At 42.5% G+C, this 55589-nt stretch carries 69 protein-coding genes (1 of these 69 cut by a window edge); 22 read left to right on the top strand and 47 right to left on the bottom strand.

The features are described from left to right. The 12 genes from ACM5QX_RS09470 to ACM5QX_RS09415 form a co-directional block, all read left to right on the top strand. A protein-coding gene (locus ACM5QX_RS09470; RefSeq protein WP_414753294.1) for a glycosyltransferase family 4 protein crosses the window boundary here: on the top strand, positions 1-594 show its end. The gene continues 678 nt to the left of window position 1, outside the view; the window shows 594 of its 1272 coding nt (coding positions 679-1272); its start codon lies beyond the left edge, outside the window; the stop codon is at positions 592-594. Positions 595-1148: 554 nt separating this feature from the next. Then, the gene (gene rsfS, locus ACM5QX_RS09465) at positions 1149-1607 is read left to right on the top strand and encodes a ribosome silencing factor (protein WP_414753293.1); all 459 of its coding nucleotides are present in this window, start codon (positions 1149-1151) and stop codon (positions 1605-1607) included. After that, positions 1604-2104, top strand: a complete 501-nt coding sequence (locus ACM5QX_RS09460; RefSeq protein ID WP_011317593.1) for a CGLD27 family protein — start codon at positions 1604-1606, stop codon at positions 2102-2104. The genes rsfS and ACM5QX_RS09460 overlap by 4 nt, the downstream gene beginning before the upstream one ends. A gap of 79 nt (positions 2105-2183) precedes the next feature. Further along, a complete protein-coding gene (locus ACM5QX_RS09455) occupies positions 2184-3137 on the top strand; it encodes an asparaginase (RefSeq protein ID WP_414753291.1) in 954 nt (317 codons plus the stop codon). A gap of 439 nt (positions 3138-3576) precedes the next feature. Further along, complete coding sequence (locus ACM5QX_RS09450; protein WP_414753290.1) at positions 3577-4056, top strand: group I intron-associated PD-(D/E)XK endonuclease; 480 nt, start codon at positions 3577-3579, stop codon at positions 4054-4056. Positions 4057-4097: 41 nt separating this feature from the next. Continuing rightward, positions 4098-5543, top strand: a complete 1446-nt coding sequence (locus ACM5QX_RS09445) for a YcjF family protein (RefSeq protein ID WP_414753289.1) — start codon at positions 4098-4100, stop codon at positions 5541-5543. Between the two features lie 363 nt (positions 5544-5906). Further along, entirely contained in the window at positions 5907-7067 is a 1161-nt protein-coding gene (locus ACM5QX_RS09440; protein WP_414753288.1) for a DNA cytosine methyltransferase, read from the top strand. A gap of 190 nt (positions 7068-7257) precedes the next feature. Further along, complete coding sequence (deoC, locus tag ACM5QX_RS09435) at positions 7258-7938, top strand: deoxyribose-phosphate aldolase (RefSeq protein ID WP_414753287.1); 681 nt, start codon at positions 7258-7260, stop codon at positions 7936-7938. Between the two features lie 192 nt (positions 7939-8130). Further along, positions 8131-9021 (top strand): DNA repair protein RecO, encoded by an 891-nt coding sequence (gene recO / locus ACM5QX_RS09430; protein WP_414753285.1) that lies wholly within the window; start codon positions 8131-8133, stop codon positions 9019-9021. Further along, entirely contained in the window at positions 9008-10648 is a 1641-nt protein-coding gene (locus tag ACM5QX_RS09425; RefSeq protein ID WP_414753298.1) for an MFS transporter, read from the top strand. Before recO ends, ACM5QX_RS09425 begins: the two co-directional genes overlap by 14 nt. Positions 10649-11079: 431 nt before the next feature. Then, on the top strand, positions 11080-12228 hold the full coding sequence (locus tag ACM5QX_RS09420) for a glycosyltransferase family 4 protein (protein WP_414753284.1): 1149 nt from the start codon (positions 11080-11082) through the stop codon (positions 12226-12228). 31 nt (positions 12229-12259) lie between these two features. Next, positions 12260-12886, top strand: a complete 627-nt coding sequence (locus ACM5QX_RS09415) for a Uma2 family endonuclease (RefSeq protein ID WP_414753283.1) — start codon at positions 12260-12262, stop codon at positions 12884-12886. A 38-nt stretch (positions 12887-12924) separates the two neighbouring features. On the opposite strand, the gene ACM5QX_RS09410 is transcribed toward ACM5QX_RS09415, so the two are convergent. The 36 genes from ACM5QX_RS09410 to rplC all read right to left on the bottom strand — a co-directional run bounded on the left by ACM5QX_RS09410 (position 12925) and on the right by rplC (position 36219). Beyond that, on the bottom strand, positions 12925-13689 hold the full coding sequence (locus ACM5QX_RS09410) for a peptidase (protein WP_414753282.1): 765 nt from the start codon (positions 13687-13689) through the stop codon (positions 12925-12927). A gap of 20 nt (positions 13690-13709) precedes the next feature. Next, the gene (gene secG, locus ACM5QX_RS09405; RefSeq protein WP_011317583.1) at positions 13710-13943 is read right to left on the bottom strand and encodes a preprotein translocase subunit SecG; all 234 of its coding nucleotides are present in this window, start codon (positions 13941-13943) and stop codon (positions 13710-13712) included. 92 nt (positions 13944-14035) lie between these two features. Continuing rightward, positions 14036-15637 carry a 2,3-bisphosphoglycerate-independent phosphoglycerate mutase gene (gene gpmI / locus ACM5QX_RS09400; RefSeq protein ID WP_414753281.1) on the bottom strand — a complete coding sequence of 534 codons (1602 nt, stop codon included), beginning with the start codon at positions 15635-15637 and terminating at the stop codon, positions 14036-14038. A 246-nt stretch (positions 15638-15883) separates the two neighbouring features. Beyond that, on the bottom strand, positions 15884-17578 hold the full coding sequence (locus tag ACM5QX_RS09395; protein WP_011317581.1) for an ABC-F family ATP-binding cassette domain-containing protein: 1695 nt from the start codon (positions 17576-17578) through the stop codon (positions 15884-15886). A 298-nt stretch (positions 17579-17876) separates the two neighbouring features. Further along, positions 17877-18062, bottom strand: a complete 186-nt coding sequence (locus tag ACM5QX_RS09390) for a DUF2887 domain-containing protein (protein ID WP_414753297.1) — start codon at positions 18060-18062, stop codon at positions 17877-17879. A 451-nt stretch (positions 18063-18513) separates the two neighbouring features. Continuing rightward, positions 18514-19614 (bottom strand): peptide chain release factor 1, encoded by a 1101-nt coding sequence (gene prfA, locus ACM5QX_RS09385; RefSeq protein ID WP_414753280.1) that lies wholly within the window; start codon positions 19612-19614, stop codon positions 18514-18516. Positions 19615-19715: 101 nt separating this feature from the next. Further along, the gene (gene rpmE, locus ACM5QX_RS09380; RefSeq protein ID WP_190567458.1) at positions 19716-19955 is read right to left on the bottom strand and encodes a 50S ribosomal protein L31; all 240 of its coding nucleotides are present in this window, start codon (positions 19953-19955) and stop codon (positions 19716-19718) included. Positions 19956-20055: 100 nt separating this feature from the next. Beyond that, a complete protein-coding gene (gene rpsI / locus ACM5QX_RS09375) occupies positions 20056-20472 on the bottom strand; it encodes a 30S ribosomal protein S9 (RefSeq protein ID WP_010998326.1) in 417 nt (138 codons plus the stop codon). Further along, entirely contained in the window at positions 20472-20927 is a 456-nt protein-coding gene (gene rplM, locus ACM5QX_RS09370; protein WP_011317578.1) for a 50S ribosomal protein L13, read from the bottom strand. The genes rpsI and rplM overlap by 1 nt, the downstream gene beginning before the upstream one ends. Before the next feature lie 73 nt (positions 20928-21000). Then, a complete protein-coding gene (gene truA, locus ACM5QX_RS09365; protein WP_011317577.1) occupies positions 21001-21849 on the bottom strand; it encodes a tRNA pseudouridine(38-40) synthase TruA in 849 nt (282 codons plus the stop codon). Positions 21850-21932: 83 nt separating this feature from the next. Then, positions 21933-22283 carry a 50S ribosomal protein L17 gene (gene rplQ, locus ACM5QX_RS09360; RefSeq protein WP_010998329.1) on the bottom strand — a complete coding sequence of 117 codons (351 nt, stop codon included), beginning with the start codon at positions 22281-22283 and terminating at the stop codon, positions 21933-21935. Between the two features lie 35 nt (positions 22284-22318). After that, positions 22319-23266, bottom strand: coding sequence for a DNA-directed RNA polymerase subunit alpha (locus ACM5QX_RS09355; protein WP_011317576.1), 948 nt, complete (start codon positions 23264-23266; stop codon positions 22319-22321). A gap of 290 nt (positions 23267-23556) precedes the next feature. Further along, positions 23557-23952: a 30S ribosomal protein S11 gene (rpsK, locus tag ACM5QX_RS09350; protein WP_010998331.1), complete on the bottom strand. Its 396-nt coding sequence runs from the start codon at positions 23950-23952 to the stop codon at positions 23557-23559. A 54-nt stretch (positions 23953-24006) separates the two neighbouring features. Next, positions 24007-24387: a 30S ribosomal protein S13 gene (gene rpsM / locus ACM5QX_RS09345; RefSeq protein WP_011317575.1), complete on the bottom strand. Its 381-nt coding sequence runs from the start codon at positions 24385-24387 to the stop codon at positions 24007-24009. A 113-nt stretch (positions 24388-24500) separates the two neighbouring features. Next, positions 24501-24614: a 50S ribosomal protein L36 gene (gene rpmJ, locus ACM5QX_RS09340; protein WP_010998333.1), complete on the bottom strand. Its 114-nt coding sequence runs from the start codon at positions 24612-24614 to the stop codon at positions 24501-24503. A 116-nt stretch (positions 24615-24730) separates the two neighbouring features. Then, positions 24731-24955: a translation initiation factor IF-1 gene (infA, locus tag ACM5QX_RS09335; protein WP_006276978.1), complete on the bottom strand. Its 225-nt coding sequence runs from the start codon at positions 24953-24955 to the stop codon at positions 24731-24733. Positions 24956-25146: 191 nt separating this feature from the next. Further along, on the bottom strand, positions 25147-25701 hold the full coding sequence (locus ACM5QX_RS09330) for an adenylate kinase (protein ID WP_011317574.1): 555 nt from the start codon (positions 25699-25701) through the stop codon (positions 25147-25149). 17 nt (positions 25702-25718) lie between these two features. After that, positions 25719-27032, bottom strand: coding sequence for a preprotein translocase subunit SecY (gene secY / locus ACM5QX_RS09325; RefSeq protein ID WP_011317573.1), 1314 nt, complete (start codon positions 27030-27032; stop codon positions 25719-25721). A gap of 70 nt (positions 27033-27102) precedes the next feature. Continuing rightward, a complete protein-coding gene (rplO, locus tag ACM5QX_RS09320; protein WP_011317572.1) occupies positions 27103-27549 on the bottom strand; it encodes a 50S ribosomal protein L15 in 447 nt (148 codons plus the stop codon). 68 nt (positions 27550-27617) lie between these two features. Continuing rightward, the gene (gene rpsE / locus ACM5QX_RS09315; RefSeq protein ID WP_010998337.1) at positions 27618-28142 is read right to left on the bottom strand and encodes a 30S ribosomal protein S5; all 525 of its coding nucleotides are present in this window, start codon (positions 28140-28142) and stop codon (positions 27618-27620) included. Between the two features lie 78 nt (positions 28143-28220). Then, positions 28221-28583 (bottom strand): 50S ribosomal protein L18, encoded by a 363-nt coding sequence (gene rplR, locus ACM5QX_RS09310; protein WP_011317571.1) that lies wholly within the window; start codon positions 28581-28583, stop codon positions 28221-28223. A gap of 2 nt (positions 28584-28585) precedes the next feature. Continuing rightward, entirely contained in the window at positions 28586-29134 is a 549-nt protein-coding gene (gene rplF / locus ACM5QX_RS09305; protein ID WP_011317570.1) for a 50S ribosomal protein L6, read from the bottom strand. 96 nt (positions 29135-29230) lie between these two features. After that, a complete protein-coding gene (gene rpsH, locus ACM5QX_RS09300; RefSeq protein WP_011317569.1) occupies positions 29231-29632 on the bottom strand; it encodes a 30S ribosomal protein S8 in 402 nt (133 codons plus the stop codon). Positions 29633-29652: 20 nt separating this feature from the next. After that, complete coding sequence (gene rplE / locus ACM5QX_RS09295; protein WP_011317568.1) at positions 29653-30201, bottom strand: 50S ribosomal protein L5; 549 nt, start codon at positions 30199-30201, stop codon at positions 29653-29655. Between the two features lie 106 nt (positions 30202-30307). Further along, positions 30308-30661, bottom strand: a complete 354-nt coding sequence (rplX, locus tag ACM5QX_RS09290; protein ID WP_011317567.1) for a 50S ribosomal protein L24 — start codon at positions 30659-30661, stop codon at positions 30308-30310. Next, positions 30661-31029 (bottom strand): 50S ribosomal protein L14, encoded by a 369-nt coding sequence (gene rplN / locus ACM5QX_RS09285; protein ID WP_010998343.1) that lies wholly within the window; start codon positions 31027-31029, stop codon positions 30661-30663. The genes rplX and rplN overlap by 1 nt, the downstream gene beginning before the upstream one ends. 38 nt (positions 31030-31067) lie before the next feature. Continuing rightward, the gene (rpsQ, locus tag ACM5QX_RS09280) at positions 31068-31313 is read right to left on the bottom strand and encodes a 30S ribosomal protein S17 (protein WP_190408718.1); all 246 of its coding nucleotides are present in this window, start codon (positions 31311-31313) and stop codon (positions 31068-31070) included. Between the two features lie 12 nt (positions 31314-31325). Further along, positions 31326-31550 carry a 50S ribosomal protein L29 gene (rpmC, locus tag ACM5QX_RS09275; RefSeq protein ID WP_010998345.1) on the bottom strand — a complete coding sequence of 75 codons (225 nt, stop codon included), beginning with the start codon at positions 31548-31550 and terminating at the stop codon, positions 31326-31328. A gap of 3 nt (positions 31551-31553) precedes the next feature. Further along, entirely contained in the window at positions 31554-31982 is a 429-nt protein-coding gene (gene rplP / locus ACM5QX_RS09270) for a 50S ribosomal protein L16 (RefSeq protein ID WP_010998346.1), read from the bottom strand. 98 nt (positions 31983-32080) lie between these two features. Continuing rightward, positions 32081-32863 (bottom strand): 30S ribosomal protein S3, encoded by a 783-nt coding sequence (gene rpsC / locus ACM5QX_RS09265; RefSeq protein ID WP_011317566.1) that lies wholly within the window; start codon positions 32861-32863, stop codon positions 32081-32083. Positions 32864-32915: 52 nt separating this feature from the next. After that, positions 32916-33275 (bottom strand): 50S ribosomal protein L22, encoded by a 360-nt coding sequence (rplV, locus tag ACM5QX_RS09260; protein WP_414753278.1) that lies wholly within the window; start codon positions 33273-33275, stop codon positions 32916-32918. Between the two features lie 84 nt (positions 33276-33359). Then, a complete protein-coding gene (rpsS, locus tag ACM5QX_RS09255) occupies positions 33360-33638 on the bottom strand; it encodes a 30S ribosomal protein S19 (protein ID WP_010998349.1) in 279 nt (92 codons plus the stop codon). Positions 33639-33709: 71 nt separating this feature from the next. Continuing rightward, on the bottom strand, positions 33710-34573 hold the full coding sequence (rplB, locus tag ACM5QX_RS09250; RefSeq protein ID WP_010998350.1) for a 50S ribosomal protein L2: 864 nt from the start codon (positions 34571-34573) through the stop codon (positions 33710-33712). Between the two features lie 6 nt (positions 34574-34579). Next, a complete protein-coding gene (locus ACM5QX_RS09245) occupies positions 34580-34894 on the bottom strand; it encodes a 50S ribosomal protein L23 (protein ID WP_011317564.1) in 315 nt (104 codons plus the stop codon). Continuing rightward, positions 34887-35519, bottom strand: a complete 633-nt coding sequence (rplD, locus tag ACM5QX_RS09240) for a 50S ribosomal protein L4 (protein ID WP_011317563.1) — start codon at positions 35517-35519, stop codon at positions 34887-34889. The genes ACM5QX_RS09245 and rplD overlap by 8 nt, the downstream gene beginning before the upstream one ends. A 64-nt stretch (positions 35520-35583) precedes the next feature. Beyond that, complete coding sequence (gene rplC / locus ACM5QX_RS09235) at positions 35584-36219, bottom strand: 50S ribosomal protein L3 (protein ID WP_011317562.1); 636 nt, start codon at positions 36217-36219, stop codon at positions 35584-35586. A gap of 887 nt (positions 36220-37106) precedes the next feature. Between rplC and ACM5QX_RS09230 the strand changes: the two genes are divergently transcribed. After that, complete coding sequence (locus ACM5QX_RS09230; protein WP_011317561.1) at positions 37107-37595, top strand: NAD(P)H-quinone oxidoreductase subunit N; 489 nt, start codon at positions 37107-37109, stop codon at positions 37593-37595. Between the two features lie 64 nt (positions 37596-37659). Here ACM5QX_RS09230 and ACM5QX_RS09225 read toward each other — a convergent pair whose 3' ends face one another. From ACM5QX_RS09225 to ACM5QX_RS09205, 5 genes are all read right to left on the bottom strand, one after another. Next, complete coding sequence (locus ACM5QX_RS09225) at positions 37660-38127, bottom strand: N-acetyltransferase family protein (protein ID WP_414753277.1); 468 nt, start codon at positions 38125-38127, stop codon at positions 37660-37662. Between the two features lie 144 nt (positions 38128-38271). Continuing rightward, complete coding sequence (locus ACM5QX_RS09220) at positions 38272-38730, bottom strand: hypothetical protein (RefSeq protein ID WP_414753276.1); 459 nt, start codon at positions 38728-38730, stop codon at positions 38272-38274. A gap of 94 nt (positions 38731-38824) precedes the next feature. Next, on the bottom strand, positions 38825-39652 hold the full coding sequence (locus ACM5QX_RS09215) for an ABC transporter permease (RefSeq protein ID WP_414753275.1): 828 nt from the start codon (positions 39650-39652) through the stop codon (positions 38825-38827). 316 nt (positions 39653-39968) lie between these two features. After that, positions 39969-40427 (bottom strand): pentapeptide repeat-containing protein, encoded by a 459-nt coding sequence (locus ACM5QX_RS09210; RefSeq protein WP_190567474.1) that lies wholly within the window; start codon positions 40425-40427, stop codon positions 39969-39971. Between the two features lie 311 nt (positions 40428-40738). Continuing rightward, positions 40739-41602 carry an alpha/beta fold hydrolase gene (locus ACM5QX_RS09205; protein WP_414753274.1) on the bottom strand — a complete coding sequence of 288 codons (864 nt, stop codon included), beginning with the start codon at positions 41600-41602 and terminating at the stop codon, positions 40739-40741. 272 nt (positions 41603-41874) lie between these two features. Between ACM5QX_RS09205 and ACM5QX_RS09200 the strand changes: the two genes are divergently transcribed. The 4 genes from ACM5QX_RS09200 to ACM5QX_RS09185 are packed head-to-tail and all read left to right on the top strand — an operon-like array spanning position 41875 to position 44717. Further along, positions 41875-42711 (top strand): endonuclease/exonuclease/phosphatase family protein, encoded by an 837-nt coding sequence (locus tag ACM5QX_RS09200; protein WP_414753273.1) that lies wholly within the window; start codon positions 41875-41877, stop codon positions 42709-42711. Between the two features lie 9 nt (positions 42712-42720). Next, complete coding sequence (gene cls / locus ACM5QX_RS09195) at positions 42721-44163, top strand: cardiolipin synthase (RefSeq protein WP_414753272.1); 1443 nt, start codon at positions 42721-42723, stop codon at positions 44161-44163. Next, positions 44160-44354 (top strand): hypothetical protein, encoded by a 195-nt coding sequence (locus ACM5QX_RS09190; RefSeq protein WP_414753271.1) that lies wholly within the window; start codon positions 44160-44162, stop codon positions 44352-44354. Before cls ends, ACM5QX_RS09190 begins: the two co-directional genes overlap by 4 nt. A gap of 36 nt (positions 44355-44390) precedes the next feature. After that, positions 44391-44717 carry a hypothetical protein gene (locus ACM5QX_RS09185; RefSeq protein WP_414753270.1) on the top strand — a complete coding sequence of 109 codons (327 nt, stop codon included), beginning with the start codon at positions 44391-44393 and terminating at the stop codon, positions 44715-44717. Here the strand turns inward: ACM5QX_RS09185 and ACM5QX_RS09180 are convergent. Beyond that, entirely contained in the window at positions 44714-46444 is a 1731-nt protein-coding gene (locus ACM5QX_RS09180) for a putative bifunctional diguanylate cyclase/phosphodiesterase (RefSeq protein ID WP_414753269.1), read from the bottom strand. The genes ACM5QX_RS09185 and ACM5QX_RS09180 overlap by 4 nt on opposite strands. 484 nt (positions 46445-46928) lie before the next feature. Between ACM5QX_RS09180 and ACM5QX_RS09175 the strand changes: the two genes are divergently transcribed. Next, positions 46929-47426: a DUF2335 domain-containing protein gene (locus ACM5QX_RS09175; RefSeq protein ID WP_414753268.1), complete on the top strand. Its 498-nt coding sequence runs from the start codon at positions 46929-46931 to the stop codon at positions 47424-47426. A gap of 58 nt (positions 47427-47484) precedes the next feature. Here the strand turns inward: ACM5QX_RS09175 and ACM5QX_RS09170 are convergent, their stop codons facing one another. Then, complete coding sequence (locus ACM5QX_RS09170; protein WP_414753267.1) at positions 47485-48303, bottom strand: zinc-dependent peptidase; 819 nt, start codon at positions 48301-48303, stop codon at positions 47485-47487. Between the two features lie 314 nt (positions 48304-48617). On the opposite strand from ACM5QX_RS09170, the gene ilvA reads away from it, so the two are divergent. The 3 genes from ilvA (at position 48618) to ACM5QX_RS09155 (ending at position 50795) form a co-directional block, all read left to right on the top strand. After that, entirely contained in the window at positions 48618-50129 is a 1512-nt protein-coding gene (ilvA, locus tag ACM5QX_RS09165) for a threonine ammonia-lyase, biosynthetic (RefSeq protein WP_011317547.1), read from the top strand. Positions 50130-50206: 77 nt separating this feature from the next. Further along, a complete protein-coding gene (locus ACM5QX_RS09160) occupies positions 50207-50416 on the top strand; it encodes a hypothetical protein (RefSeq protein WP_414753266.1) in 210 nt (69 codons plus the stop codon). Then, positions 50406-50795, top strand: a complete 390-nt coding sequence (locus ACM5QX_RS09155; protein WP_414753265.1) for a type II toxin-antitoxin system VapC family toxin — start codon at positions 50406-50408, stop codon at positions 50793-50795. Before ACM5QX_RS09160 ends, ACM5QX_RS09155 begins: the two co-directional genes overlap by 11 nt. 86 nt (positions 50796-50881) lie before the next feature. Here ACM5QX_RS09155 and ACM5QX_RS09150 read toward each other — a convergent pair whose 3' ends face one another. From ACM5QX_RS09150 to ACM5QX_RS09140, 3 genes are all read right to left on the bottom strand, one after another. Next, on the bottom strand, positions 50882-51274 hold the full coding sequence (locus ACM5QX_RS09150; protein ID WP_414753264.1) for a DUF5615 family PIN-like protein: 393 nt from the start codon (positions 51272-51274) through the stop codon (positions 50882-50884). Then, a complete protein-coding gene (locus ACM5QX_RS09145) occupies positions 51274-51591 on the bottom strand; it encodes a DUF433 domain-containing protein (protein ID WP_011317545.1) in 318 nt (105 codons plus the stop codon). The genes ACM5QX_RS09150 and ACM5QX_RS09145 overlap by 1 nt, the downstream gene beginning before the upstream one ends. A gap of 105 nt (positions 51592-51696) precedes the next feature. Then, on the bottom strand, positions 51697-53160 hold the full coding sequence (locus ACM5QX_RS09140; protein ID WP_414753263.1) for an AAA family ATPase: 1464 nt from the start codon (positions 53158-53160) through the stop codon (positions 51697-51699). 386 nt (positions 53161-53546) lie between these two features. On the opposite strand from ACM5QX_RS09140, the gene argJ reads away from it, so the two are divergent. Then, positions 53547-54710, top strand: coding sequence for a bifunctional glutamate N-acetyltransferase/amino-acid acetyltransferase ArgJ (gene argJ, locus ACM5QX_RS09135; protein WP_414753262.1), 1164 nt, complete (start codon positions 53547-53549; stop codon positions 54708-54710). 136 nt (positions 54711-54846) lie between these two features. On the opposite strand, the gene ACM5QX_RS09130 is transcribed toward argJ, so the two are convergent. Then, entirely contained in the window at positions 54847-55317 is a 471-nt protein-coding gene (locus ACM5QX_RS09130; protein ID WP_414753261.1) for a dTDP-4-dehydrorhamnose 3,5-epimerase, read from the bottom strand. Between the last annotated feature and the right edge of the window lie 272 nt (positions 55318-55589).

The raw sequence follows: 55589 nt of genomic DNA, 5'->3' as shown, positions 1-55589 counted from the left end.
GTTGTCCTTTACTCTGGCAATATCGCTCTCACCCAAGGTCTCGAAACTGTCATTCAAGCTGCGGCGAAGTTGCGTGATGTCGCAGAGATTGCCTTTGTAATTGCAGGTGAGGCCAAAGGTTTAGAAAGACTGCAAAAGTATTGTACAAACTGCGGTGCTGATAACGTCTTGTTATTACCTTTTCAACCACGAGAACATTTACCAGAAATGTTGGCGGCGGCCGATGTTGGTTTGGTAGTGCAGAAAAAAAATGTGATTTCTTTTAATATGCCATCAAAGATTCAAGTCTTATTGGCTAGTGGTAGGGCATTGATAGCGTCTGTACCTGATAAAGGTACCGCAGCCAAGGCAATTAAACAAAGTGGTGGTGGTATTGTGGTTACCCCAGAAGATCCTCAGGCTTTAGCAACGGCAATTTTAGACTTATATAAACATCCCGAAAAAGCGAAAACTTTGGGCTACAACAGCCGGAAGTATGCTGTGGAACAATATGCTTTTGAGCAGGCATTAAATCAATACGAAAGTTTATTTTACTCAGTAACAACAGAAGGTCGAACGCTCCCGTCTAAAGTAGTTTCCAAGCAGGAAGTCTGAATCCCAAGTGGCAGACGCTCCAGTTATAAAAGTTAGTTGTAAGTTCTAGGGGTTGAGGATATTTATATCTCCTTAGCCCTATTTTTGTGTCTGAATTTGCCCCCCTACTATAGAACTTAAATCTTGCCGTCTTTAATGAGAAAGATATTCAATATATCGGACAAATAAGGCTTGAGGAAGAAGAGATGAAATTGCTTATGCTCTATACTTGTATTAGGCGAACAGCTTAGAGTCAAGAGACGATGATATCTCTAAACTTTCATGTAGATCATGTACACAAGTCAAGATACAAGAACAAAGTTACACAGCTAGTACGTAAAATTGAGTAATTTTGTATCAAATGCAGCAGAAGTCGGAGTTATCACTACAGAAAAATAAGCTGCAACAGTATTTTGCTGACACGTTAATACGTCAGCCAATTTCTCGGTCTTTCTCATAGATACCTGTTTTTTTGTTAGTATTCAAAAAAACCAATAGATAGATTTACTGCTCAATTGTTGTTTGTAAGTAATTCTCAAAAACCGTAACAAAAGGGATAAAGCACCTGAGGTTTAATGTCTGATTATTTCCAAGGAAATTTACCATTACAATCCGTGTCGGTAGCCAAGAGCGCTATTAGGAGTCCACAGGCTGAAACTGAGTCGAGTGGAGAGTTAGCTCTAACCATTGCCGAAGCAGCATCAAACCGCAAAGCTGGCGATATTCTAGTACTGAGAGTAGCAGATGTCTCTTACTTAGCAGATTACTTTGTGATGTTGACTGGCTATTCTAAGGTGCAAGTGAGAGCGATCGCCGATGCAATCCAACATGAAGTAGAAACTAAGTGGCAACGACGGCCATTGCGGACAGAAGGCAAAGTTGAAGGCAGCTGGGTATTGCAAGACTACGGTGACATTATCGTGCATATCATGATGCCAAAGGAACGGGAGTTTTATAATTTAGAAGCATTCTGGGTTCATGCAGAACGCATTCCCCTACCACAATCTGATGAGGATGAGGGTAACCCAACATGATGAAGTCGTCGCTGGCAAATTGTCCGGTTCCCGTAGACCAACAACCACTGAATGAGTACGAAGAGTTAAAAACCTCCTGGCTGTTTCGTGATTGCGCCTTAAATTGGCGGGAGTATGCCACAAAATTAATTTGGATTTGGAGTTTATCCTGGCTGGTGGCTGGGCCAGTAGCAGCAGCTAGCTTTCCCCCAAATAAACAACTGATCCATTTTCTGTTGTGTGGGGCAGCTGGTGCCAGCGTCGGAGTAGTCCTAAGTTTGGTACGGCTATACTTGGGCTGGCTGTATGTGCGCGATCGCCTCTACAGCATGACTGTTTTCTACGAAGAATCAGGCTGGTACGATGGTCAAACTTGGATGAAGCCCCAAGAAGTCCTGACTCGCGATCGCTTGATTGTCACCTATGAAATCAAACCCATTCTCCAACGGTTACAATTTACTTTCACTGGCTTGGCGGGACTCTTTCTTATTGGTACTATAGTTTGGCATTTGTTTTAAATAGTCATGAGTCAGTAGTCAGTAATCAACTGACGACTCACAACTGGCAACTTACAAAAAAAGAGATAAATATTAACCCATGACAATGGGAAAGCGCACTCAAGCCCCAGCACTGGAAGTCCGGTTGCTGCGTGAAGGTATTATCGAATCGAAGCATATAGTCCAAGCTGTTGTTTGCGATGAACGGGGACGAGTGCTTAGTGTTGCCGGTAACTCGGAAACAGCTACATTCGTTCGTTCAGCACTCAAACCATTTCAGGCACTTGCAGTCACTACTACAGGAACACTGGAACGCTACGATTTGAGCGATCGCGACTTAGCAATTATTACCAGTTCCCACAAGGGTACAATCGAGCAAGTAAGGCAGGCATTTAACATCCTTTGGCGTGCTGATCTTGATCCTTCCGTACTCCAGTGTCCGATTCCTCAAGGAAAACGCAGCCCTCTTGAATATAATTGCTCTGGTAAGCACGCAGGAATGTTGGCTATTTGTCAACAACGCCATTGGCCCTTAAACAATTACATGGATCGCAAACACCCAGTACAGCAGTTAGTTCTGGCTAAAGTTGCAGAGTTATTGCGAATGCCAGCCGCAGAATTTATTAGCGCTCACGATGATTGTGGCGTACCGACTTACTTACTGCAATTGGGTCAAATTTCTTCTTTATATGCGCTTCTAGCTGCCAGCAACAACCTAGATATGGAACGCATTGTCCGAGCCATGACTCATCACCCGTCAATGGTAGCAGGAGATAGGGAGTTTGATACGGAACTGATGCGCTTAACTCCTGGGGAACTAGTCAGTAAGTCTGGTGCAGAAGGCGTACAGTGCATTGGCAGACTTGGTGAAGGGATGGGATTGACAATTAAGGTCATGGACGGCGCTAAACGGGCAAAATATGCCGTTGCTATTCACCTCCTCCAGCAAATGGGTTGGATTACTCCCAGCGTTGCTGAAAGCTTGGCAGAAAAGTTTATGAACCCAGGCAAATACACGCGTTTAGAAGTCGTCGGAGAATTATCGCTTTTATAGTTGCCAAACTTTTGAGTTTGGGTTATACTTGAAAAGTCAAGAAAAACGACGCGGGATAGAGCAGCCTGGTAGCTCGTCGGGCTCAACTAAAAACTCTAACTAAGCGCTTATTAGTTAAAGTTGCGGTGGGCGGTACATGAGGAAACTTGTGTATGATTACCTGTCAAATTCGGGGAAGCCAATAGCGCGGTAATCCCGAGCCAAGCTCTGGAAACGGAGAAGGTGTAGAGACTGGTAGGCAGGTACCCTAACGGTAAAGCCGAGGGTAAAGGGACAGTCCAGACCACAAACCAGGTTAAACTGGGCAGTGAAAGCTGTAGATGGTAAGCATAACCCGAAGGTCAGTGGTTCAAATCCACTTCCCGCCACCAAATATAGAATGAGACCCTGTAATCTTAAAAGATTATAGGGTTTTGTTTTATTTCTACTTATCAAGTAAATGGACACAAAACTGAAAGGAGACATAGCTGAACAAGCAGTCATACTTCATGCTTTAAAGCGTGGCTGGGGAGTTTTAAGGCCTGTTGGCGATCGCCTACCTTACGATTTAGTATTAGATATACAGGGAACTTTAATCAAAATCCAAGTCAAATATGCTTGGCTAGATGAGTCATCAGGTAATTATGTTGTAGATAATCGCCGCACCAAAACAAACCGAAGGCTCATGCAGAGAGAAGCATATAAACCATCAGACTTTGATTTTGCCCTAGTATACATAGAAAAGCTTGACCTGTTTTATGTCTTTCCGGTAGATGTATTTATCGGTTATGGTAGCGAAATACACCTTGTAGAAACCGAAAAACGACAGCGCAAACCGCGTTCAGCAAAATATCGTGAAGCTTGGGAATTAATTCTACAAGTGGAAGGTAAAGAAAATTGTGTGTTTTCGTCTGAACAGTTCGGTGAAACAGGGTTTTGATCTATTCTTGAGTTGGGATCTTCCAAAAAGCGCGGAGAATCATGGTTGTGAAGTTGCAACGACCAATTTTAGTAGGAGGATTAGGATTATCCTTTTCCTTGTGGATGCTACAAAGTTGGCATCATTCGATAGTGCAGTTGGGTGAACTGAGTTTATTGAGTGTCTTAGCTGTGGGTGGTGGCTTGTGGTTGTTCAAGCACAAACTACCAAAAGATAGTTCAGAGCAGCTAAATGGTATGCTCTTTGACAGAGCTACGGCAGAAAGTGCGATCGCTAAAACTGAAGCCGTAATCAATCAATTAGCGCAAGAAGCCGAGAACCATCAAGCTTTAGGCACATTACGGAATCAACTCGCCCAATTGTCGGTAGAGTTAGACAGACAAGAAATTCGGCTGGCTGTAACTGGTGGACAAGGGGTTGGTAAAAGCACGTTAATTCAAGTGCTGGAGTCTAATTACACACCAGAAAAGCAGCAAATAATTCGTTTCCAAGAAACAGCGCCACTGCTAAAGGAATTAGGTAGTCATGCAGATACTAATATTCTGGCAGAAGCGGCAAAATCGGATGCTGTCATGTTTTTGACTAATGGTGATTTGACAGATTCAGAATTCCAAGCATTACAACAGATAAAGGCGCTGAATCAACCAAAAATCCTGGTTTTCAACAAACAAGACCAGTATTTACCAGATGAACGTGCTAGTGTTTTGTTGTCACTACAACAGCGAGTCCAAGACCATGTAGTTGCTGTTTCCGCTTCTCCTCTACCTATCAAAGTGCGGAAACATGAAGCTGATGGTGTTGTGCAAGAGTGGATGGAACAACCAGCGCCTGATATTCAACAGTTAACTCTGGAATTAAGCGAACTTTTGGCACAACAAAGTCAACAATGGGTGTGGACAACCACTGCAAGACAGGCATTCTTACTGAAATCTGAGGCGAAAAACTACTTGAATGGGGTAAGATGCGATCGCGCTACCCCAGTTATTGAACAATATCAGTGGATAGCTGCGGCTGCGGCCTTTGCTAACCCAGTCCCAGCATTAGATATTTTAGCAACTGCGGCGATTAATGCTCAAATGGTCATGGATTTGGGTAATATCTATCAGCAGAAGTTTTCCCTAGAACAGGCGCAAACTGTAGCCGGAACAATGGGAAGTTTGATGCTGAAATTGGGTTTAGTGGAACTTTCTACTAAAGCCATTGGTATTGTTCTCAAAAGTAACGCCGTTACCTTTGTGGCTGGTGGTTTAGTTCAAGGTGTAAGTGCAGCTTATCTCACCAGAGTGGCGGCTTTAAGTCTAGCTGCATATTTTGAACAACAGGAAATCGCTTCAGTTTCTGGAAATAATTTGAATGTGGACAAGTTACGCCAAACTTTACAAAGTGTCTTCCAACAAAGTCAGCAGATAGCTTTTCTGCAAGGTTTTGTCAAGCAAGGCGTGAAGCGTTTGTTACCAGAAGTACAGCCAGTTGAAGTTGTGAGTTAATTTCGCACATTCCCCGCTAGGGGTTCTCGCAGAGTAGGTGCAGAGGCGCTAAGAGAAATCTTGCGTCTTTGTGCTGTTAACTAAGAGACTATTTATAAAGTAAATCTTAAGTAGGGTGTGTTACGGCTATGAAAGGATTTGGGACGGAAAGACAAGAAAATTTAGCCGTAACGCACCGCCTCACGGATGGTGCGTTAGGCGCGAGGATATTTATTTTGTGACCAATTATCTGGGAAATCAGCGCCTAACACACCCTACATTAATTTTATTTTTCTTTATAAATAACCTCTAATATCAAGTTCTGATAATTGCTTGTAATAAGCTACTCAATCGCCTAATGCTATTAAATTATTCAATTCATGAATGAGTGTTAAACCGAAAATATTTTCATTTTTTGCTGGTTCAGGATTGCTTGATTTAGGTTTTGAAACAAGCGGGTTTAATATTGTTTATGTGGATGAAATATTCTCGCCTTTCATGGCAGCATATCGCTATTCTAGGGAGATATTGAATTTACCTTTACCAGAATATGGATATCATCAGGGAGAAGCAGCAGATGTATCTAAACTTGTGGAGGGTATTCAGGCAAAACATTTATTAGAGTTGGTTCAAGACTGTCGTAAATCTAATAATATTGTGGGTTTTATTGGCGGGCCTCCCTGTCCTGATTTTTCTATTGGGGGCAAAAATAGAGGTTATTTAGGTGATAATGGTAAGCTTTCTTCAGCTTATATAGAATTGATTTGTCAAAACTTGCCTGATTTCTTTTTATTTGAAAATGTCAAAGGTTTGTGGCGCACTAAAAAACATCGTCAGTTTTTTGAATCCTTGAAAAGAAAGTTAATTGCTTCAGGTTATCTATTAACAGAACGGGTAATAAATGCTATTGAATATGGTGTACCACAAAATAGAGAAAGAATAATTTTATTGGGTTTCAGTAAAAGGTTTTTTCATGATTTTTGTGGCATCAATAATAGTAATAACCCAAAACTGCTTGAATTTCTTTTTCCTTGGGAAAGTAAAGTTTTATATCCTAAAGACAAAGTGTTCGCTTATCCGTGGATTCACGTTGAACCATTTAGAGAAAATTCTCTAGTTCCTTGCCCTCATGATATTCCTCAAGAACTGACGGTTGAATACTGGTTTAGAAAGAATAATGTTGTAAACCATCCTAATTCTGAAAATTATTTTCAACCAAGGGCAGGTATTGGCAAATTTGTCAGTGTTGCAGAAGGTGATGATTCTAGGAAATCTTTTAAACGTCTACATAGATGGCGTTATTCTCCCACAGCTTGCTATGGCAATAATGAAGTGCATTTACACCCTTACAAAATACGGCGAATTTCTGTAGCAGAAGCTTTGGCTATACAGTCTTTACCTGCAAAGTTTGCTCTACCAGAAAATATGTCACTGACTAATATGTTTAAAACTATTGGTAATGGTGTGCCATATTTAGCATCCAAAGCGTTGGCTGAGTCTATTCTTGAGTTCCTAAATACTGGTATCAAAAAACAATTAGAATGATGATGAAACGCCAATCATTGTCAAGTTAAATAAAATACTTGCGTACCTTTATTAACACTCAATGATTTGGTAAACAAAATTCAAGAACACCTACTTTTCCAGCTAGACTCGCAACAGATGTGCTTTAATTTATGTAAAGGGTATTAATTTTTTATAAAGCTTTATCATCAATCACTAACAAAAGGCAACAATGGCAGCAGACTATCCGAACATTGATATTGCGCCATTTATCGATCACGCCCTGTTAACGCCAACGGCTACTCCAGAGCAGGTTGACCAATGGTGTGAACAAGCAGACAGATATAATTTTGCGTCGGTTTGTTTGTATCCTACTTATGTAAAACAAGCAGCAGAATTTCTCCACGGCAAGAAACCTAAGGTTTGTACGGTAATTGGTTTTCCTACTGGGGCTACGACTCGCTCAGTCAAGTTGTATGAGGCACTGGAAGCGGTGGAGAATGGAGCCACAGAGCTAGATGTAGTCATCAATTTGGGCTGGTTGAAATCTGGTAATACGGAAGCAGTACACCGGGAAATTGCCGAAATTTGCGAAGAGACTGGACAAGTAGTTAAAGTAATTTTGGAAACAAACTTACTGACGGATGCAGAAAAAAAAATCGCGGCTGATATAGCAATGGATGCAGGAGCCACATTCTTAAAAACCAATACAGGTTGGAATGGCGGTGCTACAGTGGCAGATGTGCGGCTTTTAAAAGAAATCACACGGGAAAGGGTGGGTATAAAGGCATCTGGTGGGATTCGCACCCTCAATCAAGCCTTAGACTTAATATTAGCGGGTGCGACTAGATTAGGTACGTCTCGTGGTATCGATTTAATCCACCAGCGAGATAACCCGGAAAAAGTTGAATAGTCATTTGTTTGTGTCCTAAGTCATTTGTCTTTTGTCTTCACTAACGACCAATGACTAAGCGCAAAGTCGAGCCACTGCGTTCCTGTCGCTCTGCGTCGGAAAGCAAGTGGCGTTGAGCGGAGGTTTCCTCCGAACAGAACTTTGTAAGAGATGACCAACGACTAATGACCAACGACTAATGACCAATGACTGATGAATAAAACTTATAAAGCAACTGGCATTAATCTGAAAGCCCAAGCAATGGGAGAATCAGATAGAATAGTGACAATTTTGACACAAGAATTCGGTTTGATTCGTGCGATCGCTCCAGGGTCAAGAAAACATAACTCTAGCCTTGGCGGTAGGAGTGGGATGTTTGTAGTTAATGAACTACTGATTGCGAAAGGGCGATCGCTTGATAAAATTACTCAAGCTCAAACCATCAAAACTTATCCAGGTCTGGCAAAAGATTTGGGTAAGCTAGCTGCTAGTCAATATCTAGCAGAAATAGTTCTTTGTCAGGCTTTAAGTGAACAACCACAAGAGGAACTATACGAATTACTAAATGAACATCTCCATCGCTTGGAAGAATTGCCCAAAGGAGAGTCGTTTGGTGTCCTCGCTTATTTAGCTCATGCAGTTTTTCACCTTTTAGCGTTGGCTGGACTTACCCCACAAGTACAAATTTGTTGTCTAACTCAACGCTTGCTAACACCTAATTTTGTAGATCCCAACTGGCGGGTAGGTTTTAGCATTGCGGCTGGGGGGATAGTTTGTTTGGAAGCTTGGGAAGGCTTGCGAAAAGAAGCTCAAAAAGAATCAAGAGAAAAGTCACTTCCTCATCCTGTAACTCCTGCTTACCAAACAGTCGTACATCGGCAAGAAATACCAGTAATTTCTGCTCGGTTAAATTCTGTAGAACTTGGGATGCTCCAACAGCTCTCACAACCAGAGATAATGCAAATTAACACTACCAGTGATGCCAGCTGGTTATCTGTGGAGCAGATTTTGCGTCAGTATGCTCAGTATCATTTAGGTCGCCCTATTCGCTCCGCCACTTTGATTGACTCTTATTTTGCTGCCAACCATGATGCAACCGTCTGATTTGGATAGAAAAATTCTGCCATTGTCGCCAAGCCACGCCAAAAGACAGAATAGGGCATCAGATCCTACAGCACCGGCTCATTTAAGTGCTGTTCCCTATCCTGTACCCAATCACAAAGATAGCCAGGAATCATCTCCCCAAGATGTTCCTACCAATGAGAAAAATGGTATTTCGCAAAATCCCCAAACCGATTTACCCCATGAACTAGAAAAACAATCCTCAGAGCCATTAGAGCCATTAAAGATATTGGAGTTCAATGGTCATGGGCAAAGTGTACCAGTAGTTACTACTCCAGAAGCAACAACAGATGACTCCGGTTCTGGCGGGGAAGCCAACTCTGGAGATATTAAACATCAAGGGTTTTTAGCTGTATTCAAAAACCCTAATTTCTTAGCGCTGTGGGGTGGACAAGTCTTTTGTCAACTGGCAGATAAGGTGTATTTGGTATTAATGATCGCCTTGATTAATACTCAGTTCCAGGCAAGTAATCAGAGTATTAGTGGTTGGGTGTCAGCATTGATGATGGCTTTCACCATACCAGCCGTGTTGTTTGGTTCTGTGGCTGGCGTATTTGTCGATAGGTGGTCAAAAAAAGCTGTATTAGTAGCGACAAATGCCTGGCGTGGTATTTTGGTTTTAGCTATTCCTTTGTTGCTGTGGCTAACTCATGATTGGCAACCCATAGGAGTTTTACCAGTAGGTTTTCTCATCATTTTGGGTGTGACATTTTTGGTGTCCACACTAACACAGTTTTTTGCCCCAGCAGAACAAGCCGCAATTCCCCTGGTGGTGAAAGAACAGGATTTACTTTCGGCTAATTCACTATACACAACCACAATGATGGCTTCGGTGATAGTGGGTTTTGCTGTGGGAGAACCACTACTGGCAGTTGCCGATGGTATTTGGTCGCAACTAGGGGGTAATAATGGCTTTGGCAAAGAACTTTTGGTTGGTGGTAGTTATGCGATCGCCAGTGTAATTTTGCTACTGTTGGTGACTCACGAAAAAACCCACGCACCAGAAACAGAATTTCCCCACGTATTTTCAGACTTACGCGATGGTTTACGTTACCTCAAAGAAAATTACCGTGTCCGTAACGCTCTATTGCAATTGATGATTTTATTTTCTGTCTTTGCCGCCTTGACTGTTTTAGCAGTACGCATGGCAGAAATTATTCCTAATATCAAAGCTTCCCAATTCGGTTTTTTACTAGCGGCTGGTGGCGTTGGTATTGCAGCTGGCGCGACAATTTTGGGTCAGTTTGGTCAACGCTTCTCCTATACTCAACTGAGCCTGTGTGGTTGTTTAGGTATGGCAGCATCCTTAGTTGGTCTTTCTATCTTCACGACACAACTAGGATTGGTGTTACTTTTAGTAACATCCTTGGGTATTTTTGGCTCTTTAATCGGTATACCCATGCAGACAGCCATCCAAACAGAAACCTTGCCCGAAATGCGTGGTAAAGTATTCGGTCTGCAAAATAATGTGATTAATATTGCTCTGTCCCTACCTTTGGCGTTAGCAGGTGTGGCAGAAACCTTTGTAGGATTACAAGCTGTCTTTTTGGGATTAGCGGCGATCGTATTTTCCGGAGGTATCTTAACTTGGTATAACTCTCGTGATTAATTCCCTAATTTTGGGGTTAATTATAGATTTTGCTTTCATGCTAAACTGAGTGCAGAAAATTTATTAAAACCTTGCTGGGAATCAATTGGAGATGAGCCAGGATAATTGGTTGTGAGTGTAATGTACATCTACAACCAAAAGACAAATTAAGCTTATAGATTATCTGGTTTAGCCAACCTAAAACTTAGCTTTTGAACTGGTTAAAAGTGAAGATATATACTTAGTAGTCATCATCAACTGCTTAAACCGATGAATATATGGAAAAGGCATTTAGAGACTAGAGTTTAAAGATTCATCTTTTTACTCAGTACGCGGCTCAAAAACCGCTACCGCTAACCGCACTTTTTCAAGATAGCCAGCAAGTACAACAAGATAAACAACAAAAAACCACAAGAAATAATCAATCACGCTCTTCTGATAGCCGGTAAAGAATGCGTATAGCTTGGATTGGAAAAAAATCACCCTTTTGTGGCAATGTCACTTACAGTAGAGAAGTTACAAATGCCTTGCTAGACAGGGGACATGAAGTCAGTTTTCTCCACTTTGCTCAAGAAGAAACTGAACCTGACAACTGGCCGAAATTCCAAGAAGTGCCTCTACCCTTCATTTATAAGTCTCAGGTCTACACAATTCCAACGTTCAAAGCAACCAAGGTTTTAACCGATTCGTTGCGGGAAATCAAGCCGGATATTGTCCATGCGTCTCTGACTTTATCTCCCCTGGACTTTTTTCTACCAGAAATTTGTGACCAACTGAATTTGCCCCTAATTGCCACATTTCACACTCCATTTGCAGGCAAAGGCGCAAAACTGATATCAGGAACACAACTTCTAGCTTATCAACTATACGCGCCTTTTTTGGGTAACTACGATCGCGTCATTGTCTTTTCCCAAATTCAGCGAGAACTACTGGCCAGTATGGGTGTGCGGGAGAAAAATATCGCAGTTATCCCCAATGGTGTGGATACCTGCAAATACTCTCCTGGGTCTTCTGCGGTGAAAACAGAATTTCAAGCAGAACGATTGTTTGTCTACCAAGGAAGAATCGCCCCAGAGAAAAATGTAGAATCCCTATTAAGAGCTTGGAAGCAAGCTAATATGGGGGCTGATAGTAAGTTACTAATGGTTGGGGATGGGCCTCTGAGAGCTACTTTAGAACCCTTTTATGGTTCTGAGTATGGCATTATCTGGTTAGGATTTGTCGCTGACGAAGACCGACGCATACAAATTCTTCAAGGTGCAGATGTATTTATTTTACCTTCTCTAGTCGAGGGTTTATCCTTATCGCTGTTAGAGGGTATGGCTTGTGGACTCGCTTGTTTAGCAACCGATGTGGGTGCAGATGGCGAAGTTTTGGAAAAAGGGGCTGGTGTAGTGATGAATACCAAAACTGTGCGATCGCAATTACGCACCCTTTTACCACTATTCCAAGACCATCCAGAGTTAACAACCGTACTGGGGCAAAAAGCCAGAAAGCGCGTAGAAGAACGCTACACACTAGAGAAGAATATTACTCATTTAGAAGAACTTTATCGTGAAGTTTTAGCACAGCAACCAGTAAAACTCAGTTGGGGAGCTTAAGAAATTCCATACCTGAACCAACTTAGAAGCAATGACATCGTCTCTACAAAAATTATTTACATTTGATGAATTTTTAGATTTTTTGGTAACGCAACCAGAAAACATTCGTTATGAATTACACGATGGAAATATTATTCAAATGCCGCCACCATTGGGACAACATGAGCAAATAGTAGCATTTTTAACAATGCTTCTAGGCTATGAGTGTCTTCGTCTCAAACTTAATTACGGTATACCTAAAAACGCTACAGTCAAGCCAGAGAATAGAACATCAGGGTATTATCCAGATGTTTTATTAATAAATTTCTCTAACTTGAGCAATGAACCACTATGGGAAAAACAATCAATCCTTAGTCAGCCAGATTCCATCCCATTAGTAATTGAAGTTGTTAGTACTAATTGGAGAGATGATTATCATAAGAAGTTGGCTGATTATGAAGAAATGGGTATCCAAGAATATTGGATTGTGGATTATGCAGCTTTGGGTAGTAAGGAGTTAATAGGCGATCCTAAACAACCAACAATCACAATTTACTCTTTAAGTGATGAGGGAGAATATCGGGGCAAAAAGTTTAGAGGAAATGACCGTATAGAATCCCCAACATTCTCAAATTTAAATATAACTGTTGAGCAAATTTTTCACTGTGTGATTGAGTAATGGAAGCAGCGAAAAAATCTAAATAAATACAAAATATATTATTTTTGAGAAACTTCTAAAGCCCAACCCAAACCAGTTGGTTGTTGATAAACTCGCTTCAAAGTATTGACATCTCTGGGAGAAATTGGCGGTGGATTGCGGACTTGGGAGAAATATAAAGCATCGCTTGGTAGTGAACTATGACCCCAAATTCCCAAAGCATGACCCAGTTCGTGGCGGGCTGCTGCTAGGAGATAGTTACCTGTTTGGGTAGGACTCAATAGGATAGTAAAGCGGTGTGATAAGACATTATTCTTTGTGTATAATTCGTAGCTGGTTAGAGCAGAACGCGCGCGGGGGATTTTATCTTTACCTATTTGTAAAGGTGGGGTTTTGCGCTCAATGGTAATATCAGCAACTTCAGCCTGTTCGACAACTACCAAAGGCAAATAATTAGCCCATTCCTGCACAGTTGTGAAAACATTATCAACCCATGTTTGCGCCTGTTGTGCGTTAATTAGTTGTGGTCTTTTGATATGAATTCGCACAGGAAATTTTGACCACACTAAATAACCGACATCAGTGGTTGTAACTTGAGAAAAGTAATCACCGCTATTGGTGCTGTCTTGCCATTGTGCAAGGGTAGACGGTAGAGGATGGGGTTTTAGAGATGATGGGGATGAAGGGTTGGCGTTACTAAATTGGAGGTTAGTTAAAACAATTAGCAGCCCTGTACCTATAAACAAGGCGAGGGCTGCTAGTAAGTGCTTTGATCGAAAATTCTTGAGGGTGTTAGGTTTTGGGTGTTGAATTTTATTCCCCATATACCTATCTCCCTGTAATTTTATTTAGGTAGCCAGCCGGCGCTTAAAACCACTGTTAAACCCAGAAATGTGACTGTCAATGCCCAGGTAACACGGTTTAAGGTATTTTCGGCGCTTTTGGTGCTGCTAAATAGCTGGGCTTGTCCGCCGATCGCTCCAATTCCATCACCTTTGGGGCTATGGAGCAAAACTAAGACGATTAGACCAACGGCGGAAAGCGCCCAAATAGCTTGCACAATACTAGTAACTGTCATGGTAGCAATCTCTTTTATAACAAGTTTCAAAAAAGGAGGGTTTGCTGATGAGAGAACAGTTAACGGTTAACCGTTAACTATTCTCTCATAGCTTAATTAAGACCTACAGGGATACGAGTACGAGGACTCTGCACATCATATTCTGCTGGTTGCAAGAGCGATCGCCCTGTCATTTCTGGTGGTTGGGGTAGCTGTAAAATATCGAGGATTGTGGGTGCAACGTCGGCTAGTTTGCCGTCGCTACGTAGTTCGACATTTGTACCATATCCAGGAATTTTAACTTTTTCGCCTTCCACTAAAATTAAGGGGACTGGGTTAGTTGTGTGAGCTGTCCAAGAATTACCTGCTTCATCTAGCATATACTCGGCGTTGCCGTGATCGGCGGTAATAATTGTTGTTCCCCCGGCTTTGCTCACACCTTCTAACAAACGACCCAAACAGCGATCAACTGTTTCAATAGCCTGTATTGTGGGTTCTATTTGACCAGTATGCCCTACCATATCTGGGTTGGCATAGTTAATCACAATTAAGGAATAGATACCTTTTTGAATTGCGGCGATCGCTGTATCGGTAACTGCGGTTGCTGACATGGCTGGGGCTTTGTCGTAAGTCGCTACCATTGGACTGCTGACAAGTTCCCTGTCCTCCCCAGCAAAAGGTTCTTCTAAGCCACCGTTGAAGAAATAGGTGACATGGGCATATTTTTCGGTTTCGGCGGTACGAAACTGATTTAAACCCTGATTGGCGATGACTTCACCCAGAATATTGGTTAAGTTCTGTGGCTCAAAGGCTACAGATACTGATAAATCAGAATCGTATTGGGTAAATGTGACAAAAGACAGTGGTTTGATTTGCTGTCTGGCAAAACCTGTAAATTCAGGGCTGACAAAAGCTTGAGTCAGTTGTCTAGAACGGTCTGGACGGAAATTAAAGAATATCACCCCATCTCCTGACTCGACAGTACCAGGAGCAATTCGCACGGGAACGATAAACTCATCATTCACCCCTTCCGCATAGGATGCTTGCAAGACATCAACAGCCTTACGTCCATCACCTGCACCGTCTTGGGTCATCACATCGTATGCACGTTGTATCCGATCCCAACGGCGATCGCGATCCATCGCGTAGTAACGACCACTAACAGTAACAATACGCCCAATTCCTACATGATTGATGTAGTCTTCCAAGGCTGATATTGCGTTTATACCATCAGTTGGTGCGGTGTCACGACCATCAGTAATGGCATGAATACAAACTTCAGAAATTCGCTGTTCTTTGGCTAAGTCAAGTAGTCCGAATAGATGGGTGATATGCGAGTGTACACCCCCCTCAGAACAAAGCCCTACTAAATGTAGCTTGCCATTCCGGTTGCGAACTTCCTGGCAAATTTTGACAAGAGCTGAGTTGCTGAGGATAGAACCATCCTCCACGGCATCGGAGATTCGTACCAATTCCTGTGGCACGACTCGCCCAGCACCAATGTTCAAATGACCAACTTCTGAGTTACCCATTTGACCTTCTGGCAATCCTACGGCTTTCCCTGATGTGTGGATGAGGGTATGCGGGTAAGCCGTCCATAAGCTTTCCATAACCGGAGTTTTGGCGGCAGCAATAGCATTTCCTCGCGTCTCCTCGCAGTAGCCCCATCCGTCTAAAATGACTAGCACCACAGGAGCAACAGGTGCTTTGGTCATAATAAAATTGCCCTTTACTTTTTGTAATACCCGAATGATACCACTGCTACCCGCCACTGCAAGTGAATTTCTGCTTATTAACTTTTCTGATGACAAAAATCCATTTTTTTTAGATTTTCTTTAACCTTAGTAACTGTTGAATATATTTTGTGATAAACACTAATAATCGCAGTGGTAATTAGTAATTGGTAATTGCGAAGAAAAATCACGTATTACCAATTACCGATGAACAATCAATGAAATACTTTACTTCTTCTTAGCGGAAGATTTAGCTGATTTAGCGGCTTTTTTCGCAGCTTTTTCAGCAGCGATCGCCTCTAACCTTGCCGTTTCTTTTTCCTCAGCGATTTTATCCAGATAATAGTGGTAATCACCTAGATAAACTCGGAATTCACCATCCCGAATTTCAACAATTTTGTTGGCTACTTGAGAAATAAAATAACGGTCGTGAGAAACTACTATCGCCGTACCATCATAATTTCGTAGTGCTTCTTCCAGCATTTCTTTTGCGGGAATATCTAGGTGGTTAGTAGGCTCATCGAGAATAATTAAGTTGGCAGGACGTAAAAGCATTTTTGCCAATGCTAGTCGCGCTTTTTCTCCACCACTCAATGCTTCTACTTGTTTAAATACGGTGTCTCCTGTAAACAGAAACTTACCCAAAAGCGTGCGGACTTCTTCATTTTTCCAGTCAGGAACTTCATCATGGATAGTTTCCATAACTGTTTTTTTCAAGTCCAAAGCTTCGGCTTGATTTTGCTCAAAGTAACCAGGAATCACACCGTGTTCCCCTATGCCCACGCTACCTTCTGTAGGTGGTTCTAAACCCATAATTATCCGCAACAGGGTAGATTTACCTGCACCGTTGGGGCCTAAGAAAGCGATGCGATCGCCTCTCTCAATTAAAAGGTTCGCACCCAAGAACAAAATCTTATCATCGTAGGTATGAGTTAAATCCTTGATTTTCACTACCTCCCGTCCACTACGGGGTGCGGGGGGAAAGCGGAAATGCAAGGTTCTTACACCAGCCACAGGCGCTTCGATGCGTTCGATTTTATCTAGTTGCTTCTCTCGGCTTTTGGCTTGAGTACTGCGGGTAGCACTGGCACGGAATCTATCAACAAATGCTTGCTGTTTCTCGATTTCTTTCTGCTGACGTTCGTAAGCACTCAATTGTGCTAGTTGGCTTTCAGCTTTTTGTTCTAGATATGATGTGTAGTTACCAAGGTAAGTACTAGAAACACCGCGTTCAGTTTCCACAATTTGGGTGCAGAGGCGGTCAAGGAACTCCCGGTCATGGGAGACTATGACCATCGGTGTGGTTAATTTTTTCAGATAATTTTCTAACCACTCAATAGTTTCTAAATCTAAGTGGTTAGTCGGTTCGTCCAGCAGTAAGATATCTGGTGCTTGCAGAAGAATCTTACCCAAACTCATCCGCATTTGCCAGCCACCAGAGAAAGCGCTGACGAGGCGATCGCCATCTTCTTGCTCAAATCCCATTTCTGGGAGAATCTTTCCAATGCGCGCTTCTAAACCATAGCCATCCAAACCTTCAAACTGACGCTGCAAACGATCCAATTTGTCGATCAGCTTATCCAGTTCTTCTGGAGTGGCTGTTTGCATATCATGTTGCACTTGGGTTAAAGCTAACTGTACTTGGTTAGCTTCCTTAAATACAGTCCAAAATTCTTCTCTGACGGTGCGGCTAGGATCTACCTCAAACTCTTGGTTAAGATAAGCTATGTGCAGGCTAGCAGGACGAATAATTTCCCCAGCCGTCGGTTCTATCTCCCCAGTAATAATTTTTAGCTGAGTCGATTTTCCCGCACCGTTGACACCCACTAAACCAATGCGATCGCCTGGTTTCACTTCCCAGTTGATATCTTTGAGAACTTCGCCTGTAGGATAAATTTTACTGATATGTTCTAATCGCAGCATCGAGTTTCTCTCAGTTAGGAATTATGGTTAATTGCGGACGAAGTACCAATACTGTGTCCAATATTAACAAAAATTAACCAACAATTTGTCTTAAGAAACTCTTACCAACCGAAAGGTTAAATTTATCTCGTTTAATTACCGCTTTGGGCGTTAGGAGACTGCTGTTGTGCAGCTTGCCGCACTTCTTCAATATTTAAATCTAAAGTTTGTGCTATTGGCTCTAAAGTCAAAACTAACCCCTACTTGGATATAAAATCACAGTACCCCAGTCATTTAATGGTTGATTTTGACGGAGGTATCAACAAATTTCCGCAAACAGTCGTGAATAAAGTTTTTCATTTGCTTGAAACTGCACTCCCACAAAATAGATGAGATGATCATGTTCAACTGTAGGCACAAACACAGCATCAATCCTGAGTGCTGTTTGTTTGATTGGCACTGACGAAAATCGGTAGAGGCTGGCTAAATCAGGAGAATTGCCAATGATTTCAAAAAGGATATCTGGAAATTATTGAAATAGGCGATAAAAATGCTGTCTGTTTTCAATATTCTGAATAAAATTTGATTTGTGCCTATATTGGAAAAAGCTGTAAATGGAAACTTTGAAAGCTTTGTTTATCTACGAAAAAATAAGGAAAATATAAATTAAATACAATAATTTTTAAACTTAAAGGAGAACAATTACCATTATCAGGGTATTTCTTTGAACCTCTCGATAAGAAGTTTTCCTGCTATGTATCTGGTAGATACTCTAAAAAGCAACAAACCTTCAATTACGAAGAATTTGAAGCTCTAATTCCTATCACTTATAGGCAAATACAGTACCCTCTTCTTTGCACCTACCACAAGCGGAACGCCTAGCGCCTCTACGTGAGTCAAAACAAAAACCGCCTGTTACCCACAGACGGCTGAAACATAATTTATTCAACTAGCGATTAACCAGCAGCACTAGAAGTTGCTAACTCTGCCAACCGTTCTTGCTGGTCTTGAGAAATACAAGATTGGATGACCGTTTCTAAATCGCCTTCCAAAACAGGGTTCAGCGAAAAGTTCTGACCTAAACGGTGGTCAGTGGCACGGCTATCTTTATAATTATAAGTGCGAATTTTCTCAGATCGCGATCCTGTGCCAACTTGCGATCGCCGCATCGAGGTCACTTCTTCTTGTTGTTCGCGCAGCTTTATCTCATATAACTTCGCCCGCAAAATCTGCATCGCCCGTTCTTTGTTTTGCAACTGACTGCGTTCTTCTGTGCAGAAAATTCGTATTCCCGTCGGTTTGTGCATTAAGTCAACAGCAGTTTCCACCTTGTTGACGTTTTGTCCACCAGCACCACCAGAACGAGCCGTAGTCATTTCAATATCTTTCGGGTCAATGTGGATTTCAACCTCATCCACTTCTGGCATAATTGCCACGGTTGCAGTTGAAGTATGTACCCTTCCCCCAGCTTCCGTCGCTGGTACACGTTGCACCCGATGAACACCTGCTTCAAATTTCAGCTTACTGTAAACGCTGTCACCTTGAATTTCCAGAATCACTTCTTTGAAGCCGCCCATTTCCCCAAGGGACTCACTCACCAACTTCACCCGCCAACCTTGAGTATCAGCATAGCGAGAATACATCCGCAGTAAATCACCAGCCCAAATACTTGCTTCATCGCCACCAGTACCAGCACGGATTTCCAACATGATGTTTTTATCATCGTTGGGGTCACGGGGTAGAAGTAACACCTTCAAGCGAGTTTCTAGATATTTTATTTTTTCTTCTAACTCATTTACTTCCAAAGCTGCTATTTCTTGCAACTCTGGATCACTATTTGACTCTTTGAGTACTTGACGCGCCCCGGTTAATTCTTCCTGGGCTATTTTCCAAGTTTCATAAGTATTAACAACTTCTTCTAGAGAAGAACGAGACTTGGCAATTTTTTGATACTCATCGGGGTTTCTAGCAGTATCAGGATCAGCTAGGCGACGAGTTAATTCATTGAAGGTTTGTTCAACGGATTTCAGTTTCTCCAGCAGGTATGATTCAGCCATGACAAGTGCGACGCTCCTTAAAAAAATAACAAATTGGCTCGGCAAAAAATGACAATCGACCCAGCAAACGCAGGGTCGTCGTTAACAGCAGAGCCAAACCGCTACTTTTTCTTTTGTTCGCCAGAAGTTTGCGTGCTGCTCATGCCATACTTACGCAGGAAGCGTTCTACGCGACCCTCGGTATCAATAATTTTCTGAGTGCCAGTATAAAATGGGTGGTTGCCAGACCAAACATCTACGTGTAATTCTGGTTTTGTAGAACCAACGGTCATCACAACTTGACCATTGCAGTAGACTTTTGCTTCTGGATACCACTTGGGATGAATATCAGATTTAGCCATTGTTCCTTTTGTGGTGAATCTATATAAATTATAGCTTTTTAGGGGTTAGAGACTAGAGATGAGCAAGTTTATACCCAGTCCCCAGTACCCAATCCCCAGTCTATCGTTTGGAGTACTGAGGAGCTTTCCGGGCTTTGTGCAAGCCATACTTCTTCCGTTCTTTAGCCCTGGGATCACGGGTTAAGTAACCTTCGGTTTTTAAAGGAGGACGATTTTCAGGATCTAGTTGGCATAAAGCGCGAGCAACCCCTAAACGCACTGAATCAGCTTGTCCGGTTAAGCCACCGCCTTCCGCCTTTACCAAAATGTCGTATTCGTTTTCTAATCCCAGGGTTTCTAAAGGAGCTTTGATAACGCCCAAATAATTGGCGTTGAATTGAAAATACAAGTCTCCAGGCTTGCCATTCACAATCAATTGACCAGTACCGGGAACCAAGCGTACCCGTGCTACTGCGGACTTACGGCGACCAGTACCCCAGTACACGGCGCGACCGCTATTTGCTTCTGCTACCACCATTAACTTTCTGCTCCAGGGATTGTATTAATGTTTAGTTCTTTAGGTTTTTGGGCATCGTGGGGATGAGTCGGCCCAGCGTAAACTTTCAGTTTGGTAAACAACTGCTTACCCAGGCTATTTTTGGGTAGCATACCTTTGACAGCGTGTTCCACGATTCTTTCTGGTAAGCGCTGTTGCAGTTTAGCAAAGGTTTCTGTTTTCATCCCACCTGGACGACCAGAGTGACGACGGTAAAGCTTCTGAGTACGTTTCTTGCCTGTAACTGCTACTTTTTCAGCATTTACAACAATCACGAAGTCACCTGTATCTAGGTGTGGGGTGTAGTGTGCCTTATTTTTGCCTCTTAAAATCATGGCAATTTCACTGGCAAGGCGACCCAGGCGTTTGTCCGTAGCATCTACTACGTACCAATCACGCTCAAGGGATTCTTGAGGAGGAAGATAGGTTTTACTCATTTTTATTTGTCCTTTGTCATTTTTTTCAGAGTCTGATAGTCAATAGTCCATAGTCCATAGCAAAAACTTTTGACTAATGACTCTTGACTAATGACTCTTGACCAATAACTAACTTTGGCATGGTGTCATACCAAACGTCAGGGGTAAAGGGAAAATCTGGATAGCCTACTCGTAACAAGCATAAGCCTTGTGACGGTGCAGCGTGTTTTACTTCTTCCCGCCGTTGTTCTTTCCAGAGTTCGGTGAAGTTAGCCAGAGTTCGTTGCCCGGAACCTACCTGTACTAACATCCCTACCAACAGTCGCACCATGCCATATAAAAATCCATCAGCCTGAATTTCAATATGGATAAACGGCCCACTACGATGACACTCTACTGCTTGTACCTCTACCCAAGAATGCGATCGCTTGGAGCCTGCACGATGAAATGCTGCTAAGTGATGCTTTCCCATCAGGGGTTTAAGGGCAGCCTGCATGAGAGATTCATCTAGGGGTGCATAATAATAATGCCAACTGAAAGGTGTGACGAACAAGTTCGGTCGATCTTCAGTATAAATTGTATAGCGATACCGTCTGTATGCGGCGCTAAAACGAGCGTGCCAACGATCGCCTACAGCTGCTGAAGCTTTTATCAATATATCCTTGGGCAGGTAACTATTGAGAACTGATGCCCACTTGTGTGGGGGAATTAACCCTGTAGCATCAAAATGGGCTACTTGAGCAGCAGCATGGACTCCGCTATCAGTACGGCCAGCACCATGCAGTGTTACATGATGTCCGAGAATTTTAGCGATCGCTGTTTCGATTTCTTCCTGAACTGTCCGATGCTGTTTCTGTCGTTGCCAGCCGTGAAAATTTGTACCAAGGTACTGCACTACCAAGGCTACTCGTTGAGTTTGTTTCGGCTGGTGACTATCTAACATAGGATCTTTCAATGAAGACTGAAGTACAAGGTGTTAAGCAAGGAATTTATCCTTCTGCCTCCAGCCTCTACCTCCCGGCTTCTCTACACCAATTCAATAATCGCCATCTCAGCATTGTCTCCCCGACGAGGTACGGTATGCAGAATACGGGTATATCCCCCTTGACGATTACCATACCGAGAGGAAACTTGCTCAAACAGCGCATGAACTAGCTGTTTATCGTAGATGTAACCCAAGGCTCGACGACGTGCTGCTAATGAGCCATCTTTTGCTAGGGTGATGATTTTATCTACTTCGCTTCGTACCACTTTTGCACGCACCAAAGTAGTGGTAATCCGACCATGACGGATGAGTTCAGTAGTCAACGCTCGTAACAGGGCGCGGCGCTGATCAGCTGGTTTACCAAGTTTTTTGACCCGATTCCGGTGACGCATAACAATACTACAGTGAACTTTGAACGATTGTAAGACTAGCTGTGTTTAGAGCTTCTTTCTTGGGGTAAGGTAATGCCCAAGCGTCTCTGTAAAGCTTCCACGACTTCTTCTGCTGACTTCTGACCGAAGTTTTTGATCTCTAACAAGTCTTCTTGGGTGTAATCCAACAAGTCAGCTACAGAGTTGACTTGCGCCCGCTTGAGACAGTTATAAGCTCGTACAGAGAGTTGCAATTCTTCGATGGGAATTTGGGCAGTGGGGTCGTCTGGAATGTCGGAGTTTGTATCCGTTGGTTCTAGGGAAATATCTTTCAACGGATTGAACAAATCAACTAGAATTCCAGCTGCTGAAGATAAGGCTTCTTGGGGAGAAATGCTACCATTTGTCCAAACTTCTAACAGAAGCCTGTCTTTAGGAATGGAGCCATCTGCACGCACTTCCTCAACGCTGTAGTTAACTTTCCGCACCGGCATAAAGATGGAGTCAATTTGCAGAAAGTCCAGAGACGTGGCTTCTTCACGCCCTCTTTCTACTGTGCGATATCCTTTGCCTCTTTCGATGCGGAATTCCATTTCCAGTTTGCCGCCCTCAGCAATAGTGGCGACATATTGGGTAGGATCGATAACTTCTACCTCACTGGGCAAATCAAAATGTGATGCAGTGATTGTTGTTGGGCCGTTAACTAGTAATCTGCCAATCTGGGCTTGCGATGAATAGCTTTTGAGGATAACTTCCTTCATCCGCATGATGATTTCCAAGACATCCTCTCGCACGCCTGGAACTGTAGCAAACTCGTGAGAAACACCTGCAATTCTCACTGCTGTTACGGCTGTTCCCTCTAGATTGGATAGTAAAACCCGCCGCAACGCATTGCCGACTGTTGTTCCCTGACCACGTTCTAGAGGTTCTAGAATAAATTTACTGTAATGATTCCGACTTTCCTCTGTATTAGACTCTACACATTCAATTTGAAACTGCGCCACGGAGTAGCCTCCCTTAATTAAGGTGCTGCTAGCAGGCAAATTTTTTGCCTCTCGAATTTACTTTATTGCCCTGGGCTAACTTAGGTGTATCAAACTGCCAACATCTGATGACGGTCAAGTTCGATTTACTGGTTTAGCTTGCAGGCATTCACTATATTTTGCTTGACTTGGAGTATAGCAGCCCTCCCTGGTGGAAGAGCTGACACGCTTGTCGTCGTCCCAGCCGTCGGAAGTTCTTGAACACTCACCCCAATTGCCAAGCAATTGCAGGTGAGAACAAAAGTCTTGACCTACACGCGGCGGCGCTTTGGCGGACGGCAACCATTATGAGGAATGGGGGTTATGTCTCGAATCAGGGTAATTTCTAGCCCTGCTCCTTGAAGCGCCCGAATTGCAGTTTCTCTACCTGCTCCTGGTCCACTAACCATCACTTCAATTTGGCGCATTCCTTGGTCGATAGCTCGTCTGGCTGCACTTTCTGCTGCGGTTTGCGCTGCAAAGGGGGTTCCTTTTTTAGCACCTTTAAAACCGCTAGAACCCGCACTAGCCCAAGAAATCACATCTCCATTTTGATCGGTGATGGTGACAATGCTATTGTTGAAGGTAGATTGGATATAAGCCATTCCGTTGGGAACGTTCCGTTTCTGCTTCTTACTCCCGGATTTTTTTGTTGGTTGTCTTGCCATATTATTTCAGTTAACCTAAGGTAAAACTTGCTCTTGATAGCAAGCAGAGAAATATTACTTACCAGGAGCCTTCTTCTTACCGGCCACTGTCTGCCTTCTCCCACGACGAGTTCTAGCATTGGTGCGAGTTCTTTGCCCTCTGACTGGTAAGCCCATCCGATGACGGCGGCCTCTGTATGTACCAATGTCAACTAAACGCTTGATGTTCATTGCTTCCAAGCGCCGCAAGTCACCTTCAACTTGATAGTTGCTTTCGACTTCGCCTCGCAGGGCTGCTACATCGGCATCACTGAGGTCTTTAACGCGGGTATCTGGATTAACCCCTGTAGCCGCTAGAATTTCTTGCGACCTTGATAGCCCAATTCCGTAAATATAGGTTAGACCGATTTCAACGCGTTTGTCGCGTGGAAGGTCTACTCCGGCAATACGTGCCACGATGAATATCTCCCTATTTTTTTCGCAGTTGCTGATGGAAAAACGCGGTTATGACGCGTCTGAGTTGCTAATGATGATGTTAGTAAGCGTCAAGTCTCAACGCCCAAAGAATGTTATCCTTGACGTTGCTTGTGTTTGGGATTGACACAGATCACCATAACGCGCCCACGACGGCGGATCACGTTACACTTTTCACAAATTTTCTTGACTGAGGCTCTGACTTTCATGCCTTTAAAAATTGACTCCAAATATTAAATTATAGCATTTTCAGGAAACTTTATGCAATTAAGTAAATGGGTAACACCCAAATAATTTGTTTTATGGTAGACTTCCTTACATATATCTACTTCTTACGTAATCGGTAGGTAATTCTGCCTTTGGTGAGGTCGTAGGGAGTTAGTTCCACTTTGACGCGATCGCCAGGCAAAATCTTGATGTAGTTACGGCGAATCTTGCCTGAGATGTGTGCCAGCACGTTGAAGCCGTTATCTAGGTCAACGCGAAACATGGCATTAGGCAAGGACTCAGTAACAGTGCCTTCCATTTCAATCAAATCTTGTTTAGACAAGTTTTTTCCTCAATTCAACAACTTTTTGTTCGGTTGCAGCACTCATCTGCAAGAGAACACATTTCAACAAATATATCAACCGTTTATTAATATATCTTAGCTAAATTTGACAACATCTTCGTTAACAGGGGATCGGTTACTGGGGACTTGGTACAGTCCCTAACCTCCATCCCCTAGATTTTTTGGGCTAGTTACGAACCTAAAGTTTCTTTCAATTCGTGAGTGACTTCTTCTTGGGACTGGTCGCCATTGATGGTCAAAAGTTTTTGGCGATCGCTGTAATAATCAATCAGGGGTGCAGTGTCGTTGCGGTAGATTTCCAGGCGGCGACGGATTACCTCTTCGGTGTCGTCTTTCCTGCCTCTGGATAACAACCGTGTGACAACAACATCATCTGGTGCATCTAAATTGACTACTCTTTCACCACCTTGACCAGTTTTTTGCAGCAATTCTTCCAGAAAAGCCGCCTGAGTGACTTTACGAGGGAAACCATCCAATATCCAACCAGATTTAGCATCTGCTTGCTCAAGACGCTCCTCTACCAAGTCTTGCACTAACTGATCAGGAACCAACTCGCCACTATCAACATAGCTTTGAGCTTTGATTCCCAAGGGAGTTTGCTCTTTCATGGCTTGCCGCAATATATCTCCTGTGGAAATATGCGGAATATGTAAATGTTCAGCCAAAATTTGAGCCTGTGTTCCTTTACCTGCACCCGGCGGCCCCAAGAAGATTAGTCGCGTCACTATTGTTTCACCATTCCTTATTGTTTCACCATTCCTTCATAACGCTGAGAAATAACGTATGTTTGGACTTGTTTAGCCGTCTCAATTGCTACACCAACCAGAATTAGCAATGAAGTTGCACCCAATCCTCTAAAGGTTGGTACACCTAAGGCTCTTTCTACGGCGGTAGGAATAATTGCCACTAAACCCAAAAAGATTGCGCCCAAAAAAGTTAGTCTGTTAATTACCCGTTCGATGTATTCACTAGTTGCCTTTCCAGGACGAATACCCGGAATACTAGAACCCATTTTCTTGAGGTTCTGAGCTACGTCAACAGGGTTAACAATCAAAGAAGAATAGAAGTAGCTAAAGAAAACAATGGAAATTAAGTACACCAGAGCGTATACCCAAGATCCAGAACCCCCTGGACTCAAATAAGTATTGACAATGTTAGCCAATTCTGGATTCTTGGTGAAATTAGCAATCAAAAGTGGCAAGCTCAAGATGGCTGCTGCAAAAATGATTGGCATGACACCACCAGAGATGAGACGCAAGGGTAAATAGCTACGCTGTTCTGCGAGTACCCGACGACCAACTTGACGACGAGCCGAGATGATCGGGATGCGCCGGATGCCTTCTTGTACAAATACAATGCCCACGATTGTGGCCAGGAATACTAACACTAGCACAATCACGCGACCAACAATTTCTCGTCCACCAACTTGCACTAAGTCAATGGTGTCACCTAAGGATTTTGGTAATGATGCGACAATGTTGACAAAAATCAACAAAGATGCTCCGTTACCAATACCACGTTCTGTGATCAGTTCCGATGCCCACATAACGAACATAGAACCAGCAGTCAATGCGATCGCTGTCTCTGCTACAAATACTGGGCCTGGTTGCAAAGCAAACTGCTGGAGAAATAAGGCAGAGAAAGCTAGACTCTGAAAAATTGCCCAGCCTACAGTCACATAGCGAGTGATTTGGGAAATTTTCCGCCGACCAGCTTCGCCCTCATTTTTCTGTAAATTTTCTAAAGATGGTATTGCCGCAGTCAGTAATTGGATGATAATTGACGCATTAATAAAAGGCAAAATCCCTAAAGCAAAGACTCCTAAAGTTGAAAGTCCTCGCCCTGAAAATATATCCAATAAACCGAATATGGCATTATTGCTCGAAATTGCTTCGGCAAAACGAGTTCTATCAATTCCTGGTACTGGTAAAAATATACCCAGGCGAACCAGGATTAAAATACCGACAGTTACAAGCAGCCTGCCTCTCAGCCCAGCTGCTTGTGCCATCTGCATAAAAGTTTCTTGAGCCGTTGGGGCTTTATCTCGACTGATCATAGAGTGCTACCTTTATCGTGAACCAGGCGCTGGAAGCAAATTGGCTAGCTTTCAAGTGCCCTGTTGGGCATCACCCTAAAACTTCACAACTTCCTCCAGCAGCCTCAATTTTGCTCCGAGCTTGACCTGTGAAAGCTGCTGCCTTAACGTTGAGGGCTACACCTAAGTCTCCATTACCCAAAACTTTCAATGGGCCTTTGACAGCAGTTAAAATACCGGATGCTCTCAAAGATTCCAAAGTTACTTCTGTATTTGCAGGGAGATCAGCTAGCTTCTCTACATTAATCGTAGTGTAAATTTTCCGATTAACTACAGGAAAACCTTTCAGCTTGGGTATCCGGCGGTACAATGGCTGTTGACCACCTTCAAAACCAGGCCTGGTACCACTACCAGAACGTGATTTTTGACCTCTCATCCCTAGACCAGCACTAGCACCCTGACCAGCAGAGATACCTCTACCTACACGGCGACGGCGTTTTTTCGAGCCTTTTTGGGGCTTAACATCGTTGAGTCTCATAATCTAAAAGTTGCCAGTTGTTAGTTGTCAGTTGTCAGTTGTCATTTCCACATCGGACAAATGACTACTTAGATGTAGAGTTTTTCGATCGCAATGCCTCGGTCTTCAGCTACTTCAGCTAAGGTGCGTAGTGTAGATAAGGCGTTGACGGCTGCTCTGGCGTTGTTGAGTGGATTGTTAGAGCCGAGTTGCTTGGCTAAAACGTTACGCACTCCCGCCAATTCCAATACAGTCCGGACAGCACCACCAGCAATTACACCAGTACCGGGAGCAGCTGGGCGCATCATGACCTTAGCACCGCCACCTACACCATCAATAGGATGGGGAATGGAGTTAGATTTGGTGATGGGGATATCAATCAGGTGTTTTTTGCCGTCGGCTACACCTTTTTTCACAGCACCTATAACGTCCGAGGCTTTACCTACCCCGACTCCGACTTGACCGCGTTCGTTACCTACAACAACGATCGCCCGGAAGCTGAGTTTTTTACCACCTTTAACAACCTTGCTCACCCGCCGGATCTGAATTACGCGCTCTTGCCAGTTAGTTTCTTCTTTTTTTGTACGGTTCGCTTTACGACGACCTGTTGCCATAATATTGCTCTCTTTTTGTCAGTTGTCAGTTGTCAGTTGTCAGTTGTCAGTTACTACTGACTATTGACTACTGACAAATTAGAAGTCTAAACCAGCTTCGCGTGCTGCTTCGGCTAGTGCTTTGATGCGTCCGTGGTATAAGTTACCACCACGATCAAATACGACTTTAGTGATGCCTTTTTCGAGCGATCGCACTGCGATCAATTTGCCAATTTGTGACGATGCTTCGCAGTTTGCACCGGAAGCCAAACTAGATTTCACCTCTGGCTCTACGGTTGATGCTGATACCAGTGTGTGATGTTGTGTATCATCAATTACTTGAGCATAAATATGCTCATTAGAGCGAAAGACAGCCAGACGTGGACGTTCTGGAGAGCCTTGAACTTTACCACGAACGCGTCTATGGCGACGCTGTTTTGATTCTCTACGAGTAAGTTTCATGTTTACTTCTTACCACCCTTACCAGTCTTACCAGCTTTACGTCTGACCACTTCACCGGCGTAGCGGATACCTTTACCCTTGTAAGGTTCTGGTGGACGAACGGCACGGATTTTCGCTGCTGTGTTACCTACAATTTCTTTGTCATAGCCACTGACTATAACGTTGGTGTTATTTTCGACAGCAAACTGAATCCCATCCGGTGGTTCAATTTGGACTTGATGGCTATAACCCATGTTTAAAATCAGGTTACGCCCTTGAACTTGAGCGCGATAACCCACGCCTTGAATTTCTAAACGGCGTTGGAAACCTTGAGAAACCCCTTCCACCATGTTGGCAACTAGAGTCCGGCTTAAACCGTGTAGTTGTCTAGAAGTTCGAGTTTCATCCCGTCGAGTTACTTGTAAGGTTTCTCCTTCTTGAGAAACACTAACGTTTACAGGTAGTTCTCTTGACAGTTCGCCTTTAGGGCCTTTAACCACAACCTTGGTGCCATCAATTGTGACTTGCACTTTGGCTGGTACAGTAATTGGACGTTTACCAATACGAGACATGATTTTTTTATCCTTGTGTCAGTTGTCAGTTGTCAGTTGTCAGTTGTCCTTTGTTTTGTACTAAATGACTAATGACTGATGACTAATGACTAATCACTACCAGACGTAGCAGAGTACTTCACCACCCAAGTTTTGCCGCCGTGCTTCGCGGTCGGTCATGATCCCACTGGATGTGGAAATAATGGCAATACCGATGCCACCTAGTACTCTTGGTAATTCTTTACGGTTGGAGTAAACACGTAACCCAGGCTTACTTACACGCTTGAGGGCGGTAATTAGTGGTTGACGATTTTTCCCCTTGTATTTCAAGGCAATCACCAGGTTACGTTTTACTTCGTCTCCTTCTTCGGAAATTTCAGCAATAAAGCCTTCTTCCTGTAGCACTTTAGCAATGCTACGAGTCATTTTTGTAGCTGGCACTAGTGTAGTTTGATGCCTTGCCATGTTAGCATTGCGGATGCGCGTCAGCATATCTGCAATTGTGTCGTTAGCCGCCATCGTTCCCTCTTTAGATGAACTTATTGATCGCGAAAGGGCATTCCAAATTCTTTGAGTAAGGCGCGGCCCTCTTCGTCGTTTTTCGCTGTGGTGATGATAGAAATATCTAGACCACGGATTTGATCGATGCTGTCGTATTCGATTTCTGGAAAGATTAACTGTTCTCTTACGCCTAGAGTATAGTTACCACGACCGTCGAAGCTTTTGGGGCTGATACCACGGAAGTCTCTAATTCTAGGTAGTGATAGGCTAATCAGTCTGTCGAAGAAAGCATACATCCGTTCGCCTCTTAATGTCACCATGATGCCAACAGGCATACCCTGACGAATTTTAAAGCCAGCGATCGCCTTTTTCGCCCGTGTGACTACTGGCTTTTGACCAGTAATAGTAGCAATTTCGGTTAATGATGCTTCTAGGGATTTAGCATTTTGAGCTGCTTCCCCTAAACCCCGGTTCACGGTAATTTTCACCAATTTTGGTACTTGATGAACATTAGTGTATTGGAACTGCTGGGTTAATTTGGGGATGATTGTCTCTTGATATAAGGTTTTGAGTCTGGTTGTCGCCATAGTTTTTTGTCCTGATTCTCCCTGGGCTTTGTCAGGGAAATTTTAATTTTCCGATTTTAGATTGTAAATTTAATTCCATATCTAAAATCTCAAGTCGGCTAATTCCCTAATTATCGAGAATTTCACCAGTTTTCTTGAGCTTCCTGACTTTCTTGCCTTCGGCGGTGAAAGTGTAGCAGACACGACTAGCGACGTTTTGCTTGGTGGAGTAAAGCATGACGTTGGAACTGTGAATCGGTGCTTCTTGAGTGACAATCCGTCCCGATTCCCCTTCTTGTTGGGGCTTGACGTGCTTAGTTTTGATATTGACACCTTTGACGATGACTTTACTCAGTTGGGGTAGTGCTTTAATCACTTCGCCAACTTTGCCTTTGTCTTTACCTGCAATTACTTGCACGGTGTCGCCAGTCTTGACGTGCAGTTTATGAAACTTGGGTGTTGTGTCCTTTTTACTTGGCATTACAGCACCTCCGGAGCCAGAGAAACTATTTTGGTAAAGTTTTTGTCGCGTAGTTCCCGTGCTACAGGGCCAAATACCCGTGTGCCTCTGGGGTTACCGTCTTTGTTGATGATGACGGCGGCGTTATCGTCGAAGCGAATGGTCATACCGCTATCACGACGGATGTGATGGCGTGTACGGACGATCACTGCTTCCACAACATCAGATTTTTTTACAGCCATGTTGGGTGTGGCATCTTTGACCACAGCAATAATCTTGTCGCCAATGAAACCGTAACGACTGTTACCCGCACCTAAGACACGGATACACATCAATTTACGAGCGCCGCTATTATCTGCGACATTAAGATAGGTTTGGGGTTGAATCACAATTGGTCTCCCTTATAAAGTTGTTATTTTTATAACAACTAAGCTTTGGTGTTGAGAATTTCTGCAACTTGCCAGCGCTTGGTTTTACTCAAGGGTCTGGTTTCCTGAATCCGCACGCGATCGCCCACTTTGCATTTATTTTCTTCGTCGTGAGCTTTGTAACGGCGAGTTTTGACTACAATTTTGCCGTACTTGGGGTGGGGAGCGCGGTTTTCGATGGCGACTACTACAGTTTTCTGCATTTTGTCGCTTACTACTAAGCCAACGCGTTCTTTGATTGCCATAATCTCCTACTTTTATTCTTGAGGCGATTGAGTTGCGGCTGCCCGTTTCCGCTCTCCTTCTACTGTTAACAATTGGGCTAGACGGTGGCGGGCATGGCGGAATTGGTGAGGTTTGTCTAATTGTCTGGTGGCTTTTTGCAAGCGCAACTGAAACAGTTGTTTTTTGACAGCAGTAATTTCCTCAACCAGTCTCTCGTCACTTAGTTCTCTAGCTTCTGAAATTTTGGGAAGTGGCATAACCTACTCCTGTTCCTCTACAACTTGAGAACGCACAATAAACTTAGTTTTAATCGGTAGCTTATAAGCTGCTAGGCGCATCGCTTCACGAGCAATTTCTTCTGTAACACCAGCGATTTCAAATAAAATCCGACCAGGCTTAACTACAGCTACCCAAAACTCTGGATTACCTTTACCGGAACCCATCCGGGTTTCTGCTGGGCGCATGGTTACTGGCTTGTCTGGGAAAATCCGAATCCAGATTTTGCCACCCCGGCGGATATAACGAGTCATTGCTCGACGGGAAGCCTCAATTTGTCGAGAGGTGATCCAAGCTGGTTCTTGGGCTTGGAGTGCGAAATCTCCAAAGTTGAGGGTGCTACCCCGGTGGGCTAACCCTCCCATCCGCCCGCGTTGTTGTTTGCGGAATTTAGTTCTTCTTGGACTTAACATTGTTTGTCAAAAGTCAAAAGTCAATGGTTAATAGTCAATTAGTCAATGGTCAATAGTCAAACAATTTGAACTGTGGACTATGGACTGTGGACTGTGGACTATCCTTCGTTGGAGCGGTCTTCAAACTGCTGGCGGCGGCGTTGTTGTTGACGACGGCGAGGCTCACGATCGCGATCGCCACGGTCACGGTCGCGGTCACGGGTTGAAGGCGGTGGTGCTGCTACTTCTTGTCCGGGGATGATTTCGCCTTTGAATACCCAAACTTTGATGCCAAGAATACCGTAAACGGTTTTGGCTGTGCAGTAAGAGTAGTCAATATCAGCTCTTAAGGTGTGTAGAGGTACTCTACCTTCCCGTGTCCACTCTGTCCGGGCAATTTCTGCACCGTTGAGGCGACCGCTAACTTGAACTTTGATACCTTGAATGCCAGCTTTTTGAGCGCGTTGAATTGCTTGACGCACTACCCGACGGAAGGAAACACGACGTTCCAACTGTTGAGCGATAAATTCGGCAATCAGGTAAGCATCGGCATCAACTCGTTGTACTTCTACTACGTTGATGCGAATTTGGCGATTACCACCCAAAAGTGTTTGTAGTCCAGTACGCAATGCTTCAATACCTTGCCCACCACGACCTACAACTACGCCTGGGCGAGCTGTACGCACTTCTAGGTCAATTTGATCGGCTTTCCGTTCAATCCGTACTTCGGAAATACCTGCGTTATTTTGTGCGAGTCTACCCAGTTTTTGTTCTATATATTGACGTAGTTTGTGGTCTTCTTGTAGAAGTTCTGGATAGCGGCTAGGTTCGGCAAACCAACGCGATTGGTGTTCTTGGGTAATTCCCAGGCGAAAGCCAACTGGATGAATTTTTTGTCCCACAAATGCTTCCTCTAAAATTTCTGACTTTAACGCAATTTTTTGTGTCTAGGACTTATTTAGCACCGGCGTTAGCAGCCACAGCCAAGGTGATATGACACGTCGGCTTGCGAATTTGGTAGGCTCTACCTTGCGCTCTGGGTTGGAAACGTTTCAGGACTGGGCCTTGATCAGCATAAGCCTGGGTAATCACTAACTCGGTGCGGTCTAACCCTGCATTATGTTCAGCGTTAGCAGCAGCACTACGCAGCAGTGTTAACACTGGCTCAGTGGCTCGATAGGGCATAAATTCTAGGATAATTAGCGCTTCCCGGTAAGAAAGCCCCCGAATTTGGTCAAGTACCCGACGTACTTTGTAGGGAGACATTCTGATAAAGCGGGCGATCGCTTTTACTTCAGTAGTATCAGTAGCCATAATTTTCTCCAATTTTGTCAGTTGTCAGTTGTTCGTTGTCAGTTGTTTTCACCTACTGACAGCCGACTACTGACTATTGACAACTTACCTACCTGCTTTTTTGTCAGATTTACCATGGCCTCTGTAGGTACGTGTAGGAGCGAATTCTCCCAACTTATGTCCCACCATTTGCTCGCTGATAAAAACTGGAACGTGTTGACGACCGTTGTGGACGGCTATAGTATGACCTACCATTAAGGGCAAAATTGTGGAAGCTCTTGACCAGGTCTTAATGACTTGTTTTTCATTTCTGTCATTAAGCTTTTCAATTTTGCTGAGTAAATGATCGGCGATGAAAGGACCTTTTTTAAGAGAACGACCCATAATTACGAAAGTTTTGAGTTTATGTTGTGAGTTTTTAATTGGAACGCCCCGCTACCGCGCTTCAGCACTAATTAAGACTCACGACCACCACGACCGCGTTTAGAAGATTTACGACGACGGCGTATAATCAACTTGCTGCTGGCTTTCTTGGGTTTGCGTGTTTTAGCACCTAAGGTAGGTTTACCCCAAGGAGTTACAGGGCCGGATCTACCGATAGGCGCTCTACCCTCACCACCACCATGTGGGTGGTCTACTGGGTTCATGACGCTACCTCTAACTTTAGGACGGCGACCTTTCCAGCGATTTCTTCCGGCTTTACCAGCGCTTAAGTTTCTCGCGTCGGTGTTACCTACTTGGCCGATGGTGGCGTAGCATTCCCGACGAATCAAGCGGACTTCTCCAGAAGGTAGCTTGAGGGTGACGTAATTCCCTTCTTTGGCTACGACTTGAGCTGTAGCACCAGCAGAGCGAACAATTTGACCGCCTTTGCCTGCTTTTAACTCTACGTTGTGAACGCTTGTACCTAAGGGAATGTTCGCCAAGGGTAAAGCATTACCATCTTCAATGGGAGATTCTGGCCCAGCAATAATTACTGTCCCAACTTTTAAGTTGTTTGGATGCAGGATGTACCGTTTTTCCCCATCTTCATAGGAAACTAAGGCAATCCGAGCGTTCCGGTTGGGATCGTATTCAATAGCTATGACTGTGGCAGGAATACTACGTTTATCCCGTTTAAAGTCGATGATCCGATATAGTCTTTTGTGTCCACCACCACGGCGACGGCTAGTAATCCGACCTTGGTTGTTGCGGCCTTTTGCCCTGTGTTTATATACCGTTAGTGACTTTTCTGGCTCGGTTTTGGTAATTTCCGCGAAGTCGGAAATCGTAACCTGGCGAGTACTGGGGGTATAAGGGCGGTAAGAACGAGTACCCATGATAGTTTATACCTCTGGGAATAGAACTTGTCTGATTTTCTCTACATCCCCAGGGGCGATAGTGACGATCGCTTTCTTATATTGGGGCTTAAAGCCAATAAATTTACCTACACGTTTTTTTCTGCGTGGTGGCAATGCGGTATTGACTTTGACAACTTTGACCTGAAATAGGTCTTCAATTGCTGCTCTGATTTGTGGCTTGGTAGCCTTAGGAGTCACTTCAAAGGTGTATTTATCCTGCTCCATCATGATGGTCGCTTTTTCTGTCAAGATGGGGCGACGCACTAAATCGGGCAGGTTGCGGGGGTCAAACTTAGCCATTGTAGACCTCCTGAATTTTTTCTAATGCTGATGTGGTGACAACTATTTTGTCAGCGTGCAGCAAGTCATAAACGTTGAGTTGGTCAGCCGCAATGAGTTTTAAGTTCTCAATGTTACGAGCAGACAAATACACGTTTTCAGGAAATTCCGACAAAATTAACAATATTTTGCTTTCTGGTTCTGCACCCCAACGAGTGAATGCTGCCACTAAATCTTTGGTTTTGGGGCGGGATAGCTCGTTGCTAAATTCTTCTACTAAAATCAAATCGTCTATACGGCTGACAAGTGCTGTCCGCAGTGCTAAACGCCGCTCTTTACGGTTCATTTTTAGGTCGAAATCTCTGGGTTTAGGTCCAAAGATCACGCCACCACCACGCCATAAGGGTGAACGGATGGAACCTGCACGAGCGCGACCTGTGCCTTTTTGCCGCCAGGGTTTACGACCACCGCCTCGGACTTCAGCACGGGTTTTGGTGCTGGCTGTTCCTTGACGAGCGTTGGTTTGTTGTCTAACTAGGGCGCGGTGTACGATGTGCGCCGCCGTTGTTTCTTTGGCAACCCGCAACTCGAACGTTTTCTGTCCGACTTGCTCTCCCTGCCAATTTTTTACTACACTCTCTACCATTTTTCTGTCCTTTATCAGTTGCTTAGTTGTCAGTTGTCATTAACATTTGAGTATTGACTTGTGACTACTTCCCAACTTTTTTAGCAGGTACAATACTTAGTAAGGAACCTGGTTTACCAGGAACAGCTCCTTTAATTAGCAGTAGGTTGCGTTCTGCATCAACGCGGATTACGGTCAGTTTGCGAATGGTGACGCGAGTACCACCTAAACGACCAGCCATCCGCTTACCCGGATAGACACGTCCTGGGGTTGTACCTGCACCGATGGAACCAGGCGCTCTGTGGTTTTTGGAACCGTGGGACATTGGCCCGCGTCCAAAGTTATTCCGCTTTTGGTTGCCTGCAAAGCCGCGACCGATACTTGTACCGATTACGTCTACAAGTTCACCTGCACTAAAAATATCTGCTTTAATTTCTTGACCTAAAGCATAATCGCTAGAGCTATCTGTGTGATACTCTTTCAAATGCCGTAATGCTGGGGCAGATGATTTAGCTAAATGCCCTAGTAAGGGTCTATTCAAGGCCTTGGGTTTGACTTCGCCATAACCAACTTGGATGGCAGCGTAACCGTCGGTTTGTTTACTTTTAACTTGGGTAACAACGCATGGCCCCACTTGTACGACTGTGACAGGAATTGCGACTCCTGCTTCGTCAAATATTTGGGTCATGCCCAGCTTGGTGCCGAGAATCCCTACTGACACAGTAACTGGCTCTCCTTTCTACGAAATCGGGTTTTCTAGACACACTGTGTGGTTTCCGGTGATGAACGGACGAAATTGTGAACTTGTATGGGGTTGATGCCACTGCAAATTCTGCCGGACACAATCAGGCGGTGTCTTTGTTTGCTGAATCTATTTAGTTACACTCATTTAATTACCAGAACAGCCACAAGCGACTTCTCTAAGGAAGGGGTAGCTTCTGGTATTAGGGCAAGCTCTTACAGCTTTGCGCTTTGTGCAGCAGCGCTTTCGTCCAAGCGTTTGCATAGGCACTTTCTGGCGGCAGCACCTGAAGGGTATCTCCCAGTTTGAGGCATCTGCCGTGTCGTAGTGGACTTAAGCAGTTTTTACCACTCAGTATCCTTTAACTGAAACCTGTGTAATGCTATGAAACCAACACTACTGCTCAGTTTCTACTTCACTAAACAAATCCAACCTTAGCTTAAGGTTTTGCTTGTTCTTTGACTACACGAGTGAATGTAGTCTAGGGATGATGGAATTTAGTATTTAGCCATCAACTCTTGGTTTGACCTAAAAGCTTTTCTAGTTTATCAGTCTTTGATCCATTACGGCTAGTTTATTCTTTTCCAGAATAGACTCATTAGCTGCTGAAGCTAACACCAGCCCAAGGCGATCGCAACACGATACCCTGATAGTTCAGATTGGTCACAATCTAATAATATAAACTATCCAATGATAATTGTCTAGAAAATTTATAGATTAATTTTTTTGGCTGCTATGTACAGTCAAGTTAGCACGATTGAGTATAGCTTATTTAAAGTATAAGCTTCCTGATCTCACTGAATCTCTCACTTCACAGTAAATAATAGAGATATGAAAGTGGGATATGACAAAACCTCAAAAAATTTATGGCACTAATTACCACTGGTAACGGTTTAATTCGGGATCTAGAGAAATTTGGATCTGTAGGAGTTTACGTACCTCTAGAAGGAGGTTTTGAAGGTCGATATCGGCGGCGGTTGCGTGCTGCTGGCTATACAACTCTGCAATTTACTGCTAGGGGATTGGGTGACGTAGCAGCCTATCTCACAGGAGTTCATGGGGTAAGACCTCCCCATCTGGGCAAAAAAAGCTCTGGTAATGGTGCAGCAGTAGGGAATGTATATTATCTGCCACCAATTGTTGGTTCTCAGCTAGAACACCTGCCACCAAAGTCTAAGGGTTTGGTGTTGTGGATCATCGAAGGGCATATTCTATCTGATCAAGAAGTGGAATTTTTAACCGATTTGCCAAAGCTGGAACCAAGAGTGAAAGTTGTTGTTGAGAGAGGAGGCGATCGCACTTTCCGTTGGAAGGCTCTTAAGGATACGTTCTCTGCTAGCTATCAAGCTGTTTAGGTGACTGGGGGCTGGGAACTGGGGATAAGGAATAGTTTTTTCCTCACGACTCAGTACTCAGCACTCACAAAGTTATCAGCATTTCCATTGTACTGAGACGAAAACCACAGGATGTAAACAATTTTCTGGCTGCTTCGTTGATGGCTGCGGTGTCTAGGCGAATTTGCTCTACTCCCATTTGCCGAAAGCGTTCAATGGTTAGTTTTACTATTTGCTTGGCGATACCTTGTTGGCGATATTCTGGTTCAACCCAAATATCGTGAATAAATCCAAATTCTTTTGTCCGATAAATTGGTATTTCTTGCTCGACTGTCGCCGCAACAAAAGCTACTAGTTGTCCTTGGTTTTCAGCTACCAGAAACACACTGCCTTCTTGATGGGCTAATCTGGTCAACCATCTTTGATAGCGCTTTTCAGGCTGTGGTAAAAAACCATACTTGTCAGCATCCCAAGATTCATGCACAGCACAAATTTTGGCGACCATTGGTAAAACAGCAGGGACATCAGCTGGCGTTGCAGGGCGAATCAGCATAGGTTCTAAGAGTGTCTACAGGCTAGCACCACAGGGCGCAATTTCTCATTATGTTGTTGGGAGAGTTCTAGACATTGCTAATAGGTGGACTTAATTTACGTCGTGGCGTATTGGAGGAGTAGGATGATCAACTCCCAAACCTCTTCAAAAACTGACTGGGTAAATTAGGTCAAATTCGCGGTAAAGGGTGATTTGAGAGGAATTATCTGCATCTTTTAAAACTTCATAATCTAAACCGCCTGTAATTTGGGTGACTGGTCGTTTCAAGGGTTTCTCAAATTGATGCCACTCGCGGTTACTCCACTCATAAATTGCTGCATCTAAATCGTTTTGCAATTCGGAGGCTAACAAGAATAGTTCTAATTTATCTTTTGTGTTGCCAGTCAGGACAAATTTGAGGGAGATTGACTGAGTAATTGCGGGTCTGGGTTCGTTAGCGGCTAAAGTTTTACAATCTCCCAGTTGGATATCGTAAGGCTGTAATTGCAGATGTTCCTGTTGCTTCAGGGTGATTTCGATGTCTTTTAAGCGTTGATCTAGATAAGGTAGTAGTCCTAGTTTGGCATCGGTCAACAACTTGCGAATGTTGGAAGGTTGGGTCATGGTTACTTTTTATCCAGTTACCCAGTAAGATTAGCGTTTTGTTGGTTAGTAAATAGATAAACTTTGAAAAACTTTGTTTGGGAAAGAGTTTTATTTAGTCTTGTTGGTGGGCAAATTTAGCAGCACCCCAAAGAGAAAGGGCGATCGCTATGACTAGTAAGACAGGTATGCTATACCAAGGGAATTGAGATAAGGGCAAGTTGGCGGCTGCGCGTAGCCCCGTACTGGCATAAGTTAAAGGGAATAAATAAACGACGACTTGGAATGCTGTTGGTAAGGTACTGGGGTCGAAGAAGGTTGCACCCAAAAAGGACATGGGGATAATGACGAAGTTGTTGTACAGTCCTACCGATTCGAGCGATCGCACTGATAATCCCACAATTACACCCAAACCTGCAAATACTGCACAATTTAACACCAACAACAGCAAAAACAGGGGATGAAGAAAATTCCAATTCCTAGTGATGATCAAGGCTACCAATATCACTGAACCGGAAGTCATTAAACCTCGCACAACTCCAGCCAGCATTTTACCCAGTTGCAGTGCTAAGGGATGTATGGGCGTGAGTAATAGTTCTTCAAAGGTTTTGGTAAATAATCTATCTCCACAAATTGAGAATGTTGTGCCACCAAAGCTGATGGTCATGGAAGATAGGGCTACCATACCGGGCAAGATGAATTCTAAATAGTTATTGTAATTGCCACTGATGGCGGAACCTGGTCTAATTGAGCTACCCAGCCCTAAACCAAAAGCCAAAATATATATTAGTGGTGAGATTAATCCAGATGCAGCTACTTGGGCTACGCGTACCCGTAAATCTAACCAATCTCCCCAAAAGATAGTCAGACTATCAGCTAACAGGATTTGCAGTTGTGAGGTTTTAAACTTTTTGCCCCAGATTAAGGATTTTTGAGATGCCACTTTTTTCTGTCAGGTTTCATATTGGTTGTAAATATTACTTTACATTTTTTGACATCTCAATGTCTTGAGAGTAGGTAAGTTTTCATGGGTGAGTCCTAATAAATAATTGGTCATTATTGACGCTCAAAACAAAGACGCAGTGACAATATCACTACGTCTCGCCTTTAGCTATATATGTTTTGTCAAAGAATATTGTTAAACGCAAGTGCGTATTAATTGTCGTCTTGACACTTTTGTAAGGGTGGGTGATGACACCCAAATCAAAACCTACCCACCCCATTTTGTGTTTTTTAAAGCCAGCTTACTTAGTTCAACCCTAATCCCAATCAGGAATATTTTGGGCTTCTTCACCACCAATACCGATCGCAGTATTATAAATTTCCGCATCGGTGATGGTGAGATTATCCATTGATGCACCGTACACATTAGAGTCGATCACATGGGCGCGAGTCAAGTTTGCCCCATTCAGGTTAGCTTTTTTGAAATTGACGTTGGTTAGGTAGGCTGAAGTTAAGTTAGCTTTTTTTAAGTTGGCGTTAGTTAAGTCAGCACCTTCGAGGTTAGCGCCAGAGAGGTTAGCACCTGCCAAATTTGCTCCTCGTAAGTCAGCACCAATTAAATGAGCGCCACTGAGGTTCATGCCTGTTAGATTACACCCGTTACATTCCCCTGTTGATAATAACCTTTGTAGGTCTTGCGGATTACCAGCTGTTACTGAGTTAGCCAAAAATAGGGGAGTTGCTAAGGCAAGCGCCGCGAATAGCTTAAGTTTCATAATTATCCCCCTTTCTATGTAGGTTGCGTCCGTTCTTTACCTCACATTTCTATTATCTCACTAAAATTCAGGAGAATGTTGATTTAAAGCACAACTTGTTTGTAATGTAAGAGATGTTTGATGGGATCTTGGATATTAGATTGGCTCTGGTTTTCAGAGATTTATATCTAAAGGAATAAGCACAAATACTTGGATTAATTTACTGTTAAATATTTTTAAGTTAATGTACCAATTAGTATAGTTATCTTATTAAAACTTTTCAGTGTGTGAATATTACTAAATGGTACACAGTAGTAATAATGTTTGGTACTTTATATCATCAGAAAATTCCGCATATACTGATTAACTAATTCTGGCTTTTCTTGTTGTACCCAGTGTCCACAAGCGGGAATATACTTAACTTGCAGGTCTTTGACATAGGTTGAGGTGTCATAGGTGAGTTCTTTACCAAGAGCAGTATCATTCTCTCCCCAAATCAATAGTGTCGGCACATTCAAAACACCCCAGCTTTTATTAAAAAAGGAGTGAGAAAAAATGTTACGGTAATAATTCAACATAGCCGTGAGCGCACCTGGTTTTGCAGCTGCATTTCTATAAGTATTGAGGTCATCTGGAGTAAAAGCATTTTTATTAACTGCTGTGGTTTGAATAGTGTTGGGAATTGCTTGATAATCTGTAGATTGGAGTAGTAATTCAGGTAATGCAGGGATTTGAAAAAAGAAGATATACCAACTACGTAATAACTGTTGAGGAGTGTATAGACCTTGAATAAATTTGGCTGGGTGCGGTAAGTTGAGAATGATTAATTTCTCCAGCATATCGGGGTAGGCGTATGCAAATGACCAAGCGATCGCACCACCCCAATCATGACCAACTAGGATACACTTCTCATGTCCTAATTCTTTAATGAGTCCTGCCACATCTTTGATAAGCTCATCCATGACATAAGCAGATTGCTCTTTTGGCTTATCACTATCGTTGTAGCCACGTAAGTCCACAGCAACAACTTGATAATGTTGGGCAAATTCCGGGATTTGATGTCGCCAGGAATACCAACACTCAGGAAAGCCGTGTAACATCAGCATCAATGTCCCTGTTCCTTGGGTAACGTAGTGTAGTCTTACGCCATTGGTAATGATGTATTCATGTTTCCAAGTCTCTTGGGTAACGGACATATAAGACTCCTATGTAATTTACTGATTGATTCGTAGAGGTGGGTAATGGGTAAGAGTTTTGGCTCACTTAATTAATTATCAAATCCAGAGATGACTATAGTATGATGTAGCATTTTTAAATAAAAAACATCTGTTTATAGAGAGTATTCTTCCAGCAGTTACAGACCAAATGCAGGTAATAAAAGAGTGATACAGATAAGTCATCAATACTTGTGAGCAAAAGTTACTGCGCCACTGGATAGTATGTAATAAAGTTAAGCTAGATAAAAGTCATGCCTGACATCAAAGAACACGCAGTTATTCTTGCCAGACAATTTCTGCCTTATTACAGATTTATGCGTACGCAAGAATCAACTATTGATAGTGGTCAGGGATTACAAACAGAACTAAACAGTAATTCTATTAAAGTTTTAAATTGGAATATTGCTAAAAATAACTTTGAGAAATTTTGGTTTCAAGACTTTTTTAAAATCCTTAGGCTGTACCAGCCAGACCTCATATTTCTACAAGAAGTCCGGATGGGTGTGAATGTGGAACAGATTATGGGCTTTACAAACATGAATTGGGCTTATGCACCTAATTTTATCGATGCTCATCATCAAACTTATTCAGGTATTTTAACTGCGGCTAAAATTAGTGCGATCGCTAAAAAAGTTATCATTACAAAACACCATGAGCCTGTGTTTAAAACTCCTAAGGTTTCACTGATTAGTGAATACTCTTTATCTCATAAGCAACAGACACTTTTAACTATTAATAGTCATTTGATCAATTTTGTTGATTTAGATAAATTTAAAGCCCAACTACACGAATTGGAGTTAGCTATATCCACCCATAGGGGACCGATTATATTTGCTGGGGATTTCAATACCTGGAGTCGTAGACGAGTAGTCCTTGTAGAGAAAACTGTAATTAGATTGGGTTTAAGAGAAGCACATTTTGCGCCTGAAGAAAACAAGAAGATTAAAAGGTTTCTTTTGTCACCCCCCCTAGACTATATTTTTTATCGTGGTCTGAATGAAAAACTAGATAGTGCTAAGGTTTTAGATGAAATTTGTTCATCCGATCATAAACCTTTACTGGCAGAATTTACTTATGTCGATACGTAAGAAAATCAGATGCTGATAGACAGTAGCATCCTTGCTTTTTTTAGTGCAGCTACAGTTGTTGTTCATGGTTTGGGAATTGCCCATGCTGCCCATGCTGTGATGAATGTGCGTTCTTCTCGTGGGGCGATCGCTTGGAGTATTTCGTTAATAACTTTTCCCTGGCTGGCTATTCCTTTATATTGGATTTTAGGCAGAACTAAGTTTCATGGATATTCTGAAGCCATCCGCTCAGTTTACACCCAACATTATCAATTTGTTCGCCAGGCTTACATGGAAATTGCGAAATTCCAGGTGCCAGTTGTGGCAAAATTGGAACCATTACAACTACTAGCTGAAGCCTGTATTGGTATTCCTTTTACATCTGGTAATAATGCCAAATTATTAATTAATGGTCAGCAAACTTATGCAGCCATGTTGAGTGCGATCGCATCTGCCAATGGTTATATTTTGCTGCAATCCTACATTATTGTTGATGACAAAGCTGGGAATGAGTTTAAAGATGCTCTAATTGCCAAGGCAAAGCAAGGAGTAAGAGTTTACTTAATTTATGATGAAATTGGTTCTAATAAAATCTCTCACCTTTATATTAAATCTCTGCAAAAATATGATATTCAAGTGAGTGCATTTCATACTACCAAAGGCAGAGGTAATCGTTTTCAATTAAATTTCCGCAACCATCGCAAAATTTTAGTAGTTGATGGGAGAACGGCGTTTATTGGTGGTTTGAATATTGGTGATGAATATCTGGGTAAAAATCCCCGCTTGAGTCCTTGGCGTGATACCCACATGATGTTACAAGGCCCCACTGTCCAAAGTCTGCAAGGATGTTTTTTACAAGATTGGTATTGGGCGACTCGTCAAGTTATCGATGTAAACTGGCAAGTGCAACCCAATTGGGAAAGCGATTACACAGCATTGGTATTTCCTACTGGCCCCGCAGATAAGTTGAAAGCTTGTAAACTGTTTTTCGTCAACACCATCAATCAAGCACAAACTCGTCTCTGGATTGCTACTCCCTATTTTGTGCCGGATGATTCCACTTTAACAGCCTTGAAATTGGCAGCACTACGCGGTGTAGATGTGCGGATTATTTTACCAAATCGACCGGATCATTTACTTGTGTATTTGTGTTCCTTTTCTTATTACACAGAGATGAAGGCGATGAATATTCAATTATATAGATATAAACGTGGATTCATGCACCAGAAAGTGATACTCATTGACGAAGAGATGGCAGGTGTAGGAACGGTTAATTTAGATAATCGCTCATTCTTTCTCAACTTTGAAGTTATGGGTTTTGTCGCCAATTCTCAATTTGTTAAAAGTGTAGAAGAAATGTTACAAGCTGATTTAGCGGCTGCTTTGGCCGTGGATTTTTCGGATTATGAGAGAAAATCTTTTTGGTTTAAGTTAGCTGTAAAAATATCTAGTTTGTTAAAACCTTTGTTGTGATAAATTTTCTTGATGAAGCGGTACAGATGGCGTTAAATGAGATGGATGCCTATTGTCGCAGTTTTGAACGGCAAGTTTTACCTAGACTGGTGCAAGATGGTATTGCTGTATTGGGAATGAAATCAATGGGCAACCAAAAAATTCTTAATAGTAATGTAGTTAAACCAATTGAATGTCTGCATTACGCATAGATTGTGAGATAATATATGCAAAATTGAAAAAATGTAATGAATATAAAGCAAACACTCACATCTATTATTAAAGTTATCTCCACAATTCTCATCAGCACTGCTATTGGCTTGGAACTATGGAATATTTATGCAGTAGTTACTAATAGCAATATTCCCAGCATTTTAAATCCTATTTTCTGGGTTGAGCGCTTTGCTGTAAGCTGCCATTTTTTGGAAGGAATAATTGCCGCGTTTTATGCTCGTAGCAAAAAAAAGATGCCAATTCAATATGGCATCTATACATTTTTTGTGGGTACAGTTGGTTTATTAGAATTGTTTAGCAAAGAATCTGAAGATATATGTAATGTAGAGGCTAAATATTAGACTGCAATGACCCCTGGTCTGTCGTAGAGCATTGCCTCTTTCGCCTCTTCTGGTTGCAATATTTCCGTAATTTCGTTTGCAGGTGCAGGGATACCAAAGTAATATCCCTGACCTTCTTGACACCCACGCTTTTGTAAATAACTAAGCTGTTGTTGGGTTTCGATTCCCTCGGCTGTAATTTTTAATTGTAAGCTTTTTGCTAGGGCAATAATAGCGTTAGTCACCGCAGCACTATCAGGATTAGAACATACATCCTGCACAAATGACCGATCAATTTTCAGCATATTTACGGGAAAGCGCTTCAGATAGTTGAGAGAAGAGTAACCAGTACCAAAGTCATCTAAAGCTAACCATACACCTAATTCTCGTAACTGTTTGAGTATTGTTACTGAGCGCTGAATGTCTGCCATTAAAGAACTTTCAGTGACTTCCAGTTCCAGATATGATGGATGCAGACCACTCTCCTGTATGATTTCACCGACAAGCTCCACTAAATTTGATTCTTCAAACTGTCGAGATGATAGGTTTACTGACATCCGTATTGGTGGAAGTCCTGCAAGTTGCCAAGCGCGGTTTTGCAGACAAGCAGTGCGTAATACCCATTCGCCAATTTCCACAATCAAGCCGTTGGCTTCAGCAATGGGAATAAACTTGGCGGGAGATACTAAACCTCGTGTAGGATGTTGCCAGCGTACTAATGCTTCAACGCCTGTGATTTGCCTAGTCTGTAAATCGATGATGGGTTGGTAATAAACCACTATTTCATTTCGCTGTAATGCTCCATGTAGTTCATTCTCTAAGGCTAATCGTTCTTGCAGTTGGGCGTTAATTTCTGGCGAATAGAACTGGTGTTGGCTGCGCCCTTGTTGCTTGGCTTGATACAAAGCTACATGAGCCTGCTGCAACAACTGGTCTACATCATAAAGATTATCCGGTTGATTAATTGTGATACCAATGCTAGCTGTGATGTGAATATGGTTGCCTTGAATTATGAAAGGTTTGCTTAAGGCAGTCAGCAAGAGTTGTGAAAGCTTGATGATACTTTCAATTGAATGAATGTCTAAACGAACGATCGCAAATTCATCGCCACTCAAATAAGCTAAAGTATCCTTCTGAGCTAAGCAGCTTGTCAAGCGCTGGGCTACGGCTCTTAATAGTAAATTTGATAGCTCATGTTCTAGGGTATGACTCATTCCAGTAAAATCATCAATTCCTAACACCATCACAGCTACCATTTTTTGGCTGTATTGCTGGGAGATAGCCTGATTGACACGTTCCCGCAATAGCTCACGATTAGGCAAGCCTGTGAGTTTGTCATAATTGCTGATATAGTCAATCAACTCGTCCAATTTGCAGAGAGTTTGTGATGTATCTGCCATGAGAGTACCTGCTTCATCCACAAATTCTGTAGGCAGACTGGGTAAAGTTTTGTTATTGAGGTAGTCTCGCAGGGTAGCGGATGTCAAATTGACGGGAATCAGGAGATGGTGAAGTGCATAAAGAGTAACAACCGTACCAATTAACGTAGCGAATAAAGCAATCACCAAAACTCTAATTGTCATCTCCCAAGAGTAGGAATTAGAAATGACAAAACTGAAGAGTAAAGTTAAAAGCGGAATGTGAGTCCCCAAAAACGCCACCAACATAATTTTGGCGGTGTAATTTTTTTTGAGCAACCGAAAATTATCTAGGGTTGAGTATAGGTAGAGCTTCTGATTTAACTGCATAGATTCTAATGTGGGGTTTGAAAGTTGGCAAATTGGCGCTCAGTTATTCTTGTCATCCTGATTCACCAGCCAGTAGAAACAAACCAATATGAGGTTATTTATTATGCTGCCCTAAATAAATATCGAATATATAGAATTTTCCTTATAGTTTCTGTAAATATTGGGTATGGGGTTATTTACGAAAAAAATAATGACGTAATTTTACTTAAGTATTAATAAATTTAACGTAAAATAAAAATCAAAGCTTTTGTGAGTGTAAATACTGATACCGGAGTATGGCTGATTGCTAGAATTTTGCAGATAAAATTTGCAGCATATTTGCAGAGTTTAAAGAAACCATGCAATGCAAGCAAAGAATGGGTAGGATGAGTAGGAGCGATCGCTGTAATAATTAATAGATCCCTTACTGCTAGCTAATATCAATTATTTTCACATCACTCAAATTTAGTTTTCTCGGTTACTAAATAAAAATATTCATCTAACAATGAATGAATCAAATTTTGAGAAAGAAACTGAACACATTAACATTGAGTCTGACGATGATAACAGTCATTTGCAACAAATAAATGCAGAACTGAGAGATTTCATGGAGACACTGCCGCCCCCAATAGTTCTTCAACAATACAATAGTATTCTTCCCAATACATCTGACCGAATTATTGCTATGGCTGAGAGAGAACAAGAACACAGACACAAAATGAGGGAAAAGCTGATAGATGTGCAAATCTCTGATATCAAACAAGAAAGGTATGAGAGACGTTTAGAACAAATCTTTGGATTTTCCCTTGGTGTGGTATCAATGATAGCTGGTGCAATCATAGCCGTTTGGAAATCTCCTTTAGCTGGTAGTTGCATCTGTTCAACAGGTATATTTTCTGTTGTTTTTATCTTCCTTCTGAGCCGTGAAAAGCAACATAAAAATATTTTTATATCAGACCCAAAAAATCCTCATATTCTAGATAAGATAGACTTAATAAAGTAGTAAAATATTTAAACATAGTTAAATGAGTCCTAATCTTATACTAATTTCTTATGTACATCTAATATATAGGGTTTAATTTATAGTAATCTTCTAAAAGATTATAAAGTGATTGATGATTCTCTAGCAATTGCTGTGGTTTTTCAAAGAATGTTTCAGTCGCTACAGCAAAAAATTCGGCGGGGTTAGTCGCACCATACGCATTTATTATAGTCTCTCTTCCTTCTTGAATATCATTGCAGAGTTGTTGATATTCTGCGGTCATTACTTTAGACCAAATGGGATAATCTGATTTGTTTGGCAAAATAGGCACGCCATCAGCTTTACCATCTTCTTGATCTAACTGGTGGGCAAATTCATGTAGAATAACATTATGTCCATCTTGCAAGTTGTGAATATCGTATTGTATCTGCTCCCAAGATAATATAAGTTGGTCTTTAGTCCATGATTCGCCTAATCTGGCATCACGCCTTTCTTCAACAATATAATTATCAATAGCAACGGTTTGAGTAACAAAATAAGTTGTGGGGTAAATCAAAATCGAGTGCAGTTTAGGGAAATATTCTCCTCGCTCATTAAGTAGAAGTAAACAGGCTACAGCAGCAATTGTTAATTTCATTTCTTCAGTCACTTGCAAGCCTCTACAACCAATAAATTGTTTCTCTACTAAAAACACTTGAATATGCCCTTGCAGCCGTCGCCTTTCTTCAGGAGAAAGGCGCAAGTAAATAGGCAGATTATTTTCAATAATGGCATTCCAAAGCGGAGGGAATGGACGTTGTTTAATCCGATATCTGCGTTTATTTTTGAGGGTGGGACTGATAAAAATCCAACCAATAACCAGCCCAATAATGATAAAAATAATAACTGATTTCAACATTACTTGTGCCTGTGGATGTTGTGAAGCGATTTTAGGTTACCCAATCTATATAAGACTTACGCAAACAGGTTGTCTATCGAAACTGGGTGTAAGAGTGTAAGGGTATAAGGGTGTAAGGGTTTTAAAAATTTATACCCTTACCTACAGCCTTTTTCACACCTTTGAGCTTTCATCTACACAGTAACAGACTCTAACGATCGCACAAGCGCCCATGAAAAACTTTAAAGCCAGCGATCGCTAATAATCGCCAAAGCATAGGGACAAACTTAACGTAAAATTATCTTTTATCTAGCCCTCCTCACTTCATCTACCCCATGCTTTGCGACTACCTGGTACAAATTCTGACTGCTCGTGTGTATGATGTTGCCCAGGAATCACCTCTGGAGTATGCCCCCAATCTTTCAGCCAGACTGAATAATAAACTATTGCTGAAGCGGGAAGATATGCAGTCTGTGTTTTCCTTTAAGCTGCGGGGTGCTTACAACAAGATGGTGAATCTAACACCCGATTTACTAGCACAGGGTGTAATTGCTGCTTCTGCGGGGAATCATGCCCAAGGTGTGGCACTAGGTGCAAAACAGCTAGGGACAAGAGCAATTATTGTTATGCCGGTGACTACTCCCCAGGTGAAAGTAGATGCAGTTAAAGCACGAGGGGGAGAGGTGGTATTGCATGGGGATACCTATGATGACGCCTATGCCTACGCGCGGCAGTTGGAGGCAGAGAAAGGTTTAACATTTATTCACCCCTTTGATGATCCTCATGTAATTGCCGGACAGGGAACTATTGGGATGGAAATTCTCAGACAATATCAGCAACCTATTCATGCGATTTTTGTGGCTATTGGCGGCGGCGGTTTGATTTCGGGGATTGCGGCTTACGTGAAACGGTTACGTCCAGAAATTAAAATTATTGGGGTTGAGCCTGTTGATGCTGATGCTATGAACCAATCCTTGCAAGCTGGTAAACGGGTGCGATTGTCACAGGTGGGTTTATTTGCCGATGGGGTAGCAGTGCGGGAAGTGGGAGAAGAAACCTTCCGGCTGTGTCAGGAATATGTGGACGAGATTATTTTGGTGGATACAGATGACACTTGTGCAGCCATTAAGGATGTATTTGAAGATACTCGATCTATTTTAGAACCTGCGGGGGCATTGGCGATCGCTGGCGCTAAGGCTTATGTAGAACGAGAACAAATCCAAGGACAAACTTTAGTCGCTGTCGCCTGCGGTGCAAATATGAATTTTGACCGTTTGCGCTTTGTTGCAGAACGGGCAGAATTTGGTGAACGCCGCGAAGCTATTTTTGCAGTGACAATTCCTGAAACACCTGGGAGTCTGCGGAAGTTTTGCGAATGTATTGGTAGACGCAATTTGACAGAGTTTAACTATCGCATTGCTGATGAAAAAATTGCCCATATTTTTATTGGGATGCAGATTCAAAACCGTGCTGACAAAATCCATATGGTGGAGACTTTTGCAGAATGTGGTTTTGAAATCCTTGATTTAACAGATGATGAACTGACAAAATTGCACTTGCGCCACATGGTGGGTGGACACTCTCCCCTAGCCCATAATGAATTACTTTACCGTTTTGAATTTCCTGAACGTCCTGGGGCGTTGATGAAATTCGTTGCTTCCATGAGTCCCAACTGGAATATCAGTATGTTCCACTACCGCAACAATGGTTCAGACTACGGGCGCATCGTGGTAGGAATGCAGGTTCCACCGCAGGAAATGGAAGAATGGCAAGCATTTCTCGATTCCCTCGGCTACCAGTATTGGGATGAAAGCCAGAACCCAGCCTATAAGTTATTTTTGGGATGAAGTGTAATTCAATTTCAGGCTGATTCACTGATTCGTTATAATATTGGACGATAAACTTTGCTAAAGAGGGCAAATGTATGACTAGCCGTGAGCAGCTTATCCAAGAACTTGCAGAAGTTCCAGATGAGTTAGTTCAATTAATGTTAGATTTTTTGCATCGGGTTCAGACAACACGTACTCATCATCCTCTAGCGAAATTCGCTGGTATTTTGAGTGACGAAGAGGCGGCTGATTTACAGCAAGCCATTCAAGCTGATTGTCGTCAGGTTGATTTAAATGACTGGTGAGATTGCATTAGATACTTCTGTTGCAATACGTTTTTTGAATGGTGATCCTGATGTTGTTTCAAGGGTGTTGGCATTACCAGAAATATTTTTGTCGGTGGTGGTAGTGGGAGAGTTACTGTTTGGGGCTGAGAACTCGACTCGAACGTTGAAAAATCTTCCTCGATATTTGGAGTTTATAGAAGTTTGTACAGTTGTGCCTGTGGAAAAGAGAACGGCACTTATCTATGCTCAGACTCGTTCAGTTTTGAAGCGCAAAGGACGACCAATTCCTATGAACGATGTTTGGATTGCAGCGCATTGTCTGGAACATGGCTGGGTAATTGTGACTGATGATTCAAATTTTGATTATGTGGATGGATTGGTGATAGAGCATTGGTAATGATGGCTATTATGTTTTGCGATCGCCTTTTCGTATCATCTTAATGGGCGATTGCTTAAGTCTGCAATATTCAACAGCGATCGCCATCAATTTTTACCATACTCTTGTACGAAAAAAATCTGTCCGACTGCTTTTATATTTTGCTTCATAACCCACAACAAACGATTCTCTAAGGTTCGACTATCTTTATCCAAAAGATCAATTATTGCCTTGACTTTCCCAGCATAATCACGATCATGTTTAAAAATAATTATGCCAGCATGATTTGGTGCAGTGCGATGTAGATCGATAAAATCTTGGCGATTTTCCGTAATCAAAATGCGACCTGTCGCTGTGGCATACTGCAAAACAACATCGTCGGGAATCCCTTGATTTGCTTGACCTGCTTCGTAGGAAGTTAATACATCGTGTCCCTCCGATCTGAGTAAGTTTACCATTGCGATGGGAAAATTTTCATTGGAGTAAAATTGTAATACCATTAAACTAAATCATCTTGGGCAATTTCTCGATCGATTTGTTCGGGATTTTGTTCGTAGTAATGCCAAGCTGCACTTAAATCTTCCGCAGTCAATCCAGGATAATTTGCCAATAATTCTTTATCCGGCGCACCTTGTTGACGATATGCTACCAAAGTCCATACAGGAATTCGTGTATTTCTAATTCGCGCTTGTCCTCCGCAAACTCCAGGTGTAATCTGAATCGGATTTTGCAACATTTGCACGTAATTTAATGCTTGGTCAACTAATTCCTCTGGTAAAGCTGCAATTACTTCGAGTAGTTGAGTCTTCTTATTCATGACGATAAAATCTCTCTCGCTGATCTCATCCTAACTTGAAATTTTTGCGATCGCCTCCGCAATATTCAACAGCGATCGCCCCATACATAGCGCACTCATAGCCAATTACATAAAAGACAAATCTTCAGCAAGAATCAAGTTAATTTCGTAATCATCTAACTCCTGTAAATGAGTGACGATGCGGTTAGCTTGTTGTTCAATGCTACGTTCAAATAGCGCCCGCGCAAAGCGTCCATTACCAAAGCTTTTGTCTCGTTTGGCATAGGCGACCTCAAAGGTGGCTTGCAGAACGATAATGGCTGATGAGTCTAAAATATAACCGTTGTCTTGACAGAATTTCTTAAAAATCAATAGCAACTGATTGGGAGTATAGTGATCAAGATAAAATAACCGATTCAATCGTGATTTAAAACCGGGGTTTAACTCTAATAGCCGATCCATCTCATCAGTGTAGCCGGCGACAACCACAGCCATGCGATCGCGGTAATCTTCCATACGTTTAATTAATATCTGCAATGCTTCCTTGCCAAAATCATTAGGGGTATCTTCAGCCGCTAAGGCGTGGGCTTCGTCAATGAACAAAACACCACCAATGGCTTGATGTACAGCACTTTCCACTCGTAGGGCAGTTTGTCCAATATAACCGCCAATGATGCCGGCGCGATCGGTTTCGACAACGTGTCCCCGTGGAAAAAATCCCAGTTGTTTATATAAACGCCCTACTAAACGGGCGATGGTCGTTTTACCTGTACCTGGAGGGCCGTAAAGCATCAGGTGTAGTGAAGTGTCTACTATTTTTAGTCCTCGTTTTCTCCGTTCCGTTTGTACTTTTAAGTAGTTGGCTAAGGAGAAAAGTTGATGCTTCGTTTGCTCATGGCCAACTAATGCCTTTAAGTCTGCAAACACTGCTTCCACAGTATCCTTTTCTGGGGGGTCATGCTCAACAAAAGAGGCTTTTGTCTCCTGCTTGGAATCACGAACATCGATATTACCCCCAACTGACTCTTTTTCCGTATCAGGAGCGCTGACAATTAAACTATGGACTTTCATTTTGATTTTGTCATGAATCACAAAACCAAAATTTTTCCCTGAGACATCAACTAACTTATCGGCGGGGAATTTATCTACTAGGGTACTGTTGATATAGAACTCTACCATATTACCCACACGGGCAATTTCCAACAGATTAACCGAGTCACTACGGTGAATGCGATCGCACCTTTTCCAATCTGTGTAATTAATAAAGTTACCATCTTTGATCTCCGTGATACGATAGTGACCATTGCCCGAAATCACGAACTCAAAGAAATTGCTAACGTCTGACAATCCCCAAACAAAACCATAACCGTGATCATCTACACCAGCAGCTTTTTCTACCACTATATGAATATGAAAATTTGTTCTCTCATAAAAGAACTCGGCTGAGTTCCACGATAGCCAATATGTATCACCTGCACGTTTATGGTCAAATACATAATGACTCACATCCATGCAAAGGCTACACTCTTCACTATCTCGTGTTACCCAGCTACAGCGATTGTCTTGAAAATGCTCTTCAAAAATCAGCATTGCGTTCCTCTGTAGCTCTGTGTGTAAAATCAGCTGCTAGCTATTTCACTCTAACAAGAGGTTTTATGATTTTATAACCCCTCTCCCTGGCAGAAGAGCCATTAACTTATTCAGCAACTTTCTAAATAAAACACCAGTAATTTTAGACATCAGCTTGTTTTGTAAATGTTTACCGTGAAGTAGTTGCTGTCCAGAAGCATGAACCTTTGATTTGAGGGGTGTAGGGGTTTGGGGGTTTAGGGGTGTAGGGTTTGAAAAATTTACATCCTTGTTCAAATCTTAGCCTCTCCCAGAGAAGGCTAGGGCTGGTATTATTTACCAAGCAAGTTGCTTAACACCTCGCTACCGCTAACAGTCCTTAGATTCTTTACTCTCCAAAGATCAAAATGTCACTAACTGCATCTTCCACACCTCAAGGATTTAGTACCTTTATTACTAATTTGGGTATACGTGATACCACTGAAGATTTCGTATTCTTACGATCAGATGTACCTTGTGTAGCTGATGGCGTATTTACTCAAAGCCTTTTTGCAGGGCCTAGTGTGACTATTAGTCGTCAAAATTTACAGAATGGGCAAGCACAAGGGATTATTATCATTTCCAAAAATGCCAACGTTGCCAATGGTGCTGTGGGGACTGCTGATGCTGAGGAGATTATACAACTCGTGGCACAGGAAACTGGGATTGCTGCCGAAAATTTGGCGATCGCATCCACTGGGGTAATTGGTAGACGTTACCCCATAGAAAAAATTCGTGCTGGCTTGGTAGGAATGGGTCAAAAACTGACATCTGCTGATTTTGACTTAGCTGCGCGCGGTATTATGACCACTGACACCGTATCTAAAATCGCTGCACGACAAGTTGGTAATGCCAAATTGGTGGGTATTGCTAAAGGTGTCGGCATGATTGAGCCAAACATGGCAACAATGCTAGCTTTCTTTTTCACTGATGCAGCAATTTCTGCCAATACACTGCGTCAAATTTTTCGCTTTACCATAGATAAAACATTTAATTGTCTGAGTATAGATACTGACACTTCTACTAGTGATAGCGCGGTAATTTTGGCGAATGGTTTAGCGGGTGAAGTTCCCGAAGCCGAATTTGCTGGTGCGTTGCAAGAAATTGCCCATGAGTTAGTGTTAAAGATTGCTCGTGATGGTGAAGGGGCGACTAAGGTAATTGAAGTGACTGTAGACTCAGCCGCTAACTATGCTCAAGCTAAACGGGTAGCTAAAGCGATCGTCAACTCACCACTAGTTAAGACTGCTGTGTATGGTGCAGATCCTAATTGGGGAAGAGTAGCTATGGCAATAGGCAAATGTGAAGATGAACGGGATATTAATCCAGAGCAGGTGGTAATTAGATTTGATGAAGTGCAAGTTTATCCTAATACTTTCCAAGCGGAAAACTTGGAGAAATTAAAAGAAATTATGTCCCAAGAAAAAGTCAATATTCACGTTAGTTTGAATATCGGTACAGATGTGGCTACTGTATGGGGTTGCGACTTGACAGAGGGTTATGTGGAAATTAACGGCAAGTACTCTACTTAAGCAGGGGTGAGGGAGTGCTGAGTTCCCAGCCAATAGTCAACGATTCAGCTTTGCTCATCGTTGACCCTGTTTTAAATTAAGGCAAATAAAGGGCTATAAATACTCTGTGGGCGTAAATGATGACAAGACGAATTTTCTAAACAACCTGTGTAGGTGTCGTACCGAGAACCTCTATTTTCTTTGTTGCTTCCAACTGCTTCAACGCAAGAGTCGCAGCATCCAAATCATAAGGGAAAGGTCTACAACAAGTAATATAATCCCTTTCTTGAGGAGGTCGATGACGCAGTACAGCATTCACCAATAAACATGGTTGTGAACTTAAATTAATTGCACCGTGCAGAACCCCAGGAGGAATCGTCACTACCATAGGATGGTTTTCACTTAAAGGAATATACTTATATTGTTTGTTGATTAAAGTTACAAGTACAACTTGGCCTTTAACTACCAGTAATTGGTCAGTTTGTGATTTATGAACGAACAGATCATCTATAGTATTTGGCGCGATTTGCACCAACATAGTTTCATGACTTGTTTGAGGAGTAAAGAACTCAACCATCCCCCCCTTTATTGACTCTAACTGACGGATTTCAATTTCTCTAATACTCATAAAAAATCCTACAAGAGCATCTTATGGATTGAACTTATACATCCAATCTTAGATGCTCAAAAAGAAAAAAGTGTGACAAAAGTAACCAAATATAGAGAAGTTCGGTAACTGTACTGAGCAGATATCTTCAGGCTGCTAGTAGCGCGTATAGTCTAATTTGTTGGGTTAAGTAATCAATTATCATGAAGTTTTGGTTTTTTCACACTGAACAACCCAATATTTTAAGCTTGCCGCGCTACTATAATCTAGGCTACATAGAAGTGATTTTTGAG

This window comes from Anabaena sp. CCY 9910 (assembly GCF_963920875.1).
GTDB lineage: Bacteria > Cyanobacteriota > Cyanobacteriia > Cyanobacteriales > Nostocaceae > Trichormus > Trichormus variabilis.
Note: the sequence above shows the minus strand (reverse complement) of the source record. Positions and strands in the feature narration are given on the sequence as shown.

Bases quoted from the DNA above. Each gene is read 5' to 3' on its own strand.
- rsfS (WP_414753293.1), top strand. From the start codon at position 1,149: ATGTCTGATTATTTCCAAGGAAATTTACCATTACAATCCGTGTCGGTA.
- ACM5QX_RS09460 (WP_011317593.1), top strand. From the start codon at position 1,604: ATGATGAAGTCGTCGCTGGCAAATTGTCCGGTTCCCGTAGACCAACAA.
- ACM5QX_RS09455 (WP_414753291.1), top strand. From the start codon at position 2,184: ATGACAATGGGAAAGCGCACTCAAGCCCCAGCACTGGAAGTCCGGTTG.
- ACM5QX_RS09450 (WP_414753290.1), top strand. From the start codon at position 3,577: ATGGACACAAAACTGAAAGGAGACATAGCTGAACAAGCAGTCATACTT.
- ACM5QX_RS09445 (WP_414753289.1), top strand. From the start codon at position 4,098: ATGGTTGTGAAGTTGCAACGACCAATTTTAGTAGGAGGATTAGGATTA.
- ACM5QX_RS09440 (WP_414753288.1), top strand. From the start codon at position 5,907: ATGAGTGTTAAACCGAAAATATTTTCATTTTTTGCTGGTTCAGGATTG.
- deoC (WP_414753287.1), top strand. From the start codon at position 7,258: ATGGCAGCAGACTATCCGAACATTGATATTGCGCCATTTATCGATCAC.
- recO (WP_414753285.1), top strand. From the start codon at position 8,131: ATGAATAAAACTTATAAAGCAACTGGCATTAATCTGAAAGCCCAAGCA.
- ACM5QX_RS09425 (WP_414753298.1), top strand. From the start codon at position 9,008: ATGCAACCGTCTGATTTGGATAGAAAAATTCTGCCATTGTCGCCAAGC.
- ACM5QX_RS09420 (WP_414753284.1), top strand. From the start codon at position 11,080: ATGCGTATAGCTTGGATTGGAAAAAAATCACCCTTTTGTGGCAATGTC.
- ACM5QX_RS09415 (WP_414753283.1), top strand. From the start codon at position 12,260: ATGACATCGTCTCTACAAAAATTATTTACATTTGATGAATTTTTAGAT.
- ACM5QX_RS09410 (WP_414753282.1), bottom strand. From the start codon at position 13,689: ATGGGGAATAAAATTCAACACCCAAAACCTAACACCCTCAAGAATTTT.
- secG (WP_011317583.1), bottom strand. From the start codon at position 13,943: ATGACAGTTACTAGTATTGTGCAAGCTATTTGGGCGCTTTCCGCCGTT.
- gpmI (WP_414753281.1), bottom strand. From the start codon at position 15,637: ATGACCAAAGCACCTGTTGCTCCTGTGGTGCTAGTCATTTTAGACGGA.
- ACM5QX_RS09395 (WP_011317581.1), bottom strand. From the start codon at position 17,578: ATGCTGCGATTAGAACATATCAGTAAAATTTATCCTACAGGCGAAGTT.
- prfA (WP_414753280.1), bottom strand. From the start codon at position 19,614: ATGGCTGAATCATACCTGCTGGAGAAACTGAAATCCGTTGAACAAACC.
- rpmE (WP_190567458.1), bottom strand. From the start codon at position 19,955: ATGGCTAAATCTGATATTCATCCCAAGTGGTATCCAGAAGCAAAAGTC.
- rpsI (WP_010998326.1), bottom strand. From the start codon at position 20,472: ATGGTGGTAGCAGAAGCAAATAGCGGTCGCGCCGTGTACTGGGGTACT.
- rplM (WP_011317578.1), bottom strand. From the start codon at position 20,927: ATGAGTAAAACCTATCTTCCTCCTCAAGAATCCCTTGAGCGTGATTGG.
- truA (WP_011317577.1), bottom strand. From the start codon at position 21,849: ATGTTAGATAGTCACCAGCCGAAACAAACTCAACGAGTAGCCTTGGTA.
- rplQ (WP_010998329.1), bottom strand. From the start codon at position 22,283: ATGCGTCACCGGAATCGGGTCAAAAAACTTGGTAAACCAGCTGATCAG.
- rpsK (WP_010998331.1), bottom strand. From the start codon at position 23,952: ATGGCAAGACAACCAACAAAAAAATCCGGGAGTAAGAAGCAGAAACGG.
- rpmJ (WP_010998333.1), bottom strand. From the start codon at position 24,614: ATGAAAGTCAGAGCCTCAGTCAAGAAAATTTGTGAAAAGTGTAACGTG.
- secY (WP_011317573.1), bottom strand. From the start codon at position 27,032: ATGATCAGTCGAGATAAAGCCCCAACGGCTCAAGAAACTTTTATGCAG.
- rplO (WP_011317572.1), bottom strand. From the start codon at position 27,549: ATGAGACTCAACGATGTTAAGCCCCAAAAAGGCTCGAAAAAACGCCGT.
- rpsE (WP_010998337.1), bottom strand. From the start codon at position 28,142: ATGGCAACAGGTCGTCGTAAAGCGAACCGTACAAAAAAAGAAGAAACT.
- rplR (WP_011317571.1), bottom strand. From the start codon at position 28,583: ATGAAACTTACTCGTAGAGAATCAAAACAGCGTCGCCATAGACGCGTT.
- rplF (WP_011317570.1), bottom strand. From the start codon at position 29,134: ATGTCTCGTATTGGTAAACGTCCAATTACTGTACCAGCCAAAGTGCAA.
- rpsH (WP_011317569.1), bottom strand. From the start codon at position 29,632: ATGGCGGCTAACGACACAATTGCAGATATGCTGACGCGCATCCGCAAT.
- rplE (WP_011317568.1), bottom strand. From the start codon at position 30,201: ATGGCGACAACCAGACTCAAAACCTTATATCAAGAGACAATCATCCCC.
- rplX (WP_011317567.1), bottom strand. From the start codon at position 30,661: ATGCCAAGTAAAAAGGACACAACACCCAAGTTTCATAAACTGCACGTC.
- rpsQ (WP_190408718.1), bottom strand. From the start codon at position 31,313: ATGGCAATCAAAGAACGCGTTGGCTTAGTAGTAAGCGACAAAATGCAG.
- rpmC (WP_010998345.1), bottom strand. From the start codon at position 31,550: ATGCCACTTCCCAAAATTTCAGAAGCTAGAGAACTAAGTGACGAGAGA.
- rplP (WP_010998346.1), bottom strand. From the start codon at position 31,982: ATGTTAAGTCCAAGAAGAACTAAATTCCGCAAACAACAACGCGGGCGG.
- rplV (WP_414753278.1), bottom strand. From the start codon at position 33,275: ATGGCTACTGATACTACTGAAGTAAAAGCGATCGCCCGCTTTATCAGA.
- rpsS (WP_010998349.1), bottom strand. From the start codon at position 33,638: ATGGGTCGTTCTCTTAAAAAAGGTCCTTTCATCGCCGATCATTTACTC.
- rplB (WP_010998350.1), bottom strand. From the start codon at position 34,573: ATGGGTACTCGTTCTTACCGCCCTTATACCCCCAGTACTCGCCAGGTT.
- ACM5QX_RS09245 (WP_011317564.1), bottom strand. From the start codon at position 34,894: ATGGCTAAGTTTGACCCCCGCAACCTGCCCGATTTAGTGCGTCGCCCC.
- rplD (WP_011317563.1), bottom strand. From the start codon at position 35,519: ATGGTAGAGAGTGTAGTAAAAAATTGGCAGGGAGAGCAAGTCGGACAG.
- ACM5QX_RS09230 (WP_011317561.1), top strand. From the start codon at position 37,107: ATGGCACTAATTACCACTGGTAACGGTTTAATTCGGGATCTAGAGAAA.
- ACM5QX_RS09225 (WP_414753277.1), bottom strand. From the start codon at position 38,127: ATGCTGATTCGCCCTGCAACGCCAGCTGATGTCCCTGCTGTTTTACCA.
- ACM5QX_RS09220 (WP_414753276.1), bottom strand. From the start codon at position 38,730: ATGACCCAACCTTCCAACATTCGCAAGTTGTTGACCGATGCCAAACTA.
- ACM5QX_RS09210 (WP_190567474.1), bottom strand. From the start codon at position 40,427: ATGAAACTTAAGCTATTCGCGGCGCTTGCCTTAGCAACTCCCCTATTT.
- ACM5QX_RS09205 (WP_414753274.1), bottom strand. From the start codon at position 41,602: ATGTCCGTTACCCAAGAGACTTGGAAACATGAATACATCATTACCAAT.
- ACM5QX_RS09200 (WP_414753273.1), top strand. From the start codon at position 41,875: ATGCCTGACATCAAAGAACACGCAGTTATTCTTGCCAGACAATTTCTG.
- cls (WP_414753272.1), top strand. From the start codon at position 42,721: ATGCTGATAGACAGTAGCATCCTTGCTTTTTTTAGTGCAGCTACAGTT.
- ACM5QX_RS09185 (WP_414753270.1), top strand. From the start codon at position 44,391: ATGAATATAAAGCAAACACTCACATCTATTATTAAAGTTATCTCCACA.
- ACM5QX_RS09180 (WP_414753269.1), bottom strand. From the start codon at position 46,444: ATGCAGTTAAATCAGAAGCTCTACCTATACTCAACCCTAGATAATTTT.
- ACM5QX_RS09175 (WP_414753268.1), top strand. From the start codon at position 46,929: ATGAATGAATCAAATTTTGAGAAAGAAACTGAACACATTAACATTGAG.
- ACM5QX_RS09170 (WP_414753267.1), bottom strand. From the start codon at position 48,303: ATGTTGAAATCAGTTATTATTTTTATCATTATTGGGCTGGTTATTGGT.
- ilvA (WP_011317547.1), top strand. From the start codon at position 48,618: ATGCTTTGCGACTACCTGGTACAAATTCTGACTGCTCGTGTGTATGAT.
- ACM5QX_RS09160 (WP_414753266.1), top strand. From the start codon at position 50,207: ATGACTAGCCGTGAGCAGCTTATCCAAGAACTTGCAGAAGTTCCAGAT.
- ACM5QX_RS09155 (WP_414753265.1), top strand. From the start codon at position 50,406: ATGACTGGTGAGATTGCATTAGATACTTCTGTTGCAATACGTTTTTTG.
- ACM5QX_RS09150 (WP_414753264.1), bottom strand. From the start codon at position 51,274: ATGGTATTACAATTTTACTCCAATGAAAATTTTCCCATCGCAATGGTA.
- ACM5QX_RS09145 (WP_011317545.1), bottom strand. From the start codon at position 51,591: ATGAATAAGAAGACTCAACTACTCGAAGTAATTGCAGCTTTACCAGAG.
- ACM5QX_RS09140 (WP_414753263.1), bottom strand. From the start codon at position 53,160: ATGCTGATTTTTGAAGAGCATTTTCAAGACAATCGCTGTAGCTGGGTA.
- argJ (WP_414753262.1), top strand. From the start codon at position 53,547: ATGTCACTAACTGCATCTTCCACACCTCAAGGATTTAGTACCTTTATT.
- ACM5QX_RS09130 (WP_414753261.1), bottom strand. From the start codon at position 55,317: ATGAGTATTAGAGAAATTGAAATCCGTCAGTTAGAGTCAATAAAGGGG.